Here is a 57,671-nt window from a genome sequence, read left to right as displayed (position 1 = left end):
AAAAACCAATCTATTCCAAAACTACCATTATACCCTTTATTAATGCGTTGCATATCTCTACTTTCTTCAATAAAAGAAGGAGTTGTCAAATATTGTGTGTTGTTAATCATGGTTCCAGGATTGCTTTTGTAAGCATACCCTTGGTTGGTAAAAATATTAAAGTGATCAGATTTAAAATTAAGATTAGCACTCAATCCCTGATTGGCAGGATAAGCACCAGTAGCCAAAATAGAACCGTTCAACCCGTTTGTTTTCCCTTTTTTAAGCACGATATTTAAAATTCCGCCACCGCCTTCTGAGTCATAGCGTGCCGATGGATTGGTGATCACTTCAACTTTATCAATGGCATCGGCTGGAATTTGACGTAACGCATCATTAATATTGATAGCACTTGACGGTTTTCCATCTATCAATATTTTTACATTTTCATTTCCTCTCAAGCTAATAGTTCCTTCTACTGAAACCGCTACTGAGGGAATGTTATCCAATACATCACTAACACTACCGCCTTTAACCATTAAGTCTTTTCCAACATTATATACTTTTTTATCCAGTTTAATGTCGACAGTTGTTTTTTCTGAACGCACCACCACTTCTTGTAATTGAGTGGCATCATTTTCTAATGCAGTAATCCCTAAATTCGTACTTTCTGTAATTGTTTTGTTTTGGATTACAAGTGGCTTAAAGGATATAAATTCAAATTTAACGGTATAGGTTCCGGGAAAGGCATCAAAGGCGTACTCTCCTTTATTATCTGTAATTCCCTCCGCAACTGTTTTGTTTGAGGCAGGATTCATTAAAACAATGGAGCAGTATTCCAAAGGTTGATTCGTCCCTTTTTCGACAATTTTTCCAGTAATTTTAATTTTTTTGCCCTCGCTTCTTTGTTGAGAATAATTTAAAAAAGTGCCTAATAAGAGGGTTAATGTTAAAAAGAATTTAATGGTTTTCATTTGAGAAGTAAATTATTTCAAGTAAAATTGAGGAAGCAAAATTAAACAAATGTTTAACTTTAAAGTCACAAAGCTATGTTAAAAACGTCCGTCAAAACGTTAAAAGAGCTTTTCAATATGTTCTAAAGGTCGAGCTATTACAGCACGTTTTCCTTTTACCACAACAGGACGTTCCATTAAAATGGGGTAGTCAACGAGAGCTTGAATCAATTCGGTGTCAGATAATTCTTTTCCTTTAAAGTGTTCTGTCCAAACAGATTCTTTGGTTCGGATGAGGGCTATTGGTGTACAATCTAAAGCTTGAAGCAATTGTTGTATTTGCTTAAAGTTCAGCGGATGTTCTAAGTATTTCACCAATTCAAAAGGTTCTTTCTGTTGTTCTAAAAAAGCTACACAAGCTCTCGATTTTCCACATCTTGGGTTATGGTATACAGTTATCATGATATTTAAAAAAATTACTAGATTTTTTCTTTTTTTATACTACTTTAGTACGCACAAATGTAAGATAAAAGACCAATAAAAATAGCATTATGTATATTGAACAAGCTTTAGTTGGAAATAATCGATGGTGGCGCGTATTGCTCACAACACTCGCCACGGCGGGTATTTTTATCATTAATTTCATTACCTATCTCTTGATGCCAAAAGAAGCGGTAGATGCCTCGTATGATGTCATGAAATCATGGCCTTCATCCATTGCTTTATTGGTTAATTTAATCCCGTTTGTCATTCTTTTAGCTTTGTTGTTTACTATGGTTTACACGCTGCATCAACGCAATATTCTATCTTTAACAACAACGCGAAAACAAGTTGATTTTAAACGAATTGGATTTTCACTGGCTTTAGTGATGGGGCTTAATTTGGCTTCATTTGCATTTTCTTATGCATGTGATTCGTCAACTATTTCTTGGAATTTTCATCCCATTCCGTTTTTAGTATTGTGCCTCATTAGTATCATGTTGTTTCCTTTTCAAATTGGGTTTGAAGAATTTCTTTTTAGAGGATATCTCATGCAGCAAATCGGAATCCTTGCCAAAAATAAATGGGTTCCGTTACTCATTACTTCGGTTGTATTTGGAGTCTTTCACAGTGCCAATCCAGAGGTTGCTAAAATGGGATTCGGAGTCATGTTTTTTTACATTGGAACGGGTTTTTTGTTAGGTATAATGACGCTCATGGATGATGGATTGGAACTAGCATTGGGCTTTCATTTAGGAAATAATTTAATTGCTGCCTTACTGGTAACCTCTGATTTTTCAGCCTTACATACCGATGCACTATTTAAATTGTCAGGTAAAGTACCACCTTCTGAATCTTTACAAGAAATGGTGATTTCTATGGTTGTGCTTTATCCCATTATTCTTCTTACATTCGCTAAAAAATACCAATGGCATCATTGGAAATCAAAACTTTTTGGAACTCTAAACAAAACAACCCGCATAAATCATGATTAATCCATCCTATACCAACGTAAACAACCATTTTAAACTTAATGGTTTTCATTTAACAAAAGACGACTTGTGTCGTGTGGCGTATAGCTTTATAAAAGAAGGCGAAGATTTTGAAAAACCTGTTGGCGATTTTTTGCTCGATTGGTTTGATGGAAAATCTTATATTGAGATGCAAACTTCGGGTTCAACAGGAACACCAAAAAAAATTAAAGTAGACAAACAAGCCATGGTCAATTCTGCTTTGGCAACGGGTGACTTCTTCGATTTGCGTCCTGGGAATAAAGCGTTACAATGTTTGCCTGTGAAATACGTAGCCGGAAAAATGATGCTTATTCGTGCGATAGTTTTAGGCTTAGAACTCGATTATGTAGCTCCCACCGCGCAGCCCATGAAAGACCTTGATGACATGCAATATGATTTTATTGCCATGGTGCCGTTACAAGCTCAAAATTCGCTAGAAGAACTTAAAAATGTAAAAAAACTCATCGTTGGAGGAGCAAAGATTAATAAGATTTTAGAGAAAAAGCTTATGAAATTGCCTACAGAAGTCTATGAAACGTATGGTATGACCGAGACAATCACTCATATTGCTGCCAAAAGGGTAGGAGCCAACGCTTTTACGGTCTTGCCTCATGTGACTATTTCTTATGATGAACGCCAGTGTTTGGTGATTCATGCCCCGCATATCATTGCTGAAGAAACCATAGTGACCAATGATTTGGTGGAATTAATCAATGAAAATCAGTTTCGTTTTTTGGGAAGAATCGACAACATCATCAACAGTGGGGGAGTGAAGATTATGCCCGAACAAGTAGAACAAAAACTGGACGGCTTATTGGAGAGACGCTTTTATATTGCTTCAAAAGAAGACAAAGAACTAGGCGAAAAAGTAGTATTACTGATAGAAGGTGACGCTTTTGAGGTCAATCCCTCTATTTTTGAAGGGTTAGATAAATACGAACGTCCAAAAGAAATTCTATTTGTTCCTAAATTCAAAGAAACCGAAAACGGTAAGATTATTAGAAAAACAAGTTTGAAATAGATTTTTAGATTTTCAGATTACTTAGATTGCTAGATAAAAAATCGCAGATAAAACATTTCATCTGCGATTTTTTCATTTTAAGATTCATTATTATTTAAAATCAAACTATTCCATAATCTAAAGATCTACTTACTAACCTTAACAAAAAACGCATTAGTATGTACTTCAACGTCATCTAGATTCTGGATTGTTTGTTTGGATTTTGTCCAATCGTTTGTTGGATATATTCTTACGATTTCACCATTTATTGTAATATCGATGGGCATAGCAAAATGAGGTTCAGAGGCTACCCACCGGTATTCGAATTTCTTTTTATGACTACGGATTTCCAATTTTGGAATCGTCGTGTATCGCAAATACTGATTGAAAATGGGTGTCAAGTTCATACCACTTTCTTGATTGAAAAAGGCAACGACGGTTTCGGTATCAATGATTTGATGACGAAAAGTTTCAGAATATTTCAAAATTAATTTCCACCACGATTCATCGTTGTTGATGACATGACGTAAAGTGTTTAGTAACAAAGCGCCTTTTGGATACATATCCCCCGAACCTTCTTTATTTACGCCATACGGTCCAATGATAGGAGTATCATTACTTACATTGCGTTGCAATCCTTTAGCATATTGCATGGCTTTTTCATAGCCCTTCTGACATTCTATAAAAACCAATTCGGTGTATTGGGTAAACCCTTCGTGAATCCACATGTCGGCAATATCTTTAGACGTAATGCTGTTGCCAAACCATTCGTGCCCGCTTTCGTGTACGATGATATAATCAAAACTGAGTCCCACACCACTCATCGACAAGTCTGATCCTAAATAGCCTTTTAGGTATTTATTTCCATACGCAACAGCACTTTGATGCTCCATGCCCAAGTAAGGTGTTTCTACCAATTTATACCCATCTTCTTTAAACGGATAGGGACCAAACTTTTGCTGAAAACAAGTAAGCATCGGTTTTACATCGGCATCAAACTGTTTGCGTGCTTTTTCCTCATTGTGTTTTAAGACATAATAATCAATATCCAAATCCTCCAATTGGTCATGAATATGCGTATAGTTGGCAATATTCACCGTGATATCATACGTATTGATAGGATTTTTTACCTCCCAGTCCCAACGCGTGTACCCATTTTTTAAATCTTCCGTGCCAGTCAATCGTCCATTAGAAACCTCGGTCAAACCATTGGGTACAGCCACTTTTATAGTTGCTCCTTGATCGGGTTCGTCGTTTTGAGAATCTTTACAAGGATACCACAAACTGGCGCCTGTACCTTGACAAGCGACACCCACCCAAGGACTTCCATTTTTATCGGTGGTAAACACAAAGCCTCCATCCCATGGCGCATGCTTGGCAATTTGCGGATTTCCACTATAATAGAAGCGGATTTTTTCAATAGAATTTAGTGTCAAATCGTTTGGGAAATCAATAAACACGGCAAGGAATTCTCTTTTATAGTTTAGTTTTTTACTGTTGCAAACAATGGAATCGATGCGCATGTTTTCAAACAAATCGACTTGTATTTTTTGGGTGTGTTCCACGACTTTAAAGGTAATGTCGTTATATCCTTCAATGGATTTATCGTCGATATTGATTTTAAGATTCAAATCATACCGCAGCACGTCATAACACGTGCGTTCGTGACGCAAACTGCCCTGCAAAGAATCTTTTCTAGTAAAGGTTTCTTGCGCCGATAGACTTTGAATGCTCACAAACGTTACACAAAATAGAAGTAGTTGCTTCATAAGTATGAGTTAGGTATATTTCATTAGAGGGTTTAATGTTGTTTTTGTTACAATAGTGACTCGAATTCCTTTATTTTAGTACGCTTGGAGTTATTCTGCTTTGGAAAACGTGGAAAATAAATAAAATAAAAAAACTTGTATAATTTTGTCATTACAGAACTGGAAAATAGAATAATACTTCGTAACACTATAACATACCAAGATAAAAAAACAAAACATCAAAACATTATGAAACACTTGCCTAAGATTTCAATTTTTTATTGGGTATTGATAGTTAGTGCCAATACACTGGGAGAAACTTCTGGAGATTTAATTTCACAAACATTTAATTTAGGGTATGATGGTGGAACCATTCTACTACTATTGTTGTTTAGTATGGCTTTGATGGGCTTAATCTATACAAAAAATCAAAAATCATTACTGTATTGACTCCTGATTACGTTGTCAAGCACGCTAGGAACAACAATTTCCGATTCTGTTTAAAAATCTGCATCGATATTAATCGTCATCATTTTTTTAGAAACCGGATGTTGAAACGTAATGCTTTCGGCATGCAAGTGCAAGCGAAGGGCTTTAGTTCCATACAAATCATCGCCAACAATAGGCGTATTCAATCCAAGGGGATGCGCGGCATGCACTCGTAGTTGGTGTGTGCGACCCGTAATAGGGTAGAAGTAGACTAGCGTTTTGTTATCATACCGTTTAATAACTTCCCATTTCGTTTGCGCGGGTTTTCCATATTCATAACACACCAATTGATTCGGTCGGTTATCCAAATCTACACGCAACGGCAAATCGATAAAGCCTTCTTCTTCAGAGAGTATTCCATCCAATAAAGCCACATACCGTTTTTTAATTTGGCGTTTAATGAATTGCGATTGTAGTTTTTTATGTACTTCGCTAGATTTAGCCACCAAAAGCAAACCCGACGTAGACATATCCAAACGATGCACCACCAAAGGTCCAGTAGCGTTTGGATATTGATGTTTCATTCTTGTATAAACCGAATCGGTCACTTGCTTGCCAGGCACCGATAGGAACTCGGAAGGTTTGTTTACCACCACTAGATAGTCATCTTCATACACAATCTCTAACTCTTTACCATTGGTGGTATTGATTTGAAATGGATTGTCTTCGAGAGGGATTCCTTCGAGCATGTGTGCCAAAATAGGTTCGCATTTTCCCGTACAAGCTGGATAAAACTGTTGGTGTTTGCGCACTTCCGATTTGGGCGATTGTCCCCACCAAAACTCTGCTAAGGCAACTGGTTTCAATTGATGTTGAAAGGCGTAATGCAATAATTTAGGAGCCGCACATTCCCCAGCACCAGCAGGAGGAGTTCCTTTAAAGATTTCGGCCAAACTTTTAGAATTACCATACTGATTTAAAAAAGCATAGTGTTCAAACAATTGTTGTTGCAACGCAGCCGATTTTTGACGTCTTTCTTCTTTTAGTTGGAGAAGCGCATCTTCAAAGGTGTTTAATTCATGTGTTGCTCTTTCGATGCGTTCTTTCCAATACTGCGTCACTTTTTTTAATTGAATGCTTTCCTTTTGACTGGATTCAATTAATGTCTTTTGTAAGGTTTCAAAAGCTTCCGATGATTGTTCTAAAAGAGCATTATTGCGTTGAAGTTCTCGTTGCTTTTTGGCTTGTTTGATGTGCTGTTTAAAATCTTTTATTTCTTTTTCCGCTTGAAGTTTAATAGTGTTCAATGATACTTTACAATTCGAATAGTCTTTCGAATTTTCTTTTGTTGCTATTTTTGCATTGTACTCATTGAGAATGGTTTCTTCTTTTTTAAAAAACCCTTTTTCTTCCAACATATCGAATACGGTAGGAACAAAATAATGATGATGGTTTTTATCGGCTAATTTTCCCGAGAATGCCCATAAGTAGCCTAGAACACCTTCATTATTTTGTACGACCAGAACTCCAAACATTTTACCAATAACCATTCCTTTTTGCATGGCATCTAGTCCAAAATTATGCTCAAAATCGGTCTGATGTTCTAGATAATGCTGCAATTTTTGAGCGGCAATAAGACTCAATTTATGAGGTTCATAATAAAACGGAAAGGTAAACCGTTCAGGAATTTGAATTGCTGAAACATCTTGTTGGAAAGGTTGGAAGAGGTGCATTTATTTTCTAAAATTTAAAAAAAAAATTATTATAACTAATCCAACTGAATACTAAAAACTGAACACTGAAAACTATACTTGAATCACCCCTAAATTAAATTTTTTCTCAATAGGTGCGTGGTTTGCTGCTTCAATTCCCATAGAAATCCATGTTCGTGTTTCAATTGGGTCAATGATTGCATCAGTCCAGAGTCTTGAGGCCGCATAATATGGCGAGACTTGTGCATCGTATCGTGCTTTGATTTTATCAAATAATTCTTTTTCTTTTGCTTCATCAATTACTTCACCTTTGGCTTTTAGTGAAGACGCTTCAATCTGTGCCAGTACTTTAGCTGCTTGAGTTCCTCCCATAACAGCTAGTTCGGCACTTGGCCATGCAAAGATTAATCTTGGATCATACGCTTTTCCGCACATAGCATAATTTCCAGCACCATACGAATTTCCAACTACTATGGTGAATTTAGGCACCACCGAATTGGAAACCGCATTTACCATTTTGGCACCGTCTTTAATGATACCACCATGTTCCGATTTGGAACCAACCATAAATCCTGTAACATCTTGCAAGAATACCAATGGAATTTTCTTTTGATTACAATTCGCAATAAATCGAGTGGCTTTATCGGCAGAATCAGAATAAATCACACCACCAAACTGGATTTCGCCTTTCTTGGTTTTAGAAACCGTACGTTGATTTGCCACAATGCCGACTGCCCAACCGTCAATACGTGCATAGCAGGTAATGATAGACTTTCCATAGTCGGGTTTGTACATGTCCATTTCCGAATTGTCCACCAATCGTTTGATGATTTCCGTCATATCATATTGGTCCGCACGTGATTTTGGGAGAATGCCATAAAGGTCATCTTCGTTTAACGCTGGCTTTTGAGGTTTTTCTCTATTAAAACCAGCCTTATCATAATCGCCTATTTTACCCACAATACTTTTGATGCGGTCTAAAGCCTCTTTATCATCTTTGGCTTTATAATCCGTTACCCCCGAGATTTCGCAATGTGTGGTAGCGCCGCCTAGTGTTTCATTATCAATATTTTCACCAATCGCCGCTTTTACTAAATAACTTCCTGCTAAAAAAATACTCCCTGTTTTATCTACAATCATCGCTTCATCACTCATAATAGGGAGGTAGGCACCTCCGGCAACACAACTTCCCATAACAGCTGCAATTTGAGTAATTCCCATGCTGCTCATGATGGCATTATTTCTAAAAATACGCCCAAAGTGTTCTTTATCGGGGAAAATCTCGTCTTGCATAGGCAAATAAACTCCAGCAGAATCAACTAAATAGATAATAGGTAATCTATTTTCAATGGCAATTTCTTGAGCTCTTAAATTCTTCTTACCTGTAATAGGAAACCAAGCCCCTGCTTTTACCGTAGCATCATTGGCTACGACAATGCATTGTTTTCCTTTGATGTACCCTATTTTTACCACCACTCCTCCAGAAGGACATCCTCCGTGTTCGGCATACATTCCTTCACCCGCAAAGGCACCAATTTCAATACTTTTAGCTTTTTCATCTAGCAAATAGTCAATACGCTCTCGGGCAGTCATTTTGCCTTCTGAATGTAATTTGGCAATACGTTTTTCGCCACCGCCTAATTTAACTTTCGTTAAACGCTGTTTTAAATCAGATACTAAAAGTTTGTTGTGATCTTCGTTTTTGTTGAAGTTTAAATCCATGGTTGTATTCTGTTTTTTTGTGTGGCTAAAGTACGAAAACGTTTTCAAAGACCTACAGAATGCTATAAAAAAATAAAGTAACAATAAATTTTATAACTTAACATTATCTTAATATTAGAACGATACATTTGTAAAAAATTAATACAATGAACTTAAACAGTTTTTTTCAATTCTTAGTCCCAAAAGATAAAAAGTTTTTTCCATTATTTGAACAAGCTTCTGCCAATTTAGTATTACTAGCTGAAACGTTACATGAGGCCGTAAATGCACCCAAAGCTCAAAGAGAAGAGTATTTCAAAAAAATAGAAGAGCTTGAAGCGACTATTGAAGAATTGAATCATAAAACACATTTAGAGTTAAGCAAAAACTTTATTACACCATTTGATAGAGAGGATATTCATTCTTTGATAAAAGCCATTGATAACGTTGCCGATAATATGCAGGGAGCAGCCAGTAGAATGCGCTTATATCAAGTTGAAAAGATTACCAAATCCATTCGTAAATTAACTGAGATTAATTTGGAAGCATGTCAGTTAATTGCAGCAGGTATCAAGCAATTGAAAGATATGAATAATATCAAAATGATTAAAGAAACCTGTAAAAAAATCAATAAACTAGAAAGTAAAGCCGATGTGGTTTTTGATAAAGCTGTCGCCGATATTTTTGAAAATGAAACCGACGCAAAGAATATAATCAAGTACAAAGAGGTACTTTCGGCATTAGAAATGGCGTCTGATAAATGTAAGAGTGTTTCCAATGTAATGGAGCAAATTTCGGTTAAACATTCATAAAATGACGCTACTCATACTTATTATCGTTCTAGCCTTAATCTTCGATTTTATTAATGGTTTTCACGATGCAGCCAATTCGATAGCAACAGTTGTAATTACAAAAGTTCTTACTCCCATGCAGGCTATTTTATGGGCGGCTTTTTTTAATTTTGTGGCCTATTTTATTGCTAAATATATATTGGGTGAATTTGGGATTTCAGACACGATTTCTAAAATTATCAACAGTGATTACTTTTCCAATTTAGGAACAAATCCCTCTTTAATTATCATTGCAGCGATGGTTGCGGCTATAACTTGGAATTTACTTACTTGGAAACTAGGGATTCCTTCCTCTTCTTCGCACACGCTCATTGGTGGTTTGGCAGGTGCTGCATTGGCTGCAGCTAACTTTGATTTTACGTCCATTAATTCTCCTATCATCATCAAGATTATTTTATTTATTTTCTTGGCACCTATTATAGGAATGCTTGCTGGAAATCTCATAACTGTTATAACTATGCATGCCTTTAAGAATGTCCGTCCCGCTAAGGCTGAATCATGGTTTAAAAGATTGCAATTGGTTTCTTCAGCGATGTTAAGCATCAGTCATGGGTTGAATGATTCTCAAAAAGTGATGGGGGTAATTACTTTTGCACTTATTGCCAATCAAACACAGATTGCCCATGCCGATATGTCGCATTGGTTTATGAATGATTTCTTCCATTGGAAACAATTGTTAATTACATCCAATAGTAAAGATATTCACGATTGGGTTCCGTTGGCTTGTTTTAGTGCTATTGCCTTAGGGACTATGGGTGGTGGTTGGAAGATCTTGAAAACCATGGGGAATAAAATCACAAAAATTACGCCACTAGAAGGATTTACAGCTCAAACCGCTAGTGCGATAACTTTGTTTTTTACGGAACATATTAAAATGCCAGTAAGTACCACGCACGTTATTACAGGATCTATTATTGGAGTAGGAGTAACGAAAAGGGTTTCAGCGGTACGTTGGGGGGTTACCATCAATCTTTTGTGGGCATGGATACTCACCATTCCTGTTTCTGCTTTGTTGGCTGCCTTGTTTTACTCTTTGATAAAATTAGTGGTAAATTAAATACTGAATTTACTTTTCCAATTCCAAGAACGCTTTACCAAGATATGAAACAATGTCACTGGCTATAAACGAGGGGTAGCCCATATCTGCTTTGGCTAAATCTGCGGTACGTCCGTGAAGATATACTCCTAAAATCGCTGCTTCAAAAGGTTCGTAATGTTGCGCTAACAGACTTGTGATGATTCCAGTCAATACATCACCACTTCCAGCGGTAGCAAGCGCCTGATTTCCAGATTGGTTTTCATAAATAGAATCACCCTCTATGATTTTGGTATGAGGCCCTTTAAGGATGATAATAAAACCATGACTTTTTGATAATTGGGAAGCTTTGTTATACATTTCTGTATCAGTATCCCATGGGCCAACAAGTCTTTCAAGTTCTTTTTGATGGGGTGTTAAAATTGTTTTTTTGGGAAGAAACAACATAAAACTTTGGTGTTTTATTTTCTATGAGATAGTTAACAAAACAATTGCTTCTCTCTTAAAATTTGAAATGACCTGGAAACAGGATTTACTATTTTTAATTAATTTTAAATTAAATAACTCGAAATCCTTAGTATTCAAAATTTAAAAGCTGATTTTCTTCGTATATTTGTACTCAAAAAAAGAAAATGAATTTAAATACAATACCTAACATTAAACATCTTAATAGTGGTAATTTCTTTTTGTTGGCTGGACCTTGTGCCATAGAAGGAGAAGACATGGCTCTGCGTATAGCGGAAAAGGTAGTCTCTATCACCGATAAACTTCAAATTCCGTATGTTTTTAAAGGCTCGTTTAAAAAAGCCAATCGCTCTCGAATAGATAGCTTTTCAGGAATTGGAGACGAAAAAGCACTTAAAATTTTAAGAAAGGTTGCAGAAACTTTTCTCGTACCTACTGTAACCGATATTCATACTAATGAAGATGCAGCAATTGCGGCAGCCTATGTTGATGTGTTGCAAATTCCTGCGTTTTTGGTACGTCAAACCGATTTAGTAGTTGCTGCGGCTCAAACGGGTAAAGTAGTCAATTTGAAGAAAGGCCAATTTATGAGTCCGGAAAGCATGAAACATGCCGTACAAAAAGTACTGGATTGTCAGAATGCTAACGTTATGGTTACTGATAGAGGGACGATGTTTGGCTATCAAGACATGATTGTCGATTTTAGAGGAATTCCAACGTTACAGCAGTATGCCACAACGGTATTGGATGTCACTCATTCGCTGCAACAGCCCAACCAATCAGAAGGGGTGACAGGAGGAAGACCCGATAAAATCGAAACCATCGCCAAAGCGGGTATTGCTGTAGGTGTTGATGGTATTTTTATCGAAACCCATTTTGACCCAGCCAATGCCAAAAGTGACGGGGCAAATATGTTACATTTAGACTACTTTGAAGATGTAATGACAAAATTAGTCGCCATTAGAAAAACTGTAAATCAATTTTAATACTAAAACTATGTTATTCAAATCAGCATGTACGTTCTTGTTCTTTATAGGGCTTACTGTATCTACGCTTCAAGCGCAAGAAAATCCAAATCCAGAAAAATATACCGCACACAACAAAGGAAAGTTTTATTTCTATTGGGGTGGTAATCGTGAAAATTATACCAAATCGGATATTCACTTTAAGGGCGATAATTACGATTTTACGGTTTATGATGCTATAGCAGATGATAAACCAAAAGGTTGGCATGTTGATTATATTAATCCTGGAAGAATGACAATACCACAAACGAATTTCAGAATGGGGTATTTCATTAACGATCATTACAATATTTCAGTAGGGTTAGACCACATGAAATATGTGATGCGTCAAGATCAATGGGCAAACGTATCGGGATATGTAAATTTACCTTCATCAGATACAGGATCGATGTATAATGGAACGTATAACAATACACCAGTGAATTTTTATCAAAATTATATTGATTACGACCACGGAACGCCTTTTCCTTTTTTAACTTTCGAACATACCGATGGATTAAATTATGTAAATACTGAGTTTTGTAGAGTAGATGATATTTCCAAAATCTTTGGCATCACAAATACCGATGTTTTTCAGATAAACTTAACAGAGGGAGTTGGAGGTGGATTTTTATATCCAAAAACTAACGCACAAATTTTAGGGTATAAAAGACATGATGATTTTCATGTGTCTGGATATGGCGTTTCTGCTAAAGCGGGTTTGAATCTAACCGTATTAAAATACTTTTTCGTGCAATTAGAATTAAAAGGAGGCTATATCAATATGCCTGATATTCGTACTACTGCAGTTACTAACGATACCGCAAGTCAGCATTTTATGTTTTTACAACGAATTGTTTCTTTTGGTGGAATATTCAAAATATAATTTTTGATAATGAAATATAAGAAGGGTTTGAATTTTCAAGCCCTTTTTTGTTAGTATAAAGACATAGCTTCTGTCAGTACCGATAGCAATTGGTTGTGGTCAATGGCTTCCAAACTGCTGTAACGTAACGATTTTACGGTGTTTCTATTTTCAGATATCAAAATATCTTGATTGTATTTGAGCTGAAACCCTTTAGCAATTCCCAAATCAACATAATTTTTTTTAATATTTGGGGCTAGGTAGCAAAACGGTTTTTGATTACAATAAAAATAAGGTACACCATATTTGAATTCTAAAGTGAGCGCATTAAAAGAACCCGAAATCACAGCTATTAAATGCAAAACTATCGCTTTATAGGGTTCGGGTTGATTTAGAATAAAGGCATCAACAGGTTTCATTTCAATGCATATATTAAGGCATACTGTATTTGTCAAATAAATAAACTAAAGCTGTCATGGTCGCTGCGCCAAGCTCCAATTCTCTTTTATTTACAGCATCAAAGCGGTCATTTCCTGCATGATGATAGTCAAAGTATCGTTGCGAATCGGGATATAATCCCACTTTTACAATATTTTCAGAGGCAATGGGTTCGACATCTGTTCCCGAATGCCCTTTTTGGAACACATGAATCAAATAGGGTTCGAAAAGCGATTTCCAACCTACTATTTTGGCATATTGTGCCTCGGACGCATCAATGGAAAATCCACGAGGCGAGAATCCACCCGAATCACTTTCCATAGCTAAGATATGATTTTCTTTTTTGAGTTGGGCTTCTTCACCATATTTTAGAGCCCCTTTTATGCCATTTTCTTCGTTCATAAATAATACAACACGTAGTGTGTTTTTTGGGGTGTAATGTAGTTTTTTTAACAACTCAAGAACGGCTATACTTTGTACACAACCTGCGCCATCATCTTGAGCACCATCGCCCAAATCCCATGAATCGAGATGGCCTCCCACAACCATGATGTTTTCGGGGTGTTCACTTCCTTTGATTTCCCCAATAACATTATAAGACAATACGTCGCCTTCATAGACGCATTGCTGATTAAAATAGAATGAAAGGTTTTGATGAGCTTTAATTAATGCACTCAATTGTTCGGCACCTCGTGTAGATATCGCTGCGGCTGGAATTCTTTGTGCCGCTGGAATGTCTTTATAATTAGTCATTCCTGTATGAGGCAAATCGTCTAAACGCAAATTCATGGAGCGAACAATTACACCCAAAGCTCCCAATATACCTGCTTCACGAGCACCAGAAGAACGCTGGTCTACACAACTGCCATAGGCTTGAAACGTTTCAATAAACTCAGGATTCATAGGACGGTTGTAAAACACAATTTTTCCTTTGATTCGATCGCCTAAAGCTATCATTTCTTCTATGCTTTTCACTTCTATTATAGGAGCGGTGAGTCCGTTTTTGGATGTACCCACAGAAAGCCCCAAAGCACAAATAGGAAATTCTATTTTTTGTTGTCCAACAAGAGCATAAGCAGTTTCTTTAGGGCCACGTACCCATTTTGGAACCATAACTTCTTGTAGGTAGACTCGGTCTAGCCCAAGCGCTTTCATTTCTTTTTGAGTATAGGCAACGGCCAATGCAGCTCCTTTAGACCCCGATAATCGTGCGCCAATTTTATTAGATAGACTGTCAAGCCAAGTGTAGCATTGACTTTGTGTGAGCGCTGAGGTGTAGATTTTTTGGAGCATCAAGGAATCCTTTTCTTGTCCATATAGAGAAATCCCAATAAGCATTAAAAGAAATAATAGTTTTTTCATTTTGTTTCATTTTCTGTATGTTCAAAGATACAATAATTTTCGATTTGCTTAAATTGCTGTGAAGGGTTTGAAAGTTAATGAGGTTTATAAAGTTTATAAGAATGAAGTTATTTTTTGCATCCAAATAATCTAAAATTCTAATAATCTTACAATCTAAGATTAGCATAAAAAAAAGCACATCGTGAAATGTGCTTTTTTTGTAAAACTTGCGTACTCTTATTTGTTGAGGTGCGAATATATTTCATCTTTAAGATGTAGTAATTTGGCTTTAAGAGTGTGAGCAAACTCATCAATTACAACAGCTTCTCCTGTATTGATTCGGTTTACTTCTTCTTCAACTTTATGATATTCTTCAAAAAGTTCATTGAAATGCGCATCACTTGCTTTAAGTTGTGCGATTTTTTCTTGGTGTTCTGGGAACTCGTGGATTAAATCGTGTCTTTCCATAATTTTTAGTTTTAGATTAATTAATTTGTTTTTAGTGACAAGAGGCGTTGGCTTTTACAAATAAATTTAGGGCACTTGGAGATACATAAGGAATCCCTAATCCAAGTCCTCTTAGAATAAAAAGGACTCCAATGCAAACAATTACAATAGGAATCATTTTTTGTATTTGAGTTCGAAGTGGAGTAGTCAATCGGTGGGAGAGCAGCACTACGGCACTCATCAATGGGATGGTTCCTACACCGTACAAAAAGAGGTATAGAATACTTTGAGCTAAATTGGGCATGGCCATAGCACCAAACAAGGCAGCATATACCAAACCACAAGGCAAGAATCCATTTAGTAATCCTATGGTAAACAAGGCATCGGGGCTTTTTCGTTTGAATTGTGCTCCCAAGCTTCTTTTAACCCATGCAATTGCTTTATAAACAGGTGTAGAAAAGTTATATTTCATAAATACTTTTTCAGGAATCAACGCAATAGTAATCATAAACAATCCCATGACAATCGATAATTGTTGCTGCATACCCGCTAGGTAAAATCCCCTTCCAAATAATCCAAAAATCAATCCTAATGAGGCATAAGCAGTGAGTCTACCACTATGATACAGCATGATTTGAATGATTTTTTTGGCAGGATTGCTTCGTTCTATAGGCAACATCATAGCAATGGGTCCGCACATACCAATGCAGTGCAAACTACTGATTAAGCCAAAAATGAAAGCAGAATAAAGCATTATGAATGAGTTAGATTATTGTTTAAAATAAAGGTCTTCTTTATTTAAAAATTTCTTTCCCTGATAGGTCCAATCTATAGAAATGCCCCAACGACCGCCAACCAGGTTCTTTTTAGGTATGAGCAAATGTGGACTAGATAATGAAAGTGGTACTTCAAAATCTAATTTCTGATTTGACGGTCGGTATAGAGACACTTTTCCTTGAATTTCGCTGCAATTAAAATCGGAAGGAAAGTCAATATAGATTCCTTCTGATGTGGTTTGAATGGCTACTTTTTGCTTTAAATCGTAGGCATTTTGTTCTTTGTCTAAATCTTGTTGTGCCAGTAGTTCTTTTTTATAATACTCGTTGACAACAAATTCGTTATCATAATTACTGTTAGTTTGTACTTTGATAATAAAATACAAAATGAATCCCATAAATAGTGCAAAGGCAATTAGAATTCCTTTTCCCCAATTGATTTTCATAATTTTTAATGTTATTGGTTAGTTGTTCTCTTTTATAAATAAAAGATTTTTTTTAATTAAAACTTCTGGGACCGATGAAATTGGTTGTTTCAGTATCAATTAAATTAGCGCCATTGTATACTTCAATTTTTAAATTTGTTTTATCTCCCTCTAATAAAGCAGGGTTAATCTCAATAAACAAGGTTCCTTCAGATAAGTCTTGTTTTTTTACCACAAAATGATCTTTTCCTACCAGAGTTATGGTTCCTTTTGGGGACACCAATTTGAAGAACACATTATTAAAGTCTTTCTCCGTTTTATTGACCACTTTAAACGTATATACATTACTGATATTAGCTCCTTTGTGTTGAAATAATTGACCAGGTAAATGCAGTATGGTTGCTTCTACATCGTTTCGTAGGAATAGCATCCCAATAAAAACACCTGTCAATATGAAAAGAACAGAGGCATAGCCTTTCATTCTAGTGGTGAAAACAAATTTTTCTTTTTTCACAATTTCGTCTTCACTGGCATAACGAATGAGTCCTTTAGGTATTCCAACACTTTCCATAATCGTGTCACATTCATCAATACATGCGGTACAATTAATGCATTCTAATTGAGTCCCATTGCGTATGTCAATTCCTGTTGGACATACATGGACACACAATTTACAGTCAATACAATCTCCTTTGCCTGTCGTTGCCCGATCTTCTTGTTTGTTAAATTTAGCTCTACCTAACTCTTTTTCACCTCGAACATGGTCGTAGGCTACTATAATCGATTTGTTGTCCAATAAAACTCCTTGAAGTCTACCATAAGGACAAGCAATGATACATACTTGCTCTCTAAACCACATGTATATGAAATAGAAAACAGCAGTAAAAATTAATAAAGCAATTAGAGTACTTGAGTTTTTTGACGGACCTTCTTCAATTAAAAGAAGTAATTTGTCGCTGCTAATGAGGTAAGCTAAAAAAACATTAGCGATAAAAAACGAAACGATGAAAAAGACAATCCATTTGGTGACTCTTTTTCTAATCTTCTCGGCATCCCAAGCTTGTTTTTCCAATCTAATTTGTGCCCCTCTATCGCCTTCAATCCAATATTCAAGTCTGCGAAATACCATTTCCATAAAAATGGTTTGCGGACAAAACCACCCACAAAAGATTCGACCAAAAGCAACTGTAAATAGTGCTAAACTCACCACACCGATTATCATAATGATTACAAAAATGTGAAAATCTTGTGGCCAAAAGGGAAAACTAAAAATGTTAAATCGTCGTTCTAAAACGTTGAACATTAAAAATTGATTTCCGTTGATTTTTACAAAAGGCGCAGAAAACAAAAATAGGAGTAACGTATAGCTTAGCCATTTCCTTTTATCATAAAATGGACCACTTGGTTTTTTGGGAAAAATCCAAGAACGTTTTCCATCTTTATTAATGGTGGCAATACTATCTCTAAAACTATCGTCGTGTATGTCAGACATGGTGCAAAGTGTTTATATTAATTTACAAGTCCCGATGAGACACTATCGGGACTTGTTTTTTATGGATTTTTATTTGACTGCAACTTTAGTGCTATCCGCTACAGGTTTAGTAGCATCTTTTGGAGCATTTTCATCGACCCATTTTTTTGCTTCAGGTTCTGTTGGTTTTGGATTTTGTGGTTTTGAACCTTGTAATGAAAGTACATAACTCGCTACTTTTTGAATTTCAGTAGGTTTGATAGTCGCTTTCCAAGAAACCATTCCTTTTCCGTCACGTCCTCCTTCCATAATAGTATTGAAAACATTTTTGATTCCACCACCATTAATCCACATATCATCAGTTAGGTTAGGACCAATTTGTCCACCCGCATCGGCTCGGTGACAAGGAATACAGTTTTTTGTAAAGATTTCTTTACCCGCTGCCAAACTCGCTGCATCTGTTAGTAAAGTTACTTTTTCTTTATTCATTTGATCGGGAGCGGTTTTATTGTACTCGTCAACAGCAATTTTAGCTGCTGCTACTTCTTTGTCAAATTCAACGGCTTGAGTATCTCCTCCAAACATGTGGAAGCGAACTAAATAGATTCCTGCAAAAATGATGGTACCATAGAACAAATACACCCACCATGGCGGTAATACGTTATCTAACTCACGAATACCGTCATAATTATGGTCTAACATCACATCAGCCTCTTGCCCAAGGGCATGAGAACGAGTTAGTTTTTTCATAATGTTTTTATAGAACGCACGTTCGGTAATAGGAAGAGATTGTGCTTCGTCTAATTGTTTTTTCTGTTCTTCAGTAAGCATGTGGTAGGTGACCTTATCTACTGCACTAACAACTATTTCAATTGCAATTAATAGGAATAAAAATACACCTAAAAATAGCATGACCATTGGGTACTTTATGAAAGCTGGTTGATCTCCAGAATCGATAAAATACTCCATTGCACCAAAAACTAGGGCAAAAATCAATGGTACTCTTACGTATGATGGAATTATTTTTTTCATTTCTTTAAAACTTTAGATAATTATTCTTTGATTGGTAATTCACTTAATTCTTCAATTTTTTCTTTTTTATAGGTAAAGACCCATATAAAGAGACCTACGAAGAATGTAAAGAATATCAGCAAGGAGGTTACGGGATATACCGCTACACCTGCAATTGTTTCTAAATTATGTTGAACAAACTTTAACATAGTCTTTATTTTTTAACTTTTAAATCTGTTCCTAATCTTTGTAAGTAAGCAATCATTGCTACAATTTCTCTATCTTTCATAGAAACAAAAGTTTCCCCTTTTGCAGCAGCTTTTTGTTTGCTTTCCTCATATGATTTTACAAAATCAGGATCATTAGTTAAGTTTTTCTCAATAACAGAGGCTTGTTCTTGAATGCTTTTTTGAGCGTTTGCAATATCCTCATCTGTGTAACGAACACCTAATGTGCGCATCGCTTTCATTTTAGCTTCCGTCAAAGAATAATCCATTGCTTTATTATCAAATAACCATGTATAGGCAGGCATAATAGAACCAGGAGACGTACTTCTTGGATCCCACATGTGGTTGAAATGCCAATTGTCATTGTATTTTCCTCCTAAACGGTGCAAGTCTGGTCCAGTTCTTTTAGAACCCCATAAGAACGGATGGTCATAAACATATTCACCTGCTTTAGAATAATCTCCATAACGCGCAACTTCAGAACGGAATGGACGAATCATTTGAGAGTGACATCCCACACAACCTTCACGGATGTATAAATCACGTCCTTCTAATTCTAATGGAGAATAGGGTTTTACGGAACTAATAGTTGGAATATTAGATTTTACCATGATGGTAGGTACAATTTGAATAATACCTCCAATTAAGATGGCTACTGTAGCTAACAAGGTTAATTGAATAGGTCTTCTTTCTAACCAACCATGCCATTTTTCACCTTTTAATCGGCCTGTGCTTATTTTTTGTAAAGCTGGAGCTTCTGCCAATTCATCTTCAACAGCAGATCCTTGACGAACCGTTTTCACAATATTGTAAACCAATACTATAATACCTGTTAGATACAATGTACCTCCAATAGCTCTCATCCAATACATTGGCATCAATTGAGTCACTGTTTCTAGGAAGTTACCATATTGTAAGGTTCCGTCTGGTTTGAATTGTTTCCACATAGAAGCTTGAGTAAATCCAGAAACATACATAGGTAGGGCATACAACACGATACCTAAAGTACCAATCCAAAAATGGAAGTTTGCCAATTTTTTAGAGAATAATTCCGTTTTCATCATTCTAGGGATTACCCAATAAATGATACCAAACGACATAAATCCATTCCAAGCTAAGGCTCCAACGTGAACGTGAGCAATAATCCAATCGGTAAAGTGTGCAATAGCATTGACGTTTTTAAGAGATAACATAGGACCTTCAAAGGTAGCCATACCATACCCTGTAATGGCTACTACGAAGAATTTTAACACAGGTTCTTCTCGTACTTTATCCCATACGCCTCTAAGCGTTAACAATCCATTAATCATACCTCCCCATGATGGAGCAATCAACATTACAGAGAATACTACTCCAAGATTTTGTGCCCAGTCTGGAAGTGCTGAATACAATAAGTGGTGAGGTCCAGCCCATATGTATAAGAAGATCAAAGACCAGAAGTGAATGATAGATAATCTATAAGAATATACTGGACGATTGGCTGCTTTTGGCACGAAATAGTACATCAATCCTAAGAACGGAGTCGTTAAGAAAAAGGCTACTGCATTGTGTCCATACCACCATTGTACTAAGGCGTCTTGTACACCTGCGTATACAGAATATGATTTTAAACCAGATACTGGAATTTCTAAACTGTTAAAGATGTGAAGTACTGCAACTGTAACAAATGTAGCAATATAAAACCAAATGGCTACATAAAGGTGGCGTTCTCTTCTTTTTAAAATAGTTCCAATCATGTTGATACCAAATACGACCCAAATTAAAGCAATGGCAATATCAATTGGCCATTCTAATTCTGCGTATTCTTTAGAAGTTGTTATCCCTAAAGGTAAGGTAACTGCAGCAGCCACAATGATTAATTGCCATCCCCAAAAATGAAGGTTACTTAAAAAATCACTAAAGAGACGTGCTTTTAAAAGGCGTTGCAAAGAATAGTAAATTCCCGCAAACATTGCATTCCCTACAAAGGCAAAAATAACTGCATTGGTGTGTAAAGGTCTTAATCTTCCGAAACTTAAAAACGATACTCCGTTTGTTAAAGTTGGAAAAAGAAACAGTACGGCTAAGATGAGCCCTACTAACATCCCTACAATACCAAATAAGATACTTGCGTAGAGAAATTTCTTTACAATTTTGTTGTCGTAATAAAATTGTTGCATTTCCATAATTAAATTGGTTTTTGTTCTTCTTTTTTGTTTGTACTTGTTTTGGTTTTTATTTTCAACTCATCGTCAAATAACATTCTGACTGATGGGGTGTAATCGTCGTCAAACTGTCCGCTTCGAACCGCTCTAATAAAAGCATATAAAAAAGCTACAGCTACAATGATACTTATCGAGATTAATAAATAGATGACACTCATACCTTACATTTGTGTTAACAAAGTTACTTCTGTTCGTTATTTTAAAATATGATATTTATCATGCTTAAAAAAAGGAAGCATTTTGTGACTTTTATTTGGATATTTTAGAATACATATTACTCATTATGGTTACAAAACTGACTATAGTTACCGTGCTGAGTGGCATGATGATAGCTGCCACAATTGGTATTAAATTTCCAGTTACAGCAAAGCTCAAGCCAACTACATTATATAGTAGAGATATTGCAAAACTGATGTAAATCGTTTTCATAGCATTTTTAGAATACGACATAAAATAGGCAATTTTATGGAATTGTGAGGCGTCTAATATGCCATCACAAGCAGGAGAAAACACATTGACATTTTCAGAAATTGAAATACCAATGTTACTTTGTGCCAATGCCCCAGCATCATTGAGTCCGTCGCCCACCATCATTACATTGCGTCCGCTTTTTTGTAATTGTTCGATGTATTGTAATTTTTCCTCTGGTTTTTGGTTGAAAACGAGAGTGGTGCTGGTAGGGAGCATTTTTTCTAAAATCTTACGCTCGCCATCATTATCTCCAGAAAGGACTACTAATTGATATTTTTTTGTCAATTTTTCAAACAAGTGTTCCAATCCTGCACGGTATTGGTTGTTGAATACATAACTTCCTTTATATACGCCATCTATTTCTACGTGAACTTTGGTTTTTTTATGAGTATTTTCACTCATGTGTTTTAAAAACTGTGAAGAGCCTAGTTTGATTGTTCCTTCAGAGAATACGGCTTCTATTCCTTTACCTGTTATTTCTTCAAAATGATTCGGAACGAGTCGCTCTTGTTTTGGGATATACTCATATAATCGTCTACTCAACGGATGATTAGACCCTCTAAGCGTGTTTGCTAAAAGTTGTAATTCGAAGGCGTTTAACGGAGTGCCCTCATACGAAATGGCTGTTTTCTTGTTGGTAGTAATGGTTCCCGTTTTGTCAAAAACAATCGTATCTACTTTAGCCAATTGTTCGATTACGGTAGCATTTTTTAAGTACAATTTCTGATAGCCCATGATGCGTAAGACGTTTCCTAAGGTAAAAGGAGCTGTCAAGGCTAACGCACAAGGGCAAGCTACAATTAAGATAGCGGTAAACACATTGAAAGCTGTATCGACACTTATAAAAATCCAATATAAAAAAGAGATTACTGCTAATCCCAAAAGAGCGGGTGTAAAATAGCGGCTAATGGTGTCAGTGATGGTTTTGTGTTTTTGGTCAACTTTTTTCTGAAAAACATCATTACTCCATAATTGGGTTAGGTAACTTTGAGACACCGAAAATAATACTTCCATTTCAATACTATTACCTAGTTGTTTGCCACCAGCATAAAGTTTGTCTCCCGATTTTTTTTCAATCGGAACCGCTTCTCCAGTTACAAAACTATAATCAATGGATGCTTTTTCAGAAATTAGAATACCATCAACAGGAAGTAACTCCTGATTTCGAATCAGCAACCGATCGCCTTTTTCTATTGCATAGACCTGTACGGGGACTTCGGTTCCATCGGGTAAAATTTTAGTAATCGCAATAGGGAAATAAGACTTATAATCACGTTCAAAAGACAAGAAGCTGTAGGTTTTCATTTGGAATAATTTCCCTAAGAGCATAAAGAAAATCAATCCACACATGCTGTCAAAGAATCCTTGCCCATAGCCAAAAAGGATGTCAATGGTACTTCTCACAAACATAACGACAATTCCTAATGCAATCGGAATTTCAATATTGAGTAGTCCTGCTTTGATGCTTTTCCAAGCGGCAACATAATACCCACTCGCCGAATAGAGAAAGGAGGGGAGTGAAAGAGCAAAAATTAACCAGCGTAAAAACCCACGGTATTGATTAATCCAAAATTCATTGACTTCAAAATATTCGGGAAACGACAACAACATGATGTTTCCGAAACAGAAAAAGGCTACGCCAATTTTGTAGATTAAACTTCGGTCAACTGGTTTTTTTCCTTCATCATAGTTCTCCAAACTAATGTAAGGTTCATAGCCTATGGAACAAAGCAATTCTACAATTTTTTTTAATTGGGTTTGATTTTGGTTATAGGTGATTCGTACATTCTTTTCCGGAAAATTAACCGTCGAAATTGAAATGCCAGGTTGTAGCTTTTGAAGATTTTCTAAAATCCAAATACACGAACTGCAATGGATATGTGGAATGTATAACGTAATGATATGCGTATCGTTTTCCTCAAAGTCTAACAATTTTGATACGATGGTCGTATCGTCTAAAAAATCATATTTTCCATTAATATCCTGTGGTGTAGCGCCAGGTGCTGCTTGAAAGTCGTAGTAACAAGACAAATCGTTTTGACTAAAAATTTCATACACCGTTTTGCAACCGTTGCAACAAAAATCCTTTTCGTCAAACGTTATTTTGTCTTTTGCTATGATTTCAATACCACAATGGAAACATTTTTCTGTATCCATAATTTGCTCATTTTTTACCTGGTACAAATTTGTTTCATAAAAAAGAATAAAAAAATGATAAATGTCATTCTTCGTTTTAAGATTTTATTAACAAATGTTTTTGTGTAAGTTATGATCATATTATCATTTTTATAGTTCTAACTATTTTAAGAGTTGTTTCGAATTTGTTACATTTTTTTGATGGCAGTATGATGTAGAATCGAAATGGAAACTTATTGTTTTTTTTCATACATTTCGGCATCATTAAATGAATAAAGAAATGTTAAATAAAAAACATCAAAGCTAGGTAATGCTTTATGAGACAATTATTTAATAATGATTAAAAATTATATGTCAAAAGTATACTAAGCTTTTCATTACATTCAACATGAGTCAACCGCCCTTTTATTCGATAGTATCACGAAGTTTTCCTTATACACCAACATTAAAGCAATCTGTTTTTTTTCAAAAAATAGCGTCTTTTTTAGAACAAGAGAGGCAAAACAGTATTTTTGTCTTAAAAGGTTTTGCGGGTACAGGTAAAACAACACTGATTGCCACTCTAGTTGACAATTTACCTGCAATTAACAAAAAATATGTGTTACTCGCTCCTACTGGGCGTGCAGCAAAAGTGATAGCAGGGTATTCTAATAAGCCTGCATTTACAATTCATAAAAAAATCTATTTTCCTAAGAAGAAAAATGGAGGAGGGGTTTCATATACATTACAACAAAACAAACATAAAGATACACTTTTTATTGTTGATGAAGCTTCTATGATTTCTAACCAAACAAATGACAGTAAATTTTATGAAAATGGAAGTCTTCTAGATGATTTAATCTCTTATGTTTATGAAGGTAAAAATTGTAAATTACTTTTGTTAGGGGATACGGCACAATTACCACCTGTAAACTCTGAACTTTCTCCAGCACTCGATGCAGAAACCTTAGAACGTTATTATGATAAAAAAGTAGATTCTATTGAGCTTGACGAAGTGATGCGACAAGAATTGGATTCAGGAATTTTATATAATGCTACAACACTCCGAAATTTGCTCACGGATGATTATATAGACAAAATATCCATTAATCTTAAAGGATTTAAAGATATTATTCGATTGGTTGATGGTTACGAAATTCAGGATGCCATTAATCAGGCATATAGTGATTTTTCTATTGAAGACACTACCTTTATTGTTCGTTCCAATAAGCGCGCCAATCAATACAATCAACAGATTCGATCTAGGATTTTATTCAAAGAAAGCGAATTGGCTGTTGGTGATTTGCTAATGGTAGTGAAGAATAATTATTTTTGGTTGAAAGAAAAAGACGAAGCTGGATTTATTGCTAATGGAGATATTATAGAAGTATTAGAATTATTTTCATTTATAAAATTATACGGTTTTTCATTTGCAAAAGTTAAAATTAGAATGATCGATTATCCCAATCAGGCGCCATTCGAAACACTACTTCTTCTAGATACTTTAGAAAGCGAAACACCTTCCTTATCTTATGAACAGTCTATGACATTGTTTGAAGAAGTGCTAAAAGATTATGATTATTTGCCTTCTAAATACCAACGCATGCAAAAAGCAAAAGAAAATGAGTATTTAAATGCCTTACAAGTGAAGTTCTCTTATGCTATTACCTGTCATAAATCGCAAGGTGGTCAATGGAATACTGTTTTTATAGAGCAACCTTATCTGCCTTCAGGTATTGATAGAGAGTATATTCGTTGGTTATATACAGCTGTAACGAGAGCTAAAGACAAATTGTATTTAATTGGTTTTTCAGAGGATGATTTTGAATTATAAATTTGTTAATACAAATGAAATACACTATTCAGTTAGTAATCTTGAAAAAAATATTGACGATTAAGTAGAGTACAAGTGAAGATGTTTGTTCTTTAGTTGGTTGAATTTAAGAGTTTAATTCAGGCTGAATTTTTTTTTTAGAATAGAAATTCATTGTTAAAAAAACTCAGCAAACTATTGAAAAATAGAAAACAAGTGTTTTCAGGGTTACAACATTTTTTGCATAAAAATACTATCCAACCAACGGCCAAATTTAAAACCAGTTTCACGAATTGTTCCAACGATTTCAAACCCCATTAGCTTATGAAACATAATACTCTCTTCGTTTTCAGCATCAATAACCCCAATAATGGTGTGTTTATTTTGTGCTTTGGCCGAGTCAACTAATGATTTTAACAATCTTTTTCCAATTCCATTTCCTTTATAATTTTGATGTACATAGACTGAATGTTCTACCGTAAATTGATAGGCGTCTTTGTAGCGAAAATCACTATAGGTTCCATACCCTACCACTAATTCGTTGACAACTGCAACATTAATAGGAAAGCCTTTATGCAATTGGATTTCAAATAACTTTTGTTGGTGTTCTAATGTACGTGGGTGGTAGTCATAGAGCGCCGTACTGTTAGTAATCGCTTCATTAATAATATCTAGAAGAGCAGGTGTGTCTTGAGTTTGAAAAGGTCGTATGCTGATTTCCATTTTGAGTAAGAAAAAAACAAAGATAAAGCTTTTGAGTTCAATTCGAAAAGAGTCATTAAATAAGTAATAGAATAAAAATTGACACATTCATTAATATAATCCTTTTCAACTTTGTACCTTTGCAAGGCTTACAATATGTATAGATGAAATATCCTAAAATACCTTTAGCGCAGTCAATAATAGAAATTTTTCGCACCAAAGGAATTCAAAATATAGTTCTTTCCCCTGGTTCTCGAAATGCACCGCTTACGCTCGGTTTTGCTTCTCAGACCTATTTCAAATGTTACAGTATTGTTGACGAACGTTCGGCCGCTTTTTTTGCCTTAGGGCTTGCTCAACAAATACAACAACCTGTAGCAGTGGTTTGTACGTCGGGTTCGGCATTGCTGAATTACTATCCAGCTTTTGCCGAAGCTTTTTATAGCCAGATTCCATTTGTCGTGGTTTCTGCCGATCGTCCACCTCATAAAATTGATATAGGGGATGGACAAACCATCCGACAAGAAAATGTTTTTGCCAATCATTCGCTATATAATGCTAATCTTTCTGAATGTGCTTCAGAAGCAAATGATAAACTTATTCAAGAAGCGCTTTCTATAGCTAAAACTCAAAATGGGCCAGTGCATATTAATGTTCCTTTTGAAGAACCATTATATGAAATGGTCAACGATTTATCGGTTTCTCCTTCTTGGTTTTCTGAAGAACCCCTTTTATCATCAACACCTGAAATTGAAGAGGAAGTACTTTCTATTTGGAATCAAGCGTCAAAAAAAATGGTGTTGGTAGGCGTTTGTACTCCCCGTACCGTGGCTCAACGCTATTTAGACCAATTAGCCCAAGATCCCTCGGTAGTGGTTATGATAGAAACGACGTCCAATTGGCATCATCCTCATTTCATCAACACCATAGATTCTATTATTACGCCATTTACAACTGAAGATTTTGAAGTCTTTCAACCTGATGTTTTGCTTACGCTAGGAGGGATGATTGTTTCAAAGCGTATCAAAGCTTTTTTGCGAAAATACCAACCGAAACATCATTGGCATGTCGATGCCCTTCGTGCCTATGATACGTTTGGATGTCTTACCAAACACTTTACTGTAACGCCGCAAGTTTTTTTTGAAGCTTTTTTGAGTAGGACAACATATCAACCAAGTCAATACAATCAATATGCACGAGCAATTCGCGACCGTCGTATGCAAAAGAGTCAAGCGTATTTGAGTCAGGTTCCTTTTTCAGATTTAAAAGTTTTCGAAATCATATTAGCGCAAATACCCAAAAACAGTCAATTGCAAATCAGTAATAGTGCTTCCATTCGATACGCCCAATTGTTTTCCATAGATTCTAGTATTGAGGTGTTTAGCAACCGAGGAACGAGTGGTATTGATGGAAGTACTTCAACAGCAATAGGTGCCGCTGTGGGAAGTCCTCGTCCAACGATCTGTATTACTGGTGATATAGGATTTTTTTACGACAGCAATGCATTGTGGAATACTTACATTCCCAAAAATTTTAAGTTGATACTCATCAATAATAGTGGAGGAGGAATTTTTAGAATTTTACCCGGACATCAAGAAACAGAGGTATTTCATACCTATTTTGAAACGACGCATCAATTGAATGCCGAACATTTGGCGAAAATGTATCAGTTCGAATATTTAGCTGCCCACGATATAGTATCTTTGCAAAAAGGATTGAGTGCTTTATGGACACACCATGAATCCCCGATGCTTTTAGAAGTATTTACTCCAACAGCAATGAATAACAAAATATTACAAGAATACTTTGAAGCTTTGGCTGATTAAGGTTCAAAAAAAAAACAAAAGAATGAATTTAGGACAATTCAATTCCTTAGAGATAGTAAGGAAAACAAAAGTGGGGTTATTTTTATCGGACGGAAAAGACGATGTATTACTTCCTAACAAGTATGTTCCCAAAGTATATGAAATAGGTGAAGAATTGCCTGTTTTTGTTTATTTAGATCATGAGGAACGCCCAGTGGCAACTACTTTGAAACCGTATATCCAACTTCATGAATTTGCACATTTGCGGGTAAATTACATCAATAAATTTGGAGCTTTTTTAGATTGGGGTTTAGAAAAAGATTTGTTTGTTCCTTTTAGAGAGCAAGCAAACCCTATGGAAAAAGACAAGCGCTATTTGGTTTATATGTATTTGGATGCACAAACAGGACGATTGGTTGCTTCCAGTAAAATAAACTCATTTTTTGAAACTCAAAATATTGCTCTTGAGGCACATCAAGAAGTTGATGCCATGATTTCACACGTATCCGACATCGGTATTAACGTGATTATCGAAAATAAATACAAAGGCTTAGTCTATAAAAATGAAATATATGACGATAGTTTGCGACCAGGAAAGAAATGTAAAGTTTACATAAAAAACATTCGCCCTGACGGTAAAATAGATGTGACGTTCCATAAAATAGGAGTTGACAATATAGAACTGAGTGCCCAACAAATATTAGGTGAACTTCGAGCCAACAAAGGATTCTTGCGGTTAAATGACAATTCACACCCTGAAGACATTAAAACAGTGTTGAAGATGAGCAAAAAGACCTTTAAAAAAGCGATCGGTCATTTATACAAAGAAAAGATAATTACCATCAAAGAAGAGGGTATTTACTTACTTTAAACGATTAAATCTCCACATTTCTTCTTTCAAATGTTAATTAATTCTTATTGAGTGTTGAAAGGTCTATTTTATTTGTATATTTGTATATACAAATATCGATATATTGAAACGCAAAGATTTTATAAAAACACTAATAGGAGGAGCAGCAATGGCATCATTACACCCTTTATACAGTATGGCAAAAGATTGGAAAGAAACTGATTTTCAATGGCCTGTATTATTTATTGGACATGGTTCACCCATGAATGGTATTGAAGATAATGAGTTTTCAAGAACATGGGCACAATTAGGAAAAGACATCCCTAAGCCCAAAGCGGTGCTTGTAATTTCAGCACATTGGCTTACCACAGGAACTCACATAACCGCTATGGAACATCCCCAAACGATTCATGATTTTGGTGGATTTCCTAAAGAATTGTTTGAAGTCCAGTATCCAGCAAAAGGATGTCCTGAGTTAGCGTTAGAGACCAAAAATCTTATAACGATGACACCTGTTGGATTGGATCATGAGTGGGGGTTAGATCATGGAACATGGACCATTGTAAGACACATGTATCCAAAAGCTGATATTCCCGTTTTGCAATTAAGTATAGATTACAATAAACCAGCGTCCTATCATTATGACTTGGGTAAACAGTTATTAGCCTTGCGAAAAAAAGGGGTTTTAATTATTGGAAGTGGCAACATGATACATAATTTGCGAATGGTGGCTTGGGATAAACTTAGCGAACCCGAATATGGTTATGATTGGGCTAACGAAATGAACACCCTATTCAAAGAGAAACTCAGGGATAGAGATTTTCAATCGTTGGTTTCATATGAAAAATTAGGGAGTGCAGCCAAATTAGCAATACCAACCCCCGATCATTATTATCCTATGTTGTATGCTTTAGGATTGTGTAAAAAAAATGAATCTATATCGTTCTTCAATGATAAGTTAGTTGGAGGGTCGCTAAACATGACTTCTATAAAAATAGGATAAAAAAGAGTGCATTGAAGAAATACACTCTCTTGTAAAAGTTATTTTTTTCTAAGGATAAATGCGCTTACAAATGAGGAAAGAATACCAGCTGGTAAAATTTCTAAATAAGTAAGTACAATAACCATTAGCGGATTTTTATACCACTCTTTCATTTGATTGAGATCAGCCGTTTTAGCAGCGAGTTCTTCAGCTTTTACATGTTTTAAGGCTAATGTAGCATATTGCTCCATAAAATGTGGAAAAAAATTATAATAAATAATCAACCAAGTGCCTACATATAGCGTTGAAATTATTAATGCAATTAAAAAACCTGTTTTAAAAGCATTCCCAAAGGTGAATAGGTTGTTATTAATAGCTTTACAAGATTTTATTCCAACAAAAACAAATGAAAAACCAATAAACATGCTTAAAAATCCCACAAACATGCTTGGCTCATAATTTGGATGAAACTTCATGTATAACGTCATGCTTGCCATGACCATACTCACCAATAATCCACCATAGATACCGTTTCTAAAAATAATGTTCTTAGTAATAATTTTTTTCATAGGCGATTCAATTTGAGTTACAAATATAATAATACAATAAACTATATAGATTAAATTAATCTTAATTTATTATTGTGTATTGTGTGAATAACATATAAATTGAATCAAATTTAATAAAAAAAACCTAACATTATTCAATTAAAAGAAAGAATTTTATAATTGGATTTTATTTTTTTATATCAAATCCTTTTGGACATAGAATTTTGCCTTTTTCAAAAATATCAAAATAAAGCATAATTTTAGTATCAATGCCTTCAAATGTGATTTCATAGACTTCTAAAGTGCCAGCTCCCATAACACTTTTTTTAGTTGGAAAGGGACAGCAGTTTTCAATTTTTTTGAATTCAATTTTTTCACCATGAGGTCCTGTAAGGGCATTCAAGTAAAGAGGGATGTTTCTTGATGCTACTTTTTCGTGGTCAAATCCGAGATTTATGGGATAATCAGGGTGGTATCCATACTTACTATCGGTAGCATATTCGGTAATCACAAAATGATTTTCTTTAATTTGAGGTTTAGGTACCGAGTTGTCAATATTCATGATTGTTGATTTCGTACTAATACACGAACTCATACAAACAACTAAAAAAAGAAGGCATACTTTCTGAACTAATTTCATAAAAACAATTATTTTGATTCAAATATGTTAAAAACTATTCAAAAATCAAACCACACTCATTATTTTTGCAAAAAAAATACATGGAAATATTCACACATACTTGGCATTGGGCACTTTCAGGTTTTTTGATTGGGCTAATTATGTTAACTTTGATTTATTTTGGAAAGGTATTTGGGATGTCAACCAATTTGAGAACCCTATGCTCGATGACAGGAATTGGTAAAAAAGTATCATTTTTTGATTGGGATTGGAAAGCGCAACAATGGAATTTAGTAGTTTTGCTGGGTGCCATGTTGGGAGGATATGTAGCCACACATTATTTGTCTGATTCGACTAATGTAGCCATAAATCCAATTACTATCGAAAAGTTATCTAAACTAGGTATCACTGCACCTCAAGCAAATCTATTACCCGATACGCTTTATCAACTACAAGGAGATCAAATTATTAAGAAAATACTGTTTCTAATCGTTGGCGGATTATTAATCGGTTTTGGATCACGTTATGCTGGTGGATGCACTTCGGGTCATGCAATTTCAGGGTTGAGTAATTTTCAAGTACCTTCATTAAAAGCCGTGATTGGCTTTTTTATTGGGGGCTTAATCATGGTTAATTTTATTTTTCCTTTAATCTTCTAAAACTATGAAATTACTAAAATTTTTAGCCGTTGGATTTGTTTTTGGAATTGTATTGACCAAAGCAGAAGCTGTTTCTTGGTATAGAATTTTTGAAATGTTTCAATTCGATTCGTTTCATATGTATGGCATTATTATGACTGCTATAGCAACAGGAGTACTTGGCATTCAAATCATGAAAAGATATCAATTAAAAGATATCAATGGAGAACCTATTCATATTGCTGATAAAGAAAAAGGAACATTCCGCTACTGGATTGGTGGCCTAGTATTTGGTTTAGGTTGGGCTATGGTAGGCGCTTGCCCTGGCCCGATTTTTATTCTTATCGGTGCCGGATTTTATCCTGTGATTTGGGTGCTCATAGGGGCTCTTCTTGGAACATTTTTCTATGGGTTGTGGAAAGATAAATTACCTCATTAATATTAACTTCTGTAACATTTGTGACTTTTTATTAGGTTTTTGTATACTACTTTTGATTCCAAATAGGTGTATTATGAAAACTAAATTAATTGTACAAAATTTAAAATGTGGTGGTTGTGCCAAAACAATTAGTTCAAAAATAGCTCAAGTGGGCTCTATTTCTGAAATCGAAGTTGTGGTTGATGAATCTTCTGTATCTTTTAGCTATGATAACGAATCAACTCTAGAAAAAGTTGTAGAAGTCCTAAAAACAAACGGCTATCCAGTTGAGGGAGATTCTAATACGATGACTACAAAAGCCAAATCTTTTGTGAGTTGTGCTATTGGAAAAATGAGCTAAAATATTTTGTATATCCCCATCGTTTTTTACTTTTTTTTAAATCGTATTTATACCTTTGCAAAAAAAAGACATGTCAAACATATATTTGGGTTATCATTTTTCCATCACTCCTCGTGAATTGGGTTCTGAAATTTTAATTGCTGAGTTGGGTGAAAAACCCTTCGAAAGTTTTATTGAAACAGAAGATGGTGTGATTGCCTATATTCAAAAGGATTTATGCACCGAAGATGTATTGGAAGATATTGCCATTTTAGATTCGTCAGACTTTACCATATCGTACCATATTGAAGAAATTGATCAAGTTAATTGGAATGAAGAATGGGAAAAAAATTTCGAGCCTATTGATGTTGATGGACTTTGTCATGTGCGTGCTCCATTTCACGAAAAAACAGCTGCCAAGTATGATATCGTAATCGAACCCAAAATGAGTTTCGGTACTGGGCATCATGAAACGACCCACATGATGATTCAACATCTTTTGGAACTTGATGTAACTGAGATGAAAACATTAGATATGGGGTGTGGTACCGCTATATTAGCGATTTTAGCTGAATTGAAGGGGGCAAAACCGATTGATGCAATTGATATTGATAATTGGTGTTACCTTAATTCTATTGAAAATGTAGCACGTAATTCGTGTACCCACATATCGGTATATGAGGGAGATGCTGCTTTACTACAAGACAAACAATACGATTTGATTATTGCAAATATCAACAGAAATATTTTGTTAAATGATATGCAAGCCTATGTAAATAGCCTCAATCCAAACGGCATCATTCTATTTAGTGGGTTTTATACGGAAGATATTCCTTTTATTGATGCTTCTTGTACGTCAAAAGGATTGCATTTTGAAAAGAAAATAGAGCGAAATAATTGGGTTTCTTTACGCTATGTTAAAAAATAAAATAGTTCCTATTGATGAGTACCATTGAAAAAGTAAAAGAAAGTACAATTGTTGAGGAACTGCTAAATCCTTCTAACGAAATTATATTATACAATGACGATGTCAATACCTTTGATCATGTTATTGAAACGTTGATCCGCGTTTGCAAACACGATGAACTTCAAGCAGAACAGTGTGCTATCCTAGTCCATTATACGGGCAAGTGCGGTGTTAAGACCGGTTCTTATGAAGAATTAAAACCACAATGTACCCAACTTTTGGAAGCGGGACTATCGGCAGAAATTGTATGATTTAGATTTAAATAATAAATTAACGACAAAACACTTCCCTAGCGAGGTGTTTTTCTTTTTAAAGAGACTAAAAAAAAAACGATTCATCCTTAAAATTTTACATTTGAGCAGGTTTTTTTTCGATACATTTTTATTTTAACGCAACTTTGTATCGAAATTTAAGCGTATGAAAACTAGTTTTATATTTTTATTTATGTTGTGCTCACTTTTTGTAGTTGGACAACAAAAAATTACGGGTTCAGTAGTTGATGAAAAAGGAAATCCTATTCTTGGCGCCAATGTCTTTATAGAAGGCAGTTATGATGGAGCAACTACCAATGAAAAGGGTTTTTTTGAATTTACTTCTTCTGAAAAAGGAACTAAAGTACTCGTCATTTCTTTTTTAGGATATGAAACCTTGAAGCATACTTTTTCTATGGAACATCCTGCTGTAGGTATTTTGAAAATAAAAGAAAGCGTTAATACCCTTGATGCGGTTGTTATCAATGCAGGAACATTTGAAGCAGGTGATAAAGCTAAAGTTACAGTTTTAAAACCTTTGGATATTGTTACAACTGCAGGTTCGAATGCTAATATTGTAGCGGCTTTACAAACCCTTCCAGGCACAAGTACCGTAGGAGAAAGTGGTCGATTGTTTGTGAGAGGAGGCGAATCAGACGAGACACAAACTTTTGTTGATGGTATTAGAGTGGCTCAACCTTATGGCGCTTCAGCACAAAATTTACCCACACGGGGACGTTTTTCACCTTTTCTGTTTAGCGGAATGTCATTTTCTACAGGAGGTTATTCGGCAGAATATGGAGAAGCCTTATCGAGTGTCTTATTGCTAAATACGATAGACGAACCAGCACAAGAGAGCACTCAGATTTCTTTAATGACCGTAGGTTTAGGTCTTGCCAATACTCAGAAATGGAATAAAAATGCGTTGACTATCAATACAGCCTATTTGAATTTAGAACCTTATCAAGCGATGATTCCACAGCGTGTAAAATGGTATAAACCCTATCAATCTTTATCGGGAGAATCGGTTTATCGACACCAATTTGAAAAAGGCTTGTTTAAGTTATATGCCGCATTTGATGCTGCACAATTTGACTTGAGCCAAGATAAAATTAATGCGCCCTATTTATTACGAACTGATTTACATAACTCAAATTTTTACTTGAATTCTAGTTATAAAGTTACATTGGGTACAAACTGGCAATTTTTTACAGGAATGAGTTATGCCTTGAGTGAGAACAAAATTAATCTGAATGATGATTTCTTACACAACACCGAACATGCGTCTCATTTTAAAGCAAGATTGAAAAAGAGTTTTTCAGAACGTGTTAAACTAACCTTTGGAACGGATTATTTTATAACAAAATTTGATGAAAATTATGATGTATTTCAAGGAAGCCAATGGCAAGAAGGCTATCAAGCAACGATTGGAGCAGTTTATGCAGAGACGGATATTTTCTTTTCTAAAAAGTTGGCTTTAAAATCGGGCATTCGAGGGGCTTCAAACAGTTATATCCATAAAAATGCGTTTTCACCCCGTCTCGCATTGGCATACAAATTGGCAAAAGAGAGTCAGATTTCCCTTGCATATGGTGTGTTTGAACAAGCTCCGAGTCAGGATTATTTAAAATATTCATCCGATTTTGAAAATCAAAAAGCGACACATTATATTTTGAATTACCAATACAATTTTAATAAGCGAACTTTTAGAGCAGAATTATATTATAAAAATTATTCTAATTTGGTGAAATACGATACCCCAACCGTGGTTTATAATGCACATTTCACTAATAATGGAACTGGTTATGCTCAAGGTTTAGATTTGTTTTGGAGGGATAATAAAACGATAAAAAATCTAGAATATTGGGTGTCCTATTCTTATATTGATACCAAACGTGATAATATCAATTATCCAAATAAAGTGACTCCTAGTTTTGCTGCTAATCATAATCTTTCTATTGTAACGAAATATTGGATTGAAGATTGGAAATCACAAATTGGATTTTCACATACCTTTAATTCAGGGAGACCTTACAACGATTATAATCAACAAACTTTTATGAATGGCTTGACAAAACCGTACAATAATTTGAGTTTTAATTGGGCTTATTTAATTTCACAACAAAAAATAGTGTATTTTTCAGTTACTAATGTTTTGGGTACAAAAAATGTTTATGGTTATGAATACGCCAATTCACCTGATGCGAATGGGTATTATAACAGTACTGCGATAACACCAACAGCCGATCGGTTTTTGTTTCTAGGATTCTTTTGGACGATTAGTGACAATAAAAAAGAGAACCAGTTAAACAACTTATAAAACAATTCATCCTCAAAAAACGACGATTCAGAGAGAATATATTTTTGAAATGATCGAGTTGAATTACTTTTGAGGAACCATATTAAACAAAAAAAGATGAATAAAATAATTGTAACTTTCGTAATTTTAGCAACGCATTGGGTTAGTGCTCAAAATGTTTCCTTAACTGTTCAAGTTTTAGGGTTTAAAAATAATAATGGAAAAGTATGCGTAGGGTTGTATAATAGTGAAGGCACTTTTTTAAAAGAAACTTTTTTGACAATGAATGCAGAAATTGTAGATCAAAAAGCAACTGTGGTTTTTCAAAATGTACCTGCAGGAGACTATGCGGTTTCTTTGTATCATGATGAAAATAATAGCGGTATTTTGGAAAAAGGGGCTTTTGGAATTCCAAAAGAAGATTTCGCTTGTTCGAATAACGCTAAAGGAAAAATGGGGCCTCCTAAATATAACGATGCTAAATTTAGTCTTACGGAAACTAAGACAATCACAATTACATTGAATAAATAACGTATTAATAAAAATCATTATGAAAACAAAAATAACCCTATTATTGTTGGTTGTTACAGGTGTTATAGCAACAGCACAAAATCAGTTCGAACAAGGAATGTCTAAAGCTTTAGATTTGTGGAAACAAGGAAAAAGTGATGAGGCCACGGCACTTTTTGAACGCATCGCTGGGGCCGAGAAGAGTCAATGGCTTCCTAACTATTATATCGCATTAATTAATACAACAGAAGCCTTTAATCCAGCAAATAAAGATAAAGTGACCTCCTTATTAAGTAAGGCGAATGCGGCCTTAGATATTGAATTAGCTAAGACACCGAATAATGTGGAGTTGTTAGTGGTTCAAGCGATGGCTCAAACGGCGCTTTTGGTTACTGATCCGATGACCTATGGTATGACTTTGGCTCCCAAAATCAACGGAATTTACACTAAAGCCTCAATTTTAGCACCCGATAATCCTCGTGTAGTATATTGTAGAGCGGAATTTGATATGGGAGGAGCACAATGGACAGGTGCCGATGTGAAAGAAATATGTGGTAGAGTGGCCCATTCAATAGATTTATTTGCTTCATTCAAACCTGAAACTCCATTTTCTCCAACATGGGGATTGGATAGAGCAAAGGAGACTTTACAAAAATGTACGAAGTAAAGAATTATGGAACGAAAAGATAAAATTAGCGGTGTGGTTTTTATTGGTTGTATGTTTGTTGGGATGGGACTTGGTGATTTATTTGACAATTCAGGACCTGGAATGTTAATCGGAATGGGAGCTGGTTTTCTCTCAACGGTACTTTTCGAGATGAAAAAATAATAATCGATTAAAAGATGAGTAACTTTTTAAAGGATATTCCTAAAAATATTATACTTAGTATCGCTATATTCATTGTGGTACTTATACTAAATATGTTATTTGGAGTGAAAATCTGTTTTAATAGAGATTTATTTTTGGCCTTTGGCTATACGACACTTTATACATTTTCACTTTCCTCAGTCAATGTATGGATTTTTGATTATCTCGATAAGATTTTTGAAGAAGATCGATTTTCAAAAAAAAGATTAATAGTTGGATTTTTCAGTTCTTTTAGCGCCTCTTTGGGAACTATTTTTTTATTGAGAATTTTTCAAGAAGTACTGGTGAATGGAGCTACATTACAAGAATTTTTAAAGAGTGAGCGTCCAAATTATTATGTGATTTCAATTTTAATAACATTTTTTGTAACTTTATTTTTTTATGCCTTTCATTTCTACAAAGCTTATCAAGAGAATAAGGTTAAAGAGCAAAAAATAATTGCAGGTACGGCTAATGCAAAATTCGAAAGTTTAAAAAATCAGATAGATCCCCATTTTTTGTTTAATAGTTTGAATGTGTTGAATGCTTTAATTGAAGAAAATCCAGAAAATGCGCAACGTTTTACTACATCTTTATCCAAAATATATCGTTATGTTTTAGAACAAAAAGATAAAGAATTGGTTTCTGTTGCAGAGGAGCTCGCCTTTGCCAAAACTTATATGATTTTGCTCGCCATGCGATTTGAAAATAGCATTACATTCGAATTGCCAGATTCTTATACTAACCCAGAGGCTATGGTGGTTCCGCTTTCTTTGCAATTGTTATTAGAAAATTGTATTAAACACAACATTGTGAGTCAGCAAAAACCTCTTCATATTCGAATTTTTATAAAAGATGATGCCTTAGTAGTTCAAAACGATTTGCAGAAAAAAGAAGGAATTCAAGATCGAAAAGGAGTAGGATTGCAAAATATTGTGGATCGGTATGCCTTACTTACTAATAGAAATGTTTATGTAGACGATACGGCACAAACTTTTTCAGTGTTTTTACCCATTTTGACAAAACAAATTAGCGTTGCAGAATACTCGTCCAAATATAGTGAAAATCAGGCGTATTACCGTGCAAAGAAACGTGTGGAAGAACTCAAAGGATTTTATGGTAATGTAATTTCATATTGTATAGTTATACCGATATTAATAGGGATTAATTTTAAATTCTCACCACAATTCCAATGGTTTTGGTTTTCAGCTTTTGGTTGGGGATTTGGAGTTGTTATGCATGCTTTAAAAGTCTTTGGGTACAGTTCCGATTGGGAAGAACGAAAAATAAGAGCTTTTTTAGAAAAAAATAATGAAAATAAAAAATGGAGCTAAAAAACAACAATAGTTTAGAGGAAGAACGCTATTATGAAGCTAAAAAACAAGTAGAAGCATTAAAAGGATTTTACGGAAACCTTATAGCCTATATTGCTTTTAATATTTTCTTTTTAATTATTAATTTAAAAACTTCTCCAGAGCATTTATGGTTTTTTTGGCCCTTGTTAGGATGGGGTATAGGAGTGTTTTTTCATGCAATGAAAGTTTTTAATTTTTCACCATTTTTTGGAAGGAATTGGGAAAAACGAAAGATTAAAGAGTTCTTGGAAAAAGAGCAAAAACAAAAAAATATGTGGCACTAAAATTTGACAAAATGAAAAGAATAGAACGACAAAGAATGTTTGAAAAACTGCATCAAGAATCGGGTGTTTCAAATGAAGAGTATTTTATAGCATACAAGAGAGTGAAACGCATCAAAGCGTTTTATACCCATTTTATTATTTATTTGATGGTCAATGTAGGATTGGTTTTGAATGCTTGTTTCGATCAGAATTCTTGGGGACCTCTTGTGGAATTAAAATCGTATGCTACGGCTTTTTTCTGGGGTATTGGAATTGTAGCTCATGGGATGTCAGTTTTTGGTAGAGAACTTTTTTTTGGTTCAAATTGGGAAGAACGAAAAATAAAAGAGTTTATGAACAAAGATAAAAATCGAACCTTTTAATCATTTTAGCATGAAAATTGTCATCATTGAAGATGAAAAACCCGCAGCTCGGTTGTTGCAAAGAAAATTAGAAAAGTTAGGTTGGCATGTATCACAATTATTGCATTCTGTTCAAGAGGCTGTTGCATGGTTTAGCGAACACCGACATCCAGATTTGATTTTTTTAGACATCCAACTTTCTGATGGTTTGTCGTTTGAAATTTTTGATAAAATACCGATTCAGAGTGCCGTGATTTTTACAACAGCTTACGATGAATATGCGCTTCGAGCCTTTAAATTAAACAGTATCGATTATTTATTAAAACCAATTGATGATCAAGAATTAGAATGTGCTATAAAAAAATACCAATCAATAGCAACATCAAAAATAAACATGCCTCTCGATTTTGAAGCCATAAAACAGATGTTTTTACAATCGACCCAAAAAGTATACAAAAAAAGGTTCAGTATAAAAATAGGAAACCAATTGAAAATGATTCCTATCGAAGACATAGAATGTTTTTTTAGTGAAAATAAAGGAACTTACATTCATACTTTTGAAAATCGAGACTATTTAATAGAATACACTTTAGAACAACTTGAATCGGAAGTAGATGCAACCACTTTCTTTAGAGTCTCAAGAAAGTATTTAATTTCACTTCATGCCATAAGAGAAATTCAACTGCATTCCAATTCTCGATTAAAAGTTCAATTAAAATCCTTTTCTGAGGATGAAATTATTGTCAGTCGGGAAAAAGTACACGATTTTAAAAATTGGCTGAATTAAAGAAGTTATAAATACTTTGATTTAGAGTTAAGTACTAATGTTTTTTTGATAAGTTTTTACACATTTTTCTTTTTTACCTCGTTTATAGGCTTTTTTAGAATAAATGCTTTTTTAGTGGTATGTTGATAACTTATGCTATAAAATGCGTAATATCGCTTTAAAATCCTTTTTCAATGTTGTATATTTGCCTATTAGACAAAAAATATTTCAAGGTAAATTACTATGAGCGACGAAGTAAAAAAGAGTAGCTATTCAGCCGACAGTATTCAGGCGTTAGAGGGAATGGAGCATGTAAGAATGCGACCATCCATGTATATTGGAGATACGGGTGTGAGAGGATTACATCATTTAGTATATGAAGTTGTAGACAATTCAATTGATGAGGCGCTAGCGGGGCATTGTGATACCATCAGTGTTTTTATAAACGAGGATAATTCTATTAGTGTTGAAGACAATGGGCGTGGAATTCCTGTAGATATTCACAAAAAAGAAGGTGTTTCGGCTCTTGAAGTTGTAATGACTAAAATTGGAGCAGGAGGAAAGTTTGATAAAGATTCGTATAAAGTTTCTGGAGGATTGCATGGTGTTGGGGTTTCTTGTGTGAATGCGTTGTCAGATCATTTGAAAGCCACTGTTTTTCGAGATGGGAAAGTATACGAGCAAGAATACGAGCGAGGAAAAGCTTTGTATCCAGTTAAACAAATTGGGGAAACTACCAAAAGAGGTACAGTTGTAACGTTTAAGCCAGATCGAACTATTTTCACACAAACAACTGAATATTCATACGATACACTTGCTGCTCGTATGAGAGAGTTGTCGTTCTTAAATAAAGGGATTACAATTTCTCTAACCGACAAACGTCGAACAAATGAAAAAGGGGAATATGAAGGTGAAGTGTTTCATTCAAAAGAAGGTTTGAAAGAATTTGTTAAGTTCCTTGATGGAGGAAGGGAACCTATCATTACTCATGTTATCAGTATGGAGCATGAAAAAGGCGAAGTTCCTGTTGAGGTGGCATTAATTTACAACACAAGTTATTCAGAAAACATTTTTTCGTATGTGAATAACATTAATACTCACGAAGGTGGAACCCATCTTCAAGGGTTTCGTATGGGATTGACGCGTACCTTAAAAAAATATGCCGATGCTTCGGGATTGTTGGATAAGCTAAAATTTGAAATTACGGGAGATGATTTCCGTGAAGGTTTAACAGCAATCATTTCGGTTAAAGTAGCGGAACCTCAATTTGAAGGACAGACCAAAACAAAATTAGGAAATAGAGAAGTAGTTTCTCCAGTTTCTCAGGCAGTTTCTGAGATGTTAGAAAACTATTTGGAAGAAAACCCGAATGATGCCAAAGTAATCGTTCAGAAAGTTATTCTTGCTGCTCAAGCGCGCCACGCCGCTAAAAAAGCGCGCGAAATGGTACAACGTAAAACCGTACTTGGTGGCGGTGGATTGCCTGGAAAACTTTCCGATTGTTCAGAGCAAGATCCGGCACGTTGCGAAATCTTCTTCGTTGAGGGAGATTCTGCAGGTGGAACTGCCAAACAAGGACGTGATAGAAATTTTCAAGCCATCATGCCTTTACGAGGAAAAATCCTCAATGTAGAGAAAGCCATGCACCATAAGGTATTTGAAAATGAAGAAATTCGAAATATTTTTACCGCTTTGGGAGTAACCATCGGGACAGAAGAGGACAGTAAGGCGCTTAATATTGAAAAGTTAAGATATCACAAAGTGGTTATTATGTGTGATGCCGACGTCGATGGAAGTCACATTGCTACATTGATTTTGACATTTTTCTTCCGTTTTATGCGTGAATTAATAGAAAACGGTCACGTATATATTGCGACTCCTCCTTTATATTTAGTCAAAAAAGGGAATAAAAAAGAATATGCTTGGAATGATGATCAACGTGATTTAGCCAATGAACGAATGGGAGGTAGTGCCTCTATCCAACGATACAAAGGTCTTGGAGAAATGAATGCAGAACAGTTGTGGGAAACCACCATGAATCCAGAATATAGAACACTACGAAAAGTGACGATTGATAGTCTTGCCGAAGCTGATAGAATTTTTTCTATGTTAATGGGTGACGAAGTACCCCCTCGTAGAGAGTTTATCGAGAAGAATGCGGTTTATGCCAACATCGATGCGTAATTTAGCACTAAAATTCATTTTAGGGATTTGTTTGATGTTTTCAAGCAAATCCTTTTCTCAAACTGCTGAAACGTTTGATCAAATCGGTCGTTTTTTAAATGATGCGACTTGGTATGCCGATAAATATATTACACCTGCAACCGATGGTGCTGTTTATCAAGCGTCTTCTGGTTGGATGAGTTCTCCTAAAAAAAGAAAAGTATTTACCACTACGCTGGGGGTTTATGGAAATTTCTTTAAAGTTCCAACTAGTGATCGTACATTTACGATTCAAAATTCTGACTTTTCTTTTTTTACAATTCAAAATTCTAATGGTGATGCTGTGCCGACTGCGACGGTTCCCACCGCATTGGGACCTGATACACAGTATTATCTTGTTGGGGCAATTGATGGAAATCCTATTCGAATGGCAGCACCCAACGGCGTTGATCAAGAAATTGTATCGTATCCCTATCTTCAAGGCTCACTAGCGTTATGGAAAGGATTTGAAATTGTAGCAAAATATTCTACCAAAGTAAAATTAAAAAAAGGAGATTTTCAAGTATATGGTTTTGGGTTGAAACATAATTTGAGTCAGTATAGTAAGTACCTCCAAAGAAAAAAGATACATTTAGCCGCACTTGCTTTATATTCTAAAGAAAACATAAGTTTCGATTTTGTGGATACACAAACCTCTTATGGTAATTTGGGAATAAATAGAATTTCAAGTGATATTAATACGTTTCAATTTCAAATAGGAGCCTCAAAAGAATGGAAAAAGTTTGAACTTATGGCTAATATTATTTCAAATCGAAGTGATTTTAAATATAAATTTACAGGAGAAAGAGGTCAAATTGAAGATGTTATTCCTGTACAATATATATTAAATGAAAAACTAAAAGATATTTATAAAACAAAATACAATTGTATAGGTGAAATTTCGGGGAGATATCAAATTAGCAAGATATTTGTGCAATCTTCCCTAGCTTTTGGTAAATTTGTAAACTCAAATCTATCCATTCAATACGAGTTTTAATTAAATCATTATAAAAACACACAATAAAATGAAAGTTACTATAGTTGGAGCAGGAAATGTTGGCGCAACATGCGCTGATGCAATTGCTTACAGAAGAATTGCGAGTGAAATCGTATTATTAGATATCCGAGAAGGTTTTGCAGAAGGAAAAGCACTCGATATTATGCAAACACAAACTACTTTAGGATTTAACACTAAAATGGTTGGAAGTACTAATGATTATTCAAAGACTGCAGGAAGCGATGTGGTTGTAATCACTTCGGGTATTCCTAGAAAACCCGGAATGACAAGAGAAGAGCTAATTGGAATTAATGCAGGAATTGTAAAAGGAGTGGCAGAAAATTTATTAGCTCATTCTCCCAATGCCATTGTCGTGGTAGTATCCAATCCAATGGATACGATGACGTATTTGACTTTAAAAGCTACGGGTCTGCCAAAAAACAGAATAATTGGAATGGGAGGAACCTTAGATAGTTCCCGTTTCAAAACGTATTTGTCTTTGGCATTAGACAAACCAGCAAATGATATTCAAGGAATGGTTATAGGAGGTCATGGCGATACAACGATGATTCCATTAACTCGATTGGCATCTTATAACGGTGTACCGGTTTCTCAATTTTTATCAGAGGAAGAATTGGCTAAAGTATCTGCAGACACTATGGTTGGAGGGGCTACTTTAACAGCATTATTAGGGACTTCTGCGTGGTATGCACCTGGAGCTTCTGTAGCTTTTTTGGTGGATGCTATTTTGAATGACCAAAAGAAAATGATTCCTTGTTCAGTATATTTGGAAGGTGAGTATGGTCAAAACGATATCTGTATTGGTGTTCCATGTATTATTGGAAAAAATGGAGTTGAAAAAATTGTTGATATTTCCTTAAATGAGGATGAAAAAGCAAAATTTGCTAAAAGTGCAGAAGCCGTTAGAGGAATGAATGCGGATTTAAAAACAATTTTAGGCTAATCGGTTCTTAAAAAAATAAAAAAGACTGCTTTTGCGGTCTTTTTTTTTAATATTAATGTGCAAATAATTTGTTAATGTTTAGGTTAATTATATATTTGCACGTTTCAAAAAGTGTATTTACAAGTGGCTTTTGGGATTTCTATTGAAAATCAAAAAGTTACTTGTTTTATATAAAATAATAATTAAAATTAATTAATATTTAGTAATAATGCAGAATAAAGGACTTATTAAATTTTTCGCAATTCTATTTGCATTGGTGAGTATTTACCAACTTTCATTCACTTTTGTAGCAAGCGGTATTAAAGATGATGCTGTGGCTTATGCAAAAGGAAATCAACTTAAAGAAGTTGAATATCTAAATGACCTTAAAAATAAAAAGGTATTTAGTTTATTTGGTTTGGTTGATTATACTTATGCAGATGTAAGTGGAAAACAAATCAATAAAGGTCTTGATCTTGAGGGAGGAATCAACGTGATTCTTCAAATATCTGTTAAGGATGTATTAAAAGGTCTTTCAAATAATTCGAAAAATGCTGTTTTTAATAAAGCATTAGTAGATGCTAAAAACAATCAAAGAGGAAATCAAACGTATTTAGATGCTTTTTTTGAAGCTTTTGATGCCAATTCTAATGGAACGGTGAAATTGGCTTCGCCTGAGATTTTTGCAAACAAAAATATGGCTGATGAAATCAATTTTAAAATGACGGATGACCAAGTGAAAAAGGTAATTCGTAAAAAAGTTGACGAATCTGTTGAAAGTGCTTTTGAAGTATTAAGAAAACGTATTGATAAATTTGGAGTAGCTCAACCTAATATTGCTAAATTAGGACAAACAGGAAGAATTTTGGTAGAGTTACCAGGTGCAAAAGATGTTGACCGTATTAAAAAATTATTACAGTCTACGGCTCAGCTAGAGTTTTGGGAAACATACAAAATTGATGAAATGGGAAGTTTCTTAATGGCTGCTAACGAAGCTTTGAAAGCATCTGAAAAAGGAACAGCTAAAGAACAAAAAGCGGTTGTAAAAGACTCGTTGAGTGCGATGTTGGCAAACAAGTCTAAAGATTCTGTTGCTGATAAAAAAGGGAACAATCCAATTTTTGATAAATTTGTCTCACAAGGAGGTGGACCAATTTTAGGAGTTGTTGCTGTTAAAGATACTGCAAAAATTAATGCGTATTTCAAAAGACCAGATATTAAAGCGTTAATCCCTGCTGACAAACGTTTTGTGAAGTTTGTTTGGGGTAAACCTAATGTTATTAAAAACGAAAAAACACAAAAAGAAGAAGAAACCTTCGAATTATATGCGTTACGTGGGAATAAAGATAATGTAGCACCTTTAAGTGGAGGCGTAATTGTTGATGCTCGTGATACTTTTGATCAATTAGGAAAACCAGCTGTTTCTATGCAAATGAATGGTTTAGGTTCAAAAAAATGGGAAGAATTAACAGGAAATGCCTTTACAACGAAAGGGTACATTGCTATCGCATTGGATGATGTTGTTTATTCAGCGCCAGGTGTTTCATCAGGACCAATTGCTGGAGGTCGATCTGAGATTTCGGGTAACTTTGATGTAACTGAAACAAAAGACTTAGCCAATGTTTTGAGAGCAGGAAAATTACCAGCAGCAGCTGAAATTATTCAATCTGAAGTTGTAGGACCTTCTCTAGGAGAAAAAGCAATCCATGCCGGATTTATTTCTTCAATCGTTGGATTCTTGTTGGTATTCTTGTGGATGGTATTCTATTATGGAAGAGCAGGATGGTATGCAAATATTGCTTTGTTAGTTAACTTATTGTTTTTGTTTGGAATATTGGCTAGTTTAGGTGCTGTATTAACATTACCTGGTATTGCGGGTATCGTTTTAACTTTAGGTACTGCGGTTGATGCGAACATCATCATTTATGAAAGAGCTAAAGAAGAATTACGTGATGGTAAAACCTTGGCAGAAGCCGTTAAAACATCCTATGGATGGAAAGGTGCGATGCGTTCGATAATCGATGCAAACGTGACTCACGTATTAACTGGGGCAATATTATTTATTTTCGGTACAGGCCCAATTCAAGGATTTGCTACTACATTGTTAATAGGTATTTTTACGTCATTATTTACATCAATTTTTATAGCTAGAATTTTTATAGATAAAGATGTTGCCAATAATAAAGATTTAACATTCTCTACACCGATGACTAAAAATTGGTTTACAGGATTCCATTTCGATTTCGTAGGCATCAAAAAATGGACGTATTTATTTTCCTCAGCGGTAGTTGTGGTGAGTTTGATTTCAATATTCTTTATCAATGGTTTAGATCAAGGTGTTGACTTTGTAGGAGGACGTACATTCCAAGTGAAATTTGAAAAACCAGTAGAGCCTACTCAGGTTTCGGATGAACTTTCTAAAGAGTTTGGTACTGCAGTTGAAGCCAAAGTTTTTGGAGATGATGATCAGTTGAAATTGACTACCAAATATAAAATCAAAGAAGAAAGTGCAGAAGTTGATAAAGAAGTAAATATGAAGTTGTTTAAAGTATTAGGTAAATATTATACTAATATAGATTACAATAAATTCATTAACTCTTATAATGGTAAAAAAGTTGGGGTTCTTCAAGCCTCTAAAGTAGGAGCTGCAATTTCAGAAGATATTAAAACAAATTCGTATTGGGCAGTTCTTGGAGCTATGCTAGTGGTTGGTTTGTATTTAGTGGTTTCATTCCGTAAATGGCAATATTCCTTAGGTGCTATCGCTGCGGTATTCCATGATGTGATATTTGTGTTGGGAGTGTACTCATTAGGATATAAATACATGCCGTTCCACATGGAAATGGATCAACATTTCATTGCTGCAATCTTGACGGTAATTGGATACTCAATGAATGATACCGTAATCGTATTTGATAGAATTCGTGAGTACTTAGGAGGTAATAAGAAAGGTCACTTTAAAGATGTTGTAAATGCTTCTATTAATAGTACATTATCAAGAACCTTAAATACTTCTTTGATGATGATATTGGTATTATTAACCATGTTCTTGTTTGGTGGGGAATCTATCAGAGGATTTATCTTCGCTATGCTTGTAGGGATCATCGTAGGAACGTATTCGTCATTATTTATTGCAACTCCAGTATTAGTAGATACTATGGATAAATCTGAAGTTGAAGACATTGAACGTCGTCATTTTGATGAGCAAGTATAAATAGGTGATATTTTGTTTAAATAATTAGGGCTACTTTTTGAAAGTAGCCCTAATTATTTTTTTGGAAGTCCAATTATTTATTCTTTTTGCCCCATCATCATTAAATAGGCTTTCAAAAATTTGTCTAAAGCGCCATTCATTACGCCATCGACATCACTTGTCTCGCAACCCGTACGAACGTCTTTCACTAGTTTATAGGGTTGCATTACATAGTTTCTGATTTGAGATCCCCATTCGATTTTCATCTTACTGGCTTCAATATCGGCTCGTTGTTCTAATCGTTTTTTCAGTTCCATTTCGTACAACTGAGAACGTAACATTTGCATTGCACGCTGACGGTTATCTTGTTGCGAACGAGTTTCAGAACATTGAATTTGAATTCCAGTTGGTTTATGGAACAACTGTACTTTGGTTTCAACTTTATTGACATTTTGTCCTCCTGCACCGCTAGAACGAGAAGTAATGATCTCAATGTCAGCAGGATTAATCTCAATTTCAATAGTATCATCTACTAGAGGATAAACATATACAGAAGCAAAAGAAGTATGTCGTTTGGCATTGCTGTCAAAAGGAGAAATCCGCACCAAGCGATGTACGCCATTTTCACCTTTTAAATACCCAAACGCAAAATCCCCTTCAATTTCTAATGTTACAGTTTTAATACCTGCAACATCGCCTTCTTGAAAGTTTAGCTCTTTAATTTTATACTGTTGATTTTCAGCCCACATCATGTACATACGCATTAACATGGACGCCCAATCACAGCTTTCTGTACCGCCAGCCCCAGCCGTGATTTGCAAGACAGCACTCATGCTATCTCCTTCGTCAGAAAGCATATTTTTAAATTCTAAATCCTCAATGAATGAATTGGTAACTTCAAATTGGGTGTCGAGTTCTTCTTCGGTGGCATCGCCATCTTTAAAAAAGTCATACGTAATTTGAAGTTCTTCACATAAATTGGACGCTTTATCAAAATCTTCTACCCATTTTTTCTTTGAGCGTAAGTTTTTGACTACCAATTCAGCTTGTTTGGGATTGTTCCAAAAATCGGGTGAAAATGTTTTCTCCTCTTCGTTGGTAATTTCAATTAATTTGGCATCAATGTCAAAGATACCTCCTTAACGCACCAAGGCGTTCTACAATACCTTTTATTTGTTCGGTATTTGTCATAAATAATGTAATTTTGTAGGCGCAAATGTAAGGCATCCAAATGTGATATGGAAATAAATTTAATAAGTGATACGGTAACACGTCCTAGTAGTGAGATGTTACGCGCCATGTTTAATGCAAAAGTAGGCGATGATGTATACAAACAAGATCCAACTGTAAATGAATTGGAACATACCGTAGCTGAACTTTTTGGTATGGAAGCGGCGTTGTTTTTTCCGAGTGGAACTATGGCGAATCAAACCGCTATTAAATTGCATACCAATCCAGGAGAGCAAGTCATTTGCGATAAATATGCTCATATTTATCACTATGAGGGAGGAGGAGCTTCCTTCAACAGCGGCGTTTCTTGTTGTTTAGTCGATGGTGATCACGGCATGATTACAGCCAATTTAGTAAAAAAAGCTATTAATGACCCCGAGTTTTATCATGCGCCATTGACTTCTTTAGTCAGTCTTGAAAATACAACTAATAAAGGGGGAGGAGCATGTTATGATCTTCAGGTGATGAAAGAAATTAAACAAGTGTGTGTAGATCATAATTTAAAATATCATTTGGATGGAGCCCGTTTATGGAATGCTATGGTGGCTAAAAAACAGCACCCCAAACTTTTTGGAGCCTTGTTTGATACGATTTCGGTTTGTTTGTCAAAAGGACTAGGAGCCCCCGTTGGATCATTATTATTAGGGAGTCAGGACGATATAAAAAGAGCTTTAAGAATCAGAAAAATTTTTGGAGGGAATATGCGTCAGTCGGGGTATTTAGCTGCGGCCGGAATCTATGCTTTGCAAAACAACATCATGCGATTGGAAGAAGACCATAGGAGAGCTAAAGAATTAGGAACTTTGCTGGCAAGCTTACCATGGGTTGAAAACGTGGCTCCTGTTGAAACTAATATTTTGATTTTTCACGTAAGACCTTCTCTTGATGAACAATGGGTTATTGAAAAATTCAAGCAAAAAAATATCTTTATAAGTTCTATGGGACGAGGTATCTTGCGTATTGTAACTCATTTGGATTATAAAGAAGTGATGCACGATTATGTTATGGATGCCATATCGCGTATTACTTTTTAAACCATACAAGAGACGTTATACGGAAAACCAATCTGAGATTAAGGCATCTTCAAGAATTGCACCTTGTTTGTGTACAAATTCATTAGTTGTACTGTTATAGACATAATCGTCTCCCCATGTTTTGAAATTCAAGGATACGTCTATTATACTTTGACATACAAATTTTATTTCTTCCGTGCTAGTTGTAGGGTGAATTGACATTCTAATCCATCCTGGTTTTTTTATTAAATCTCCTGATGTAATAGAACAAACTACATCATGAGACGTTTCTTTATCTACATGTAATAAATAATGACCATAGGTTCCAGCACAACTGCATCCTCCGCGTGTTTGAATACCAAAACGGTCATTGAGAAGTTTAACGCCTAAATTGTAATGTAAGTCTTTGATATAAAATGAAATGACTCCCAATCGATTTTGATGTTCTTTAGCTAAAATTACGATAGACTCTATAGGACTTAGGGTTTCAAAAACATAATCGACAAGTTCTTTTTCACGATTTAATATGGCTTCTACTCCCATTTTTTCTTTAAGTTCAATCGCTAAAGCTGTTTTTATCACTTGTAAAAATCCTGGGGTTCCACCGTCTTCACGATCTTCGATGTTGTCTATATATTTGTGTTCTCCCCAAGGATTCGTCCACGAAACGGTTCCGCCTCCAGGACAATCAGGGATGTTATTTTTATATAAATTTTTATTGAAAACGAGTACGCCAGAAGTACCAGGACCACCTAAAAATTTATGAGGTGAAAAAAAGATAGCATCCAAATAACTTTCTGGATCTGAGGGATGCATATCAATGGTAACATAAGGACCAGAACAAGCAAAATCGACAAAACAGACACCCTGATGTTGGTGCATTATTTTGGCCACATCATGATAGGGTGTTTTGATTCCCGTAACATTCGAACATGAAGTAATGGAAGCGATTTTGAAATGTCGGTTTTTATATTTTTCTAATAGAATTTTTAAATGGTCTAATGAAAATAATCCTTCTTCATTAGCTGGAATAATTTCGACATCAGCCATGGTTTCTAACCAAGAAGTTTGATTCGAATGATGTTCCATGTGTGATACAAATACGATTGGCTTCAGCGCATCAGGAATATTTGTGTATGTTTTTAAGTTTTCTGGAATTTTGAGTCCCAAAATCCGTTGAAATTTATTCACCACTCCCGTCATTCCAGTACCTGTATTGATTAGGACATCATTTTCTGAGGCGTTGACATGCTTTTTGATTACTTTTTTGGCATGATGATAGGCTTTAGTCATAGCCGTTCCCGTGATAGAGGTTTCTGTATGCGTATTGGCTACAAAAGGTCCAAACGTATTCATGATTTTTTCTTCGATAGGGCGATACAGACGTCCACTTGCCGTCCAGTCTGTATAAATAATTTTTTTCTTCCCAAAAGGAGATTCAAATTCTTGGTCAATACCAATAATATTTTTTCTGAATTCTGAAAAATATTGCTCTAAAGGTGACATCATCTCAAAAAATCAATTGTTGATTAGGGTACAAATATAATGATTTTGCTTCCTATTTTTTGAGGCTTAAAAATTATAAATCACTCTTTTCTAATCGATATTTCATTTTTAATCCAATCTATTTCAGGATCGTTGTTTTGGATTTCATCAAATACAGTATGAGGTATGGGAACGTCGGGATAAACGCCATGTCCAATTAAGATATCTTGATGGGTTGTTTTTATATTCATCAACCCTAAGCGCCAATATAATTTTGAATAAGGTAATTTTAAAATCGGTAAGAGTCCCGCCACTGTAGCATTACTGCCACCTCCAGTTTCTTCTCCGACAAAAGTGACGGTTGGATTCGATTTCAAGCTAGAAGCCAGCAAGCATGAAGCAGAAAAGCTCCCTCCATTGATAATCACATATATTTTTCCTGTAAAATGCAAGGGATTATTTTTTCTCTTTTTTGATCCGACAAGGCTGTAGGTATAAGTTCCGTCTTCGTGTTTTTGTGTTCTCATAGTAGAAAATGCCATATAGAACGGATAGAAAACTCCTAAAATCGGATAGGTGTAGCTTGGCATTTTTCTAAAAAGTCCCAACTTCCATAAACTGGTTTTGGAGGTCACTTCTGCGGGTTGTAACATCGTAAAAGGCTGGTCGGTGAGGTAGGAATACAAATCCACGACATCGGCTACCTTACCTCCCGGATTGTCGCGAATGTCGATGATTAATGTATGAGTACCTTTGTGATGCAGTTGTTCAAAAATGGTTTTATAAGCTTTCGCATAATGGCCTTTAGAGAAGTCTCTAAGTTTTAATACTGCCACCAGACTATCTTGACTTAAAAAGGATACTTCTTTACTGCAATTTTTAGAGACTTCGTCATAACCCATAATACGTTTCTCTTTCTTGCTAAGTATCTTTTTTGATACCACAGCGGATGATGCAATCGAGTCTTTTTTGATTTTCTTTTTTTCTAATTTTAGACGGTGAACTGTAAATTCTTTGAGCGAATCGTGCTGGAAAAGGGTGTAATGTAAACTATCATGGATGCCGATTTCAGAGGTTACATAACTCGTAAATCGTTTAGAAAATCCCTTGTCGATATACGTTTTATTGTATCCATCAGAGGAAAAGGTTTTGCTGTATTTTTGATACAATGCTTGCGGAGTCAGATCGTTAATTTTAATCACTTCGGCTCCCAATGGGATTGTTTTCTGTGTCGAACGATTTTTTGTGATATATAATTTCTTATCAATCCAATCAAAATCAAATTGGGAAAGCGGTCCTAATCCTGTTTTAGAAAGTCGATGGACTTCTTTTTTTTCCATTTTTTTTGATGGGGCATACAAAATCATGTGTCCTTGCTTTACTGAAGCAATGATGGGACTGAGTTTGAAATAAAAATCCTTACTCGTTAGAGGTTGGTCGATAGACTTCTTTAAACTATCAAATTTGAATTCCAAAGCCTCCTCTGAAATATATAAATACAATTGAGGATGAAGTTTTTGTAGTTTATGTTGCACATAATCAATGTCTTTATGAAGTTTTTCAACGGAAATAGGCGTGTCTAGTTTTTTATTGTAAGTCGCTACTGAGGTACAATTTGTAAACCATAAAACAAAGCCAAGTAAACTTATTTTTAGCAATGTATTCGTTTTTTTCATTTAATAAAAATTACAATCGAATGTGTCAAAAATACATTTAATTATGGGTTTATTGGTTTTTTTAACGATTCATTAAACATAAAACGGTTTTGGTATTATTGTGTATCTTTGAAACTTCAAATAGTGTGTTTCCAGATGACGTTACATTTTGACAATAAATTTAGTAAAGCCTTACCGGCAGATGCACTTTTAACCAATGATACACGATTGGTAACGGGGGCTTGCTTTTCATATGTGACTCCAAGAGAACCCGCTCAACCTCTATTGGTTCACGCTTCGGAGGAAGTAGCCGCATTACTTGGAATTTCTACTCAAGATTTATCATCGGCTTCTTTTCTCGAATTTGTTTCAGGAAAAAAAATATGGCCAGAAACAAAGCCTTATGCTATGAATTATGCGGGACATCAATTTGGACACTGGGCAGGACAATTAGGCGACGGAAGGGCAATTGTTTTGGGAGAAATTGTTCATAACCATCATTCTTGGATGGTGCAATTGAAAGGAGCAGGGCAAACACCCTATTCACGACGTGCTGATGGATTGGCTGTTTTGCGATCGTCTATTCGCGAACATTTGTGTAGTGAAGCGATGTATCATTTGGGAGTTCCTACAACACGTTCGTTGGCTCTGGTGGAAACAGGTGATCTTGTATTGAGAGACATTCTTTATAATGGGAAATCTGCTTATGAAAAAGGAGCTGTTGTATGTAGAGTAGCGCCAACATTCATCCGGTTTGGTAATTTTGAGCTTTTAGCTGCACAGAATGATATAAAAAATCTAACCGCTCTAGCTGATTTTACGATTGCGCATCATTTTCCGTATATACAATCTTCGGGGAAAGATAAATATCTAGATTTTTTTAAAGAAGTAACTTCAAAAACTTTGGAAGTAATGGTGGCATGGCAACGTGTGGGATTTGTTCATGGGGTGATGAATACAGATAATATGTCTATTTTAGGCTTAACCATTGATTATGGTCCTTATGGTTGGTTGGAGGATTATAATCCCGATTGGACACCTAATACTACGGATAGTGAACATAAAAGGTATCGATTTGGTAACCAACCCTATATCGCATTGTGGAATTTATACCAATTAGCCAATGCACTTTATCCGCTGATTAGAGAAGCTGCTCCAATGGAAACTATTTTGGAAGGCTATAAAACCGATTATGAAAAGGACTATGAGGCTATGATGAAACGAAAGATAGGTTTGTTTGAAAATGAGAATAATGATGCATTAATGCTCCAATCATTGGAAGAACTATTGCAAGCAACAGAAACCGATATGACACTGTTTTTTAGGTTGTTGGGAACTGTTTTAAAAGAATCAAGTCGTGAAGAAGCATTTCAACAAATAACTGAGGCTTTTTATAATGGCCAAGGTTTGAATCATTCGGTTAAAGAAAGTTTTTACGAATGGTTTGACTGGTACCTCGTTCGATTGCGGAAAGAAAGGCAATCCGATTTTGAGCGAAAAGTAGCGATGGATGCTATCAATCCAAAATATGTTTTACGAAATTATATGGCTCAATTGGCTATTGAAGATGCAGAAAAAGGTATCTTTGATACGATAATTGAATTACATACTGTTTTAAAAAAACCGTATGAGGAACAGCCTGAATTTGAAAAATGGTTTGCCAAAAGGCCCGAATGGGCTCGGCATAAAGTTGGATGTTCGATGTTATCTTGTAGTTCATAAAAAATAATAAAAGATGTATGATCATATTTTTCAATTACTATTAGCTCTTTTTATAGGTTCTGTAATTGGTTTAGAACGAGAAATTAATGGAAAAGTGGCTGGGTTTCGAACGATGGCTTTGATTTGTTTAGGGTCGACAATTTTGACCATTATCTCCATTCAAATGGGAGGTGCTTCGAGTCATGATCGTATTGCGGCCAATATCCTCACAGGGATAGGGTTTATAGGAGCAGGAGTCGTCTTTAAAGACGGATTGAATGTAACAGGGATTACAACTGCCGCAACAATTTGGGTTACCGCTGCTTTAGGAATGTGTATTGGATGTGGCAATTCGCTGTTAGCTTTTCAGGGAATGATCTTTACGATTATCGTTTTATTCTTTTTTGATTCAGTATTGTTTCTGATAACCAAACAGCGCGAACATCGTAGTTATGCTATTTATTTTAAGAAAGAAAGCGATGCCAACATGATTCTCGGTAAAGTGAAAGAATTAAAATTGAAATGTCTTAAGAAAATTGAAACAAAAGATGATAATCGCATCCGGTTACATATTACTCTTTTTGGAAATAAATCCATGATAGAATCTTTCAATGACTATTTACTTGAAAATGATAATATAAAATCATTTGATAGTTTTCAATGATAGGAAAATCCAAAGAAAATCTTTTTAAAGGTACTTTCCGATAAACAGTGTAAGTTAAAAATAATGGGGTTTTTAATAACACCGTTTTTTGGATAGTATTGCTATAAAATAGGCTGCTCTTAATTCAGAACAGCCTATAAAAATAATTAACCTTGAAATTTATTTTTTTGTTTTTGATGTTTTTTGAAGTTCTTTTTTTGCTTTTTCAAGTTCTTCTTTGGCTTTAATCAGTTCCTCTTTAGCTTGTATCATCTCTTTTTTGGTTTGTTCCATATCATTGTCAACATCATTTTGAGGCATGTTTTTACGCATTTGCTCCATTTGTTGTTTAAAATTATCCAAACCTTCTTGATTTCTAAAATCGAATTCTTGATTGAAATTTCCTTTATCACTAAAATCAAACTGCTGTATTTTGTTTTCTTCTTTTATTTTTTCAATTTCTTCAGGAGAATAATCATCTGCACCTTCAACAACTTTACCATCTTCAATTACTAATGGTTTTTTACCATCTTTTTGAATCATGATTTTAGATTTAGATTTAGCTGTTCCAGTTCCATCATTTGGAAATGAAAAACTGAACGATTGAGCATTTGGATTGTTCCGACCCAGCTGAAATTGTTTCAGGATGTCCTGAGGATTCGTAAATCCATTCATAAAATCGTTCCCTGCAATCATGTTATTGAATTGATTCGGTTCGCCAAAACCTATTTCTTCCCCATTTTTATAAAAAGTGATCGCAGGAATAGGTTTTTGGTTATTGTATTCCATAGAACCTTTATTTCCTTTTCTATCAGAATATTCCAATTTCAAAGCAGTAATTTCGTCATTAGCATTTCTTTTCACTCCAGAAAATTTTATAGTAATTCCTTTCTCAGAGAGAGCTTTAACGTCTTCTTTCATTTCAGATTCTGGTGTTTTTTTATTCCAATTCATGACGATATCTTCTTTGTGTAGGTCTGAATCAGATAAAGAAAATGATTTTTCATCTTGTGCGAACAAAGACAAGTTGTTTAGGGACATCATTGCAAAAGCAAATAACCAAAAGATTTTGTTTTTTGACATAACGTACTAAAATTTAATATTTCAAAACAAATGTATAAATAGAATAAAATTGTTGGAAGTAAGTTTACATTTTTTTAACTTTTTTAAGGAAGATTTAGCAAATTATCAATATAGTTACGCTGTTAAAATTGATTGATATGTTCCAAAATGTTTTAATTTGCAGCATGATAATGAAAATATATAATAAGACTAATTTCCATAAACATACCTTCTGCGTTTTTCAAGAGGTAGATTTTTCAGAGATATCTAATCTTAGGTTAGGCTTCAAAAGTAAATCGGGAAGTAGTTATTATTTTGTTGAAAATGGGGTGTATCGCGAATCCAATCATTGGGGTAGGGCAGCTAATTGTAAATGGAGGCTTCAAAAAAATAACAACGTTACAAATCAAATTGGCAAACGAACTAAATTAGGTTTTGCTAAATGGACAGATTTTTATAATGATAATGATGTGGATCGGTTATATTTTATTGAAGTAGATTTTGGAAACAGACACGTTACTTTCAATCATAAAGAAAGTTCCAATTACAGTAAAGAAAAAGTGTTACGAAATGAACCAGATACTACAAAGATCATCAAGCAAATTAGAGTCTTGTTTGATGAGTATTCTTGGGCAAAACATTTTAAAGAAGAAGATATTGATTCTTTAAGAAAAGAAATAATCTTTAAATTAGTTCACACGAATGCCACTTTTCAAGAAATTCGAAAAGAGTATTTACATGATGGTAAATAATAATTGTAATAGTCAGAAAGCATTTCTATTATAAAAAAAAAATCTCAGAATCATCTAACGATTACTCCAATTTAATATGAATCATCAAAGCCAAGATTTTTGTTTTTTCTATTAAAAATTGAAAATCACTTGTAGTTACATGTTTAAGCATCAAAAAAAAGCGTAATTAAAAAATGCACTGCCCCCAAAAAGTTAGACACTATTTTGGGGGTATTTTTATGGAAAGAAAAGTCAAGTATGATTATGCATTTAAGTTAGAATGTGTAGAATTAGTTTTAAAGAAGCATTATTCTTGTGA

At 34.9% G+C, this 57,671-nt stretch carries 56 protein-coding genes (1 of these 56 running past the window's edge); 32 read left to right on the top strand and 24 right to left on the bottom strand.

Features of this window, described 5'->3' with window-relative positions; translation table 11 throughout:
• Together CLV55_RS11600 and arsC are read right to left on the bottom strand one after the other, a co-directional pair.
• Nucleotides 1–953: the 5' portion of an outer membrane beta-barrel family protein gene (locus CLV55_RS11600; RefSeq protein WP_112113968.1), read on the bottom strand. 1,498 nt of this gene lie to the left of the window's left edge; 953 of the gene's 2,451 nt are visible here — the first part of the coding sequence; its start codon is at nt 951–953; the stop codon falls past the left edge of the window.
• A 99-nt stretch (nt 954–1,052) separates the two neighbouring features.
• On the bottom strand, nt 1,053–1,394 hold the full coding sequence (gene arsC / locus CLV55_RS11595; RefSeq protein WP_112113967.1) for an arsenate reductase (glutaredoxin): 342 nt from the start codon (nt 1,392–1,394) through the stop codon (nt 1,053–1,055).
• A gap of 89 nt (nt 1,395–1,483) precedes the next feature.
• Between arsC and CLV55_RS11590 the strand changes: the two genes are divergently transcribed.
• Together CLV55_RS11590 and CLV55_RS11585 are read left to right on the top strand one after the other, a co-directional pair.
• Nucleotides 1,484–2,407: a CPBP family intramembrane glutamic endopeptidase gene (locus tag CLV55_RS11590; RefSeq protein ID WP_112113966.1), complete on the top strand. Its 924-nt coding sequence runs from the start codon at nt 1,484–1,486 to the stop codon at nt 2,405–2,407.
• Nucleotides 2,400–3,446 carry an AMP-binding protein gene (locus CLV55_RS11585; RefSeq protein ID WP_112113965.1) on the top strand — a complete coding sequence of 349 codons (1,047 nt, stop codon included), beginning with the start codon at nt 2,400–2,402 and terminating at the stop codon, nt 3,444–3,446. Before CLV55_RS11590 ends, CLV55_RS11585 begins: the two co-directional genes overlap by 8 nt.
• 125 nt (nt 3,447–3,571) lie before the next feature.
• Here CLV55_RS11585 and CLV55_RS11580 read toward each other — a convergent pair whose 3' ends face one another.
• On the bottom strand, nt 3,572–5,194 hold the full coding sequence (locus CLV55_RS11580; RefSeq protein ID WP_112113964.1) for a M1 family metallopeptidase: 1,623 nt from the start codon (nt 5,192–5,194) through the stop codon (nt 3,572–3,574).
• 228 nt (nt 5,195–5,422) lie between these two features.
• Here CLV55_RS11580 and CLV55_RS11575 point away from each other — a divergent pair, with 228 nt between their 5' ends.
• Nucleotides 5,423–5,623, top strand: a complete 201-nt coding sequence (locus CLV55_RS11575) for a COG4705 family protein (protein WP_146739568.1) — start codon at nt 5,423–5,425, stop codon at nt 5,621–5,623.
• A 50-nt stretch (nt 5,624–5,673) separates the two neighbouring features.
• Here CLV55_RS11575 and CLV55_RS11570 read toward each other — a convergent pair whose 3' ends face one another.
• Nucleotides 5,674–7,335: an RluA family pseudouridine synthase gene (locus tag CLV55_RS11570; protein WP_112113962.1), complete on the bottom strand. Its 1,662-nt coding sequence runs from the start codon at nt 7,333–7,335 to the stop codon at nt 5,674–5,676.
• Nucleotides 7,336–7,407: 72 nt separating this feature from the next.
• Nucleotides 7,408–9,036, bottom strand: coding sequence for an acyl-CoA carboxylase subunit beta (locus tag CLV55_RS11565; RefSeq protein ID WP_112113961.1), 1,629 nt, complete (start codon nt 9,034–9,036; stop codon nt 7,408–7,410).
• Between the two features lie 146 nt (nt 9,037–9,182).
• Here CLV55_RS11565 and CLV55_RS11560 point away from each other — a divergent pair, with 146 nt between their 5' ends.
• Together CLV55_RS11560 and CLV55_RS11555 are read left to right on the top strand one after the other, a co-directional pair.
• Nucleotides 9,183–9,827 carry a DUF47 domain-containing protein gene (locus CLV55_RS11560; RefSeq protein ID WP_112113960.1) on the top strand — a complete coding sequence of 215 codons (645 nt, stop codon included), beginning with the start codon at nt 9,183–9,185 and terminating at the stop codon, nt 9,825–9,827.
• A gap of 1 nt (nt 9,828) precedes the next feature.
• A complete protein-coding gene (locus tag CLV55_RS11555) occupies nt 9,829–10,923 on the top strand; it encodes an inorganic phosphate transporter (RefSeq protein ID WP_112113959.1) in 1,095 nt (364 codons plus the stop codon).
• A 9-nt stretch (nt 10,924–10,932) separates the two neighbouring features.
• Here the strand turns inward: CLV55_RS11555 and CLV55_RS11550 are convergent, their stop codons facing one another.
• Nucleotides 10,933–11,349, bottom strand: coding sequence for an ADP-dependent NAD(P)H-hydrate dehydratase (locus CLV55_RS11550; protein WP_112113958.1), 417 nt, complete (start codon nt 11,347–11,349; stop codon nt 10,933–10,935).
• A gap of 185 nt (nt 11,350–11,534) precedes the next feature.
• Between CLV55_RS11550 and kdsA the strand changes: the two genes are divergently transcribed.
• Complete coding sequence (gene kdsA, locus CLV55_RS11545; RefSeq protein WP_112113957.1) at nt 11,535–12,353, top strand: 3-deoxy-8-phosphooctulonate synthase; 819 nt, start codon at nt 11,535–11,537, stop codon at nt 12,351–12,353.
• 10 nt (nt 12,354–12,363) lie between these two features.
• Nucleotides 12,364–13,257 carry a hypothetical protein gene (locus tag CLV55_RS11540; RefSeq protein ID WP_170122258.1) on the top strand — a complete coding sequence of 298 codons (894 nt, stop codon included), beginning with the start codon at nt 12,364–12,366 and terminating at the stop codon, nt 13,255–13,257.
• Between the two features lie 50 nt (nt 13,258–13,307).
• Here the strand turns inward: CLV55_RS11540 and CLV55_RS11535 are convergent, their stop codons facing one another.
• The 11 genes from CLV55_RS11535 to CLV55_RS11485 form a co-directional block, all read right to left on the bottom strand.
• On the bottom strand, nt 13,308–13,655 hold the full coding sequence (locus CLV55_RS11535) for a DUF1801 domain-containing protein (protein ID WP_112113956.1): 348 nt from the start codon (nt 13,653–13,655) through the stop codon (nt 13,308–13,310).
• A gap of 13 nt (nt 13,656–13,668) precedes the next feature.
• A complete protein-coding gene (locus tag CLV55_RS11530; protein ID WP_112113955.1) occupies nt 13,669–15,036 on the bottom strand; it encodes a M28 family peptidase in 1,368 nt (455 codons plus the stop codon).
• Between the two features lie 216 nt (nt 15,037–15,252).
• Nucleotides 15,253–15,483 carry a YdcH family protein gene (locus tag CLV55_RS11525; RefSeq protein ID WP_112113954.1) on the bottom strand — a complete coding sequence of 77 codons (231 nt, stop codon included), beginning with the start codon at nt 15,481–15,483 and terminating at the stop codon, nt 15,253–15,255.
• A 31-nt stretch (nt 15,484–15,514) separates the two neighbouring features.
• Nucleotides 15,515–16,216 (bottom strand): sulfite exporter TauE/SafE family protein, encoded by a 702-nt coding sequence (locus CLV55_RS11520; protein WP_112113953.1) that lies wholly within the window; start codon nt 16,214–16,216, stop codon nt 15,515–15,517.
• Between the two features lie 15 nt (nt 16,217–16,231).
• The gene (locus tag CLV55_RS11515) at nt 16,232–16,684 is read right to left on the bottom strand and encodes a FixH family protein (protein WP_112113952.1); all 453 of its coding nucleotides are present in this window, start codon (nt 16,682–16,684) and stop codon (nt 16,232–16,234) included.
• Nucleotides 16,685–16,736: 52 nt separating this feature from the next.
• Complete coding sequence (gene ccoG, locus CLV55_RS11510) at nt 16,737–18,155, bottom strand: cytochrome c oxidase accessory protein CcoG (protein ID WP_112113951.1); 1,419 nt, start codon at nt 18,153–18,155, stop codon at nt 16,737–16,739.
• 69 nt (nt 18,156–18,224) lie between these two features.
• Nucleotides 18,225–19,166: a cbb3-type cytochrome c oxidase N-terminal domain-containing protein gene (locus tag CLV55_RS11505; protein ID WP_112113950.1), complete on the bottom strand. Its 942-nt coding sequence runs from the start codon at nt 19,164–19,166 to the stop codon at nt 18,225–18,227.
• Between the two features lie 20 nt (nt 19,167–19,186).
• Nucleotides 19,187–19,354 (bottom strand): CcoQ/FixQ family Cbb3-type cytochrome c oxidase assembly chaperone, encoded by a 168-nt coding sequence (locus tag CLV55_RS11500; protein ID WP_112113949.1) that lies wholly within the window; start codon nt 19,352–19,354, stop codon nt 19,187–19,189.
• A 5-nt stretch (nt 19,355–19,359) separates the two neighbouring features.
• Nucleotides 19,360–21,537, bottom strand: a complete 2,178-nt coding sequence (gene ccoN / locus CLV55_RS11495; RefSeq protein ID WP_112113948.1) for a cytochrome-c oxidase, cbb3-type subunit I — start codon at nt 21,535–21,537, stop codon at nt 19,360–19,362.
• A gap of 2 nt (nt 21,538–21,539) precedes the next feature.
• A complete protein-coding gene (ccoS, locus tag CLV55_RS11490) occupies nt 21,540–21,734 on the bottom strand; it encodes a cbb3-type cytochrome oxidase assembly protein CcoS (RefSeq protein WP_112113947.1) in 195 nt (64 codons plus the stop codon).
• A gap of 91 nt (nt 21,735–21,825) precedes the next feature.
• Complete coding sequence (locus tag CLV55_RS11485) at nt 21,826–24,204, bottom strand: heavy metal translocating P-type ATPase metal-binding domain-containing protein (protein ID WP_112113946.1); 2,379 nt, start codon at nt 24,202–24,204, stop codon at nt 21,826–21,828.
• A 367-nt stretch (nt 24,205–24,571) separates the two neighbouring features.
• Here CLV55_RS11485 and CLV55_RS11480 point away from each other — a divergent pair, with 367 nt between their 5' ends.
• The gene (locus tag CLV55_RS11480; protein WP_112113945.1) at nt 24,572–25,996 is read left to right on the top strand and encodes an ATP-dependent DNA helicase; all 1,425 of its coding nucleotides are present in this window, start codon (nt 24,572–24,574) and stop codon (nt 25,994–25,996) included.
• A gap of 207 nt (nt 25,997–26,203) precedes the next feature.
• Here the strand turns inward: CLV55_RS11480 and CLV55_RS11475 are convergent, their stop codons facing one another.
• Nucleotides 26,204–26,698, bottom strand: a complete 495-nt coding sequence (locus CLV55_RS11475; RefSeq protein ID WP_112113944.1) for a GNAT family N-acetyltransferase — start codon at nt 26,696–26,698, stop codon at nt 26,204–26,206.
• 143 nt (nt 26,699–26,841) lie between these two features.
• Here CLV55_RS11475 and menD point away from each other — a divergent pair, with 143 nt between their 5' ends.
• From menD to ygiD, 3 genes are all read left to right on the top strand, one after another.
• Nucleotides 26,842–28,503, top strand: a complete 1,662-nt coding sequence (menD, locus tag CLV55_RS11470) for a 2-succinyl-5-enolpyruvyl-6-hydroxy-3-cyclohexene-1-carboxylic-acid synthase (protein WP_112113943.1) — start codon at nt 26,842–26,844, stop codon at nt 28,501–28,503.
• 22 nt (nt 28,504–28,525) lie between these two features.
• Nucleotides 28,526–29,353, top strand: coding sequence for a CvfB family protein (locus CLV55_RS11465; RefSeq protein WP_112113942.1), 828 nt, complete (start codon nt 28,526–28,528; stop codon nt 29,351–29,353).
• Nucleotides 29,354–29,501: 148 nt separating this feature from the next.
• Nucleotides 29,502–30,335: a 4,5-DOPA-extradiol-dioxygenase gene (ygiD, locus tag CLV55_RS11460; protein WP_112113981.1), complete on the top strand. Its 834-nt coding sequence runs from the start codon at nt 29,502–29,504 to the stop codon at nt 30,333–30,335.
• A gap of 38 nt (nt 30,336–30,373) precedes the next feature.
• Here ygiD and CLV55_RS11455 read toward each other — a convergent pair whose 3' ends face one another.
• Both CLV55_RS11455 and CLV55_RS11450 read right to left on the bottom strand, forming a co-directional pair.
• Nucleotides 30,374–30,883, bottom strand: a complete 510-nt coding sequence (locus tag CLV55_RS11455) for a DUF4199 domain-containing protein (protein ID WP_112113941.1) — start codon at nt 30,881–30,883, stop codon at nt 30,374–30,376.
• 166 nt (nt 30,884–31,049) lie between these two features.
• A complete protein-coding gene (locus tag CLV55_RS11450) occupies nt 31,050–31,502 on the bottom strand; it encodes a 2-dehydro-3-deoxyphosphooctonate aldolase (protein WP_112113940.1) in 453 nt (150 codons plus the stop codon).
• A gap of 80 nt (nt 31,503–31,582) precedes the next feature.
• On the opposite strand from CLV55_RS11450, the gene CLV55_RS11445 reads away from it, so the two are divergent.
• From CLV55_RS11445 to secDF, 17 genes are all read left to right on the top strand, one after another.
• Nucleotides 31,583–32,140, top strand: coding sequence for a YeeE/YedE family protein (locus CLV55_RS11445; RefSeq protein ID WP_112113939.1), 558 nt, complete (start codon nt 31,583–31,585; stop codon nt 32,138–32,140).
• Nucleotides 32,141–32,144: 4 nt separating this feature from the next.
• Nucleotides 32,145–32,558, top strand: a complete 414-nt coding sequence (locus CLV55_RS11440) for a DUF6691 family protein (RefSeq protein ID WP_112113938.1) — start codon at nt 32,145–32,147, stop codon at nt 32,556–32,558.
• Between the two features lie 73 nt (nt 32,559–32,631).
• A complete protein-coding gene (locus CLV55_RS11435) occupies nt 32,632–32,898 on the top strand; it encodes a heavy-metal-associated domain-containing protein (protein ID WP_112113937.1) in 267 nt (88 codons plus the stop codon).
• Nucleotides 32,899–32,968: 70 nt separating this feature from the next.
• Entirely contained in the window at nt 32,969–33,805 is an 837-nt protein-coding gene (prmA, locus tag CLV55_RS11430) for a 50S ribosomal protein L11 methyltransferase (protein ID WP_112113936.1), read from the top strand.
• 14 nt (nt 33,806–33,819) lie between these two features.
• Nucleotides 33,820–34,095, top strand: coding sequence for an ATP-dependent Clp protease adaptor ClpS (locus tag CLV55_RS11425; protein ID WP_112113935.1), 276 nt, complete (start codon nt 33,820–33,822; stop codon nt 34,093–34,095).
• A 166-nt stretch (nt 34,096–34,261) separates the two neighbouring features.
• Entirely contained in the window at nt 34,262–36,415 is a 2,154-nt protein-coding gene (locus tag CLV55_RS11420) for a TonB-dependent receptor (protein WP_112113934.1), read from the top strand.
• 96 nt (nt 36,416–36,511) lie between these two features.
• On the top strand, nt 36,512–36,925 hold the full coding sequence (locus tag CLV55_RS11415) for a DUF2141 domain-containing protein (RefSeq protein ID WP_112113933.1): 414 nt from the start codon (nt 36,512–36,514) through the stop codon (nt 36,923–36,925).
• Nucleotides 36,926–36,944: 19 nt separating this feature from the next.
• The gene (locus CLV55_RS11410) at nt 36,945–37,571 is read left to right on the top strand and encodes a hypothetical protein (protein WP_112113932.1); all 627 of its coding nucleotides are present in this window, start codon (nt 36,945–36,947) and stop codon (nt 37,569–37,571) included.
• A gap of 6 nt (nt 37,572–37,577) precedes the next feature.
• Nucleotides 37,578–37,733: a hypothetical protein gene (locus CLV55_RS12910; RefSeq protein ID WP_170122257.1), complete on the top strand. Its 156-nt coding sequence runs from the start codon at nt 37,578–37,580 to the stop codon at nt 37,731–37,733.
• A 14-nt stretch (nt 37,734–37,747) separates the two neighbouring features.
• The gene (locus CLV55_RS11405) at nt 37,748–39,085 is read left to right on the top strand and encodes a 2TM domain-containing protein (protein WP_112113931.1); all 1,338 of its coding nucleotides are present in this window, start codon (nt 37,748–37,750) and stop codon (nt 39,083–39,085) included.
• Nucleotides 39,076–39,390 carry a 2TM domain-containing protein gene (locus CLV55_RS11400; protein WP_112113930.1) on the top strand — a complete coding sequence of 105 codons (315 nt, stop codon included), beginning with the start codon at nt 39,076–39,078 and terminating at the stop codon, nt 39,388–39,390. Before CLV55_RS11405 ends, CLV55_RS11400 begins: the two co-directional genes overlap by 10 nt.
• 11 nt (nt 39,391–39,401) lie before the next feature.
• A complete protein-coding gene (locus CLV55_RS11395; protein WP_112113929.1) occupies nt 39,402–39,752 on the top strand; it encodes a 2TM domain-containing protein in 351 nt (116 codons plus the stop codon).
• 10 nt (nt 39,753–39,762) lie between these two features.
• A complete protein-coding gene (locus CLV55_RS11390; RefSeq protein WP_112113928.1) occupies nt 39,763–40,518 on the top strand; it encodes a LytR/AlgR family response regulator transcription factor in 756 nt (251 codons plus the stop codon).
• 222 nt (nt 40,519–40,740) lie between these two features.
• Complete coding sequence (gene gyrB, locus CLV55_RS11385; RefSeq protein WP_112113927.1) at nt 40,741–42,681, top strand: DNA topoisomerase (ATP-hydrolyzing) subunit B; 1,941 nt, start codon at nt 40,741–40,743, stop codon at nt 42,679–42,681.
• Nucleotides 42,662–43,696, top strand: a complete 1,035-nt coding sequence (locus CLV55_RS11380) for a DUF6588 family protein (protein ID WP_245902723.1) — start codon at nt 42,662–42,664, stop codon at nt 43,694–43,696. The genes gyrB and CLV55_RS11380 overlap by 20 nt, the downstream gene beginning before the upstream one ends.
• 28 nt (nt 43,697–43,724) lie before the next feature.
• Nucleotides 43,725–44,660: a malate dehydrogenase gene (gene mdh, locus CLV55_RS11375; protein ID WP_112113925.1), complete on the top strand. Its 936-nt coding sequence runs from the start codon at nt 43,725–43,727 to the stop codon at nt 44,658–44,660.
• Nucleotides 44,661–44,868: 208 nt separating this feature from the next.
• Nucleotides 44,869–47,853: a protein translocase subunit SecDF gene (gene secDF / locus CLV55_RS11370; RefSeq protein WP_112113924.1), complete on the top strand. Its 2,985-nt coding sequence runs from the start codon at nt 44,869–44,871 to the stop codon at nt 47,851–47,853.
• Nucleotides 47,854–47,930: 77 nt separating this feature from the next.
• Here the strand turns inward: secDF and prfB are convergent.
• A protein-coding gene (gene prfB, locus CLV55_RS11365) for a peptide chain release factor 2 (protein WP_112113923.1) occupies nt 47,931–49,023 on the bottom strand; the annotation gives its coding sequence in 2 pieces (ribosomal slippage) (nt 47,931–48,959 and nt 48,961–49,023; 1,092 coding nt in all).
• Nucleotides 49,024–49,070: 47 nt separating this feature from the next.
• On the opposite strand from prfB, the gene CLV55_RS11360 reads away from it, so the two are divergent.
• Nucleotides 49,071–50,096, top strand: a complete 1,026-nt coding sequence (locus CLV55_RS11360; RefSeq protein WP_112113922.1) for a threonine aldolase family protein — start codon at nt 49,071–49,073, stop codon at nt 50,094–50,096.
• A gap of 15 nt (nt 50,097–50,111) precedes the next feature.
• On the opposite strand, the gene CLV55_RS11355 is transcribed toward CLV55_RS11360, so the two are convergent.
• Together CLV55_RS11355 and CLV55_RS11350 are read right to left on the bottom strand one after the other, a co-directional pair.
• Nucleotides 50,112–51,584: an aminotransferase class V-fold PLP-dependent enzyme gene (locus CLV55_RS11355; RefSeq protein ID WP_112113921.1), complete on the bottom strand. Its 1,473-nt coding sequence runs from the start codon at nt 51,582–51,584 to the stop codon at nt 50,112–50,114.
• A 77-nt stretch (nt 51,585–51,661) separates the two neighbouring features.
• Nucleotides 51,662–53,236 (bottom strand): S41 family peptidase, encoded by a 1,575-nt coding sequence (locus tag CLV55_RS11350; protein ID WP_112113920.1) that lies wholly within the window; start codon nt 53,234–53,236, stop codon nt 51,662–51,664.
• Between the two features lie 135 nt (nt 53,237–53,371).
• Here CLV55_RS11350 and CLV55_RS11345 point away from each other — a divergent pair, with 135 nt between their 5' ends.
• Both CLV55_RS11345 and CLV55_RS11340 read left to right on the top strand, forming a co-directional pair.
• Nucleotides 53,372–54,937, top strand: a complete 1,566-nt coding sequence (locus CLV55_RS11345) for a protein adenylyltransferase SelO (protein ID WP_112113919.1) — start codon at nt 53,372–53,374, stop codon at nt 54,935–54,937.
• A gap of 13 nt (nt 54,938–54,950) precedes the next feature.
• A complete protein-coding gene (locus CLV55_RS11340) occupies nt 54,951–55,580 on the top strand; it encodes an MgtC/SapB family protein (RefSeq protein ID WP_112113918.1) in 630 nt (209 codons plus the stop codon).
• Between the two features lie 159 nt (nt 55,581–55,739).
• On the opposite strand, the gene CLV55_RS11335 is transcribed toward CLV55_RS11340, so the two are convergent.
• On the bottom strand, nt 55,740–56,642 hold the full coding sequence (locus CLV55_RS11335; protein WP_112113917.1) for a hypothetical protein: 903 nt from the start codon (nt 56,640–56,642) through the stop codon (nt 55,740–55,742).
• Nucleotides 56,643–56,806: 164 nt separating this feature from the next.
• On the opposite strand from CLV55_RS11335, the gene CLV55_RS11330 reads away from it, so the two are divergent.
• Nucleotides 56,807–57,373: a hypothetical protein gene (locus CLV55_RS11330; RefSeq protein WP_112113916.1), complete on the top strand. Its 567-nt coding sequence runs from the start codon at nt 56,807–56,809 to the stop codon at nt 57,371–57,373.
• Nucleotides 57,374–57,671: the final 298 nt, after the last annotated feature.

It is taken from the genome of Flavobacterium aciduliphilum, from assembly GCF_003268855.1.
In the GTDB taxonomy this organism is placed as follows: domain Bacteria; phylum Bacteroidota; class Bacteroidia; order Flavobacteriales; family Flavobacteriaceae; genus Flavobacterium; species Flavobacterium aciduliphilum.
Note: the sequence above shows the minus strand (reverse complement) of the source record. Positions and strands in the feature narration are given on the sequence as shown.

Bases quoted from the DNA above. Each gene is read 5' to 3' on its own strand.
- CLV55_RS11410 (WP_112113932.1), top strand. From the start codon at position 36,945: ATGAAAACAAAAATAACCCTATTATTGTTGGTTGTTACAGGTGTTATA.
- CLV55_RS11335 (WP_112113917.1), bottom strand. From the start codon at position 56,642: ATGTCAAAAAACAAAATCTTTTGGTTATTTGCTTTTGCAATGATGTCC.
- CLV55_RS11425 (WP_112113935.1), top strand. From the start codon at position 33,820: ATGAGTACCATTGAAAAAGTAAAAGAAAGTACAATTGTTGAGGAACTG.
- CLV55_RS11355 (WP_112113921.1), bottom strand. From the start codon at position 51,584: ATGATGTCACCTTTAGAGCAATATTTTTCAGAATTCAGAAAAAATATT.
- gyrB (WP_112113927.1), top strand. From the start codon at position 40,741: ATGAGCGACGAAGTAAAAAAGAGTAGCTATTCAGCCGACAGTATTCAG.
- CLV55_RS11435 (WP_112113937.1), top strand. From the start codon at position 32,632: ATGAAAACTAAATTAATTGTACAAAATTTAAAATGTGGTGGTTGTGCC.
- CLV55_RS11575 (WP_146739568.1), top strand. From the start codon at position 5,423: ATGAAACACTTGCCTAAGATTTCAATTTTTTATTGGGTATTGATAGTT.
- CLV55_RS11445 (WP_112113939.1), top strand. From the start codon at position 31,583: ATGGAAATATTCACACATACTTGGCATTGGGCACTTTCAGGTTTTTTG.
- CLV55_RS11465 (WP_112113942.1), top strand. From the start codon at position 28,526: ATGAATTTAGGACAATTCAATTCCTTAGAGATAGTAAGGAAAACAAAA.
- CLV55_RS11520 (WP_112113953.1), bottom strand. From the start codon at position 16,216: ATGCTTTATTCTGCTTTCATTTTTGGCTTAATCAGTAGTTTGCACTGC.
- CLV55_RS11350 (WP_112113920.1), bottom strand. From the start codon at position 53,236: ATGAAAAAAACGAATACATTGCTAAAAATAAGTTTACTTGGCTTTGTT.
- CLV55_RS11560 (WP_112113960.1), top strand. From the start codon at position 9,183: ATGAACTTAAACAGTTTTTTTCAATTCTTAGTCCCAAAAGATAAAAAG.
- CLV55_RS11405 (WP_112113931.1), top strand. From the start codon at position 37,748: ATGAGTAACTTTTTAAAGGATATTCCTAAAAATATTATACTTAGTATC.
- CLV55_RS11565 (WP_112113961.1), bottom strand. From the start codon at position 9,036: ATGGATTTAAACTTCAACAAAAACGAAGATCACAACAAACTTTTAGTA.
- CLV55_RS11390 (WP_112113928.1), top strand. From the start codon at position 39,763: ATGAAAATTGTCATCATTGAAGATGAAAAACCCGCAGCTCGGTTGTTG.
- CLV55_RS11535 (WP_112113956.1), bottom strand. From the start codon at position 13,655: ATGAAACCTGTTGATGCCTTTATTCTAAATCAACCCGAACCCTATAAA.
- CLV55_RS11555 (WP_112113959.1), top strand. From the start codon at position 9,829: ATGACGCTACTCATACTTATTATCGTTCTAGCCTTAATCTTCGATTTT.
- CLV55_RS11415 (WP_112113933.1), top strand. From the start codon at position 36,512: ATGAATAAAATAATTGTAACTTTCGTAATTTTAGCAACGCATTGGGTT.
- CLV55_RS11450 (WP_112113940.1), bottom strand. From the start codon at position 31,502: ATGAAATTAGTTCAGAAAGTATGCCTTCTTTTTTTAGTTGTTTGTATG.
- ygiD (WP_112113981.1), top strand. From the start codon at position 29,502: ATGGCATCATTACACCCTTTATACAGTATGGCAAAAGATTGGAAAGAA.
- CLV55_RS11550 (WP_112113958.1), bottom strand. From the start codon at position 11,349: ATGTTGTTTCTTCCCAAAAAAACAATTTTAACACCCCATCAAAAAGAA.
- CLV55_RS11530 (WP_112113955.1), bottom strand. From the start codon at position 15,036: ATGAAAAAACTATTATTTCTTTTAATGCTTATTGGGATTTCTCTATAT.
- CLV55_RS11500 (WP_112113949.1), bottom strand. From the start codon at position 19,354: ATGTTAAAGTTTGTTCAACATAATTTAGAAACAATTGCAGGTGTAGCG.
- CLV55_RS11440 (WP_112113938.1), top strand. From the start codon at position 32,145: ATGAAATTACTAAAATTTTTAGCCGTTGGATTTGTTTTTGGAATTGTA.
- CLV55_RS11485 (WP_112113946.1), bottom strand. From the start codon at position 24,204: ATGGATACAGAAAAATGTTTCCATTGTGGTATTGAAATCATAGCAAAA.
- CLV55_RS11475 (WP_112113944.1), bottom strand. From the start codon at position 26,698: ATGGAAATCAGCATACGACCTTTTCAAACTCAAGACACACCTGCTCTT.
- CLV55_RS11525 (WP_112113954.1), bottom strand. From the start codon at position 15,483: ATGGAAAGACACGATTTAATCCACGAGTTCCCAGAACACCAAGAAAAA.
- menD (WP_112113943.1), top strand. From the start codon at position 26,842: ATGAAATATCCTAAAATACCTTTAGCGCAGTCAATAATAGAAATTTTT.
- CLV55_RS11585 (WP_112113965.1), top strand. From the start codon at position 2,400: ATGATTAATCCATCCTATACCAACGTAAACAACCATTTTAAACTTAAT.
- CLV55_RS11570 (WP_112113962.1), bottom strand. From the start codon at position 7,335: ATGCACCTCTTCCAACCTTTCCAACAAGATGTTTCAGCAATTCAAATT.
- secDF (WP_112113924.1), top strand. From the start codon at position 44,869: ATGCAGAATAAAGGACTTATTAAATTTTTCGCAATTCTATTTGCATTG.
- arsC (WP_112113967.1), bottom strand. From the start codon at position 1,394: ATGATAACTGTATACCATAACCCAAGATGTGGAAAATCGAGAGCTTGT.
- mdh (WP_112113925.1), top strand. From the start codon at position 43,725: ATGAAAGTTACTATAGTTGGAGCAGGAAATGTTGGCGCAACATGCGCT.
- CLV55_RS11455 (WP_112113941.1), bottom strand. From the start codon at position 30,883: ATGAAAAAAATTATTACTAAGAACATTATTTTTAGAAACGGTATCTAT.
- CLV55_RS11540 (WP_170122258.1), top strand. From the start codon at position 12,364: ATGTTATTCAAATCAGCATGTACGTTCTTGTTCTTTATAGGGCTTACT.
- CLV55_RS12910 (WP_170122257.1), top strand. From the start codon at position 37,578: ATGGAACGAAAAGATAAAATTAGCGGTGTGGTTTTTATTGGTTGTATG.
- CLV55_RS11420 (WP_112113934.1), top strand. From the start codon at position 34,262: ATGAAAACTAGTTTTATATTTTTATTTATGTTGTGCTCACTTTTTGTA.
- CLV55_RS11345 (WP_112113919.1), top strand. From the start codon at position 53,372: ATGACGTTACATTTTGACAATAAATTTAGTAAAGCCTTACCGGCAGAT.
- CLV55_RS11400 (WP_112113930.1), top strand. From the start codon at position 39,076: ATGGAGCTAAAAAACAACAATAGTTTAGAGGAAGAACGCTATTATGAA.
- CLV55_RS11580 (WP_112113964.1), bottom strand. From the start codon at position 5,194: ATGAAGCAACTACTTCTATTTTGTGTAACGTTTGTGAGCATTCAAAGT.
- CLV55_RS11330 (WP_112113916.1), top strand. From the start codon at position 56,807: ATGATAATGAAAATATATAATAAGACTAATTTCCATAAACATACCTTC.
- ccoS (WP_112113947.1), bottom strand. From the start codon at position 21,734: ATGAGTGTCATCTATTTATTAATCTCGATAAGTATCATTGTAGCTGTA.
- CLV55_RS11340 (WP_112113918.1), top strand. From the start codon at position 54,951: ATGTATGATCATATTTTTCAATTACTATTAGCTCTTTTTATAGGTTCT.
- kdsA (WP_112113957.1), top strand. From the start codon at position 11,535: ATGAATTTAAATACAATACCTAACATTAAACATCTTAATAGTGGTAAT.
- CLV55_RS11590 (WP_112113966.1), top strand. From the start codon at position 1,484: ATGTATATTGAACAAGCTTTAGTTGGAAATAATCGATGGTGGCGCGTA.
- CLV55_RS11480 (WP_112113945.1), top strand. From the start codon at position 24,572: ATGAGTCAACCGCCCTTTTATTCGATAGTATCACGAAGTTTTCCTTAT.
- CLV55_RS11380 (WP_245902723.1), top strand. From the start codon at position 42,662: ATGCCAACATCGATGCGTAATTTAGCACTAAAATTCATTTTAGGGATT.
- CLV55_RS11395 (WP_112113929.1), top strand. From the start codon at position 39,402: ATGAAAAGAATAGAACGACAAAGAATGTTTGAAAAACTGCATCAAGAA.
- CLV55_RS11505 (WP_112113950.1), bottom strand. From the start codon at position 19,166: ATGAAAAAAATAATTCCATCATACGTAAGAGTACCATTGATTTTTGCC.
- ccoN (WP_112113948.1), bottom strand. From the start codon at position 21,537: ATGGAAATGCAACAATTTTATTACGACAACAAAATTGTAAAGAAATTT.
- CLV55_RS11515 (WP_112113952.1), bottom strand. From the start codon at position 16,684: ATGAAAATCAATTGGGGAAAAGGAATTCTAATTGCCTTTGCACTATTT.
- ccoG (WP_112113951.1), bottom strand. From the start codon at position 18,155: ATGTCTGACATACACGACGATAGTTTTAGAGATAGTATTGCCACCATT.
- CLV55_RS11360 (WP_112113922.1), top strand. From the start codon at position 49,071: ATGGAAATAAATTTAATAAGTGATACGGTAACACGTCCTAGTAGTGAG.
- prmA (WP_112113936.1), top strand. From the start codon at position 32,969: ATGTCAAACATATATTTGGGTTATCATTTTTCCATCACTCCTCGTGAA.